The organism is Alphaproteobacteria bacterium, assembly GCA_019635875.1.
In the GTDB taxonomy this organism is placed as follows: Bacteria; Pseudomonadota; Alphaproteobacteria; order Reyranellales; family Reyranellaceae; genus JAFAZJ01.
The window spans coordinates 111366-167314 of sequence record JAHBYP010000002.1 but is presented as its reverse complement, the minus strand read 5'-3'; the positions used below and the strand labels follow the sequence as shown (position 1 = coordinate 167314).

Below are 55949 nucleotides of genomic sequence, written 5' to 3'. Positions count from 1 at the left end.
ATCGCCGATCTCTCGCCGATGCGCGCCAAGGAGAATCTCGCGCGGCTGGGCTGGAAGCCCGACGTCACCGGCGCGATCTCGCTCGCTGAAGCGCGCAAGCATGGCAACACGCATCTCGGCGACGACTGGCGCGCGCTGGTGGCGCATCCCGAAATCGACATCATCGTCGAGGCCACCGGCGATCCGATCGCCGCGGTCGAGCATGCGCTCGAGGCGTTCCGCAACGGCAAGCACGTGGTGATGGTGACGGTGGAGGCCGATGCCTTCTGCGGCCCGCTGCTCGCCAGGCGCGCGGCGGAAGCCGGTGTCGTCTACAGCCTCGCGTACGGCGACCAGCCGGCGCTGATCTGCGAGCTGGTCGACTGGGCGCGCGCCTCGGGTTTCACGGTGACGGCGGCAGGGCGCGGCCACAAATGGCTGCCGCATTACGCGCAGTCGACGCCCGAGACGGTGTGGCAGCACTGGGGGCTGAACGAGGAGCAGGCCAAGCGCGGCGGGTTGAACCCCAAAATGTTCAATTCGTTCCTCGACGGCTCGAAGCCAGCGATCGAAAGCACGGCGGTGTGCAACGCCACCGGTCTGACGCCGGCACCCGATGGCCTCGCCTTCCCGCCCTGCGCGGTCGACGAGCTGCCGACGGTGATGCGGCCACGTTCCGAAGGCGGGTTGCTGAACCACAAAGGCCAAGTCGAGTGCGCCAGCTCGATGCGGCTGGACGGCACGCCGATCGAGTACGAGATCCGCAAGGGCGTGTGGGTCGTGTTCGAAGCCTCGACCGAGTACCAGAAGAACTGCTTCGAGGAGTACATGCTGTGCACCGACCCGAGCGGTCGGCACTCGGTGATGTACAAGCGCTGGCACCTGATCGGCCTCGAGGTCGGCATCTCCGTCGCCTCGGTCGGCCTGCGCCGCGAGCCGACGGGCTGTGCGATCGGCTTTCATGCCGACGTCATTGCCACCGCCAAGCGTGATCTCGCGGCCGGCGAGATGCTCGACGGGGAGGGCGGCTACACCGTCTACGGCAAGCTGTTCCCGGCGCCCAGGTCACTGTCGGTCGGCGCGTTGCCGCTGGGCCTTGCGCATAACGTGAAGCTGCTGCGCCCGATCAAGGCAGGTCAGTCGTTGACCTATGCCGACGTCGCGATCGATGAATCGCTGCTGGCAGTGCGCATTCGCCGCGAGCTGGAGAGCAGCTTCGGGCCGGCGGCGCGCATCGCCGCCCAGTAGGCGGTGGCGCAGCGGAGGCAGCGATGGACGGCTTGATGGCTTCGATGAGCTCGACGCCGGCGCGCGACGGCGAGATTCCGCTGCTCGACCTGGGGCCGTATCTCGCGGGCAAGCCCGGTGCGCTCGACGCGCTGGCCGCCGAGCTGCGCTTCGCGCTGGAGAATGTCGGCTTCTACTTCATCGCCAATCACGGCGTGCCGCAGGCGCAGATCGATGCGGCGTTCTGGGCGGCCAGGGCGTTCCACGCCCAGCCGCTCGAGGACAAGCTGGCGCTGAAGATCGACCAGCACAACGCCGGCTACATGCCGATGCGCGGCAACACGCTGCGCACCTCGACGGTGCAATCCGACACCAAGCCGAACCTGAACGAGGCGTTCTTCGTCAAGCGCGAGCTGTCGGCGGATCATCCCGACGTGCTCGCCAACCGCCGCTTCCGCGGGCTCAACCGCTGGCCGCGCCACGTGCCGGGCTTCCGTGACACGGTGCTGGCCTATTGCCAGCGCCTGGAGCGGCTGGCGGTCGCGTTGACGCCGATCTACGCCCGCGCGCTCGGCCTGCCGGCGGACTTCTTCGCCAGGGCCTTCATCGATCCGCAGTACACGCTGCGCATGACGCACTATCCCAGGCACGACGTTCTGGTGAACGGCGAGTTCGGCCTGGCGCCGCACACCGACACCAGCTTCATGACCCTGCTGCCGCAGAACGACGTGCCGGGCCTGGCGATCAGGACCCAGGACGGCCGCTGGATCGACGCGCCGGCGATCCCCGGCACCTTCATCGTCAATGGCGGGCAGTTCCTGCAGCGCTGGACCAACGATCGATTCCTCGCCACACCGCACTGCGTGATCAACCGCTCCGGCGGCGAGCGCTACGCCCTGCCGTTCTTCGTCGACGCCAACATCGACGTGCCGATCGAGCCGGTGCCGACCTGTGTCTCGGCGGACCGGCCGGCCAAGTACCCCACGACGCTCTATACCGACTACATGATCTGGTATCAGTCCAGGAACTACGACGTGCTGCGGCCGGCTGGCACGGAACCGGCACCCGCCTGATCTTTATCACCACTGAGCGCTTGCACCGCCGACGCGATCCGCTAGGTATGGCGGCGCATCATGAGCGTGGCAGAAGAGTCCCCCTCCGTTTCGCAGCCTCTGGTCACCGGCCAAGGTCCGTTGGCGGCGCTCGAGGCGCGCCTGGCCGCCGGCATCTTCAAGCCGGACCCACGCCAGCGCGAGGCGGCCGATCGGCTGCAGGGACTGTGGGAGCGGCTGAAGGCCATCCAGCCGGAGAAGCCAGGCAGCGGTGGCCTGCTGGCGCGGCTGGGCTTCGCCCGCAAGCCGGCGCCGGTCGCCGGCCCGCCAGGCATCTACATCTGGGGACCTGTCGGCACCGGCAAGTCGATGCTGATGGACCTGTTCTTCAACGAGGCACCGGTCGAGAAGAAGCGCCGCACGCATTTCCACGAGTTCATGCTCGAGGTCCATCGCCGGCTGTTCGAGCGCCGCCAGGCCCTGGCCGCCAAGGGCGCGCCACCCGAGGCCGACGTCATCGTGCCGGTCGCGCGCGAGATCGCCGTCGATGCCCGCCTGCTGTGCTTCGACGAGATGCAGGTCACCAACATCGCCGACGCGATGATCCTGTGGCGCCTGTTCGCGACCCTGTTCGAGGAGGGCGTGACCGTGGTCACCACCTCCAACCGCGTCCCGGACGACCTCTACAAGAACGGCCTGCAGCGCAATCGCTTCCAGCCGTTCATCGATCTTTTGAAGGCCAGGCTGGACATCCACGCGCTCGACACCGGCCGCGACTACCGCATGGCGCGCCTGCGCGAGATGGACAAGTATCTGGTGCCGGCGGGCCCCTGGGCTGACCGCAAGCTCGCGGAGGATTTTGCCGCGCTGACCAACGACGCGCAGGGCGCCAAGCGCGTGCTGCGCACCCAGGGCCGCGACGTGATCGTGCCGCACGCCGCGCCGGGCGTCGCCATGGCGCGCTTCGAGGATTGGTGCGGCAGGCCGATGGGCGCGGCCGACTTTCTCTGCATCGCCGAGCATTTCCACACCGTGCTGCTGCGCGACATTCCCAGGCTCACGGCGAAGAACCGCGACCGCGCCTGGCGCTTCATCACCCTGATCGACGCGCTGTACGAGAAGAAGGTGAAGCTGATCTGCTCGGCCGAGGCGGCGCCGGAGAAGCTCTACACCGAAGGCGACGGCACCTTCGAGTTCGAGCGCACGGTCTCGCGCCTGATGGAGATGCAGTCGCCGGAGTACCTGGCGCTCGACCACATCGCCGAAAGCGACGAGGAGCCGGCCTGACAGTAGCCACCTGACAGTCTCTCCGGAAAGTGATGGGCGGTTCTCCGAGGAGCGAAATACGCTCGCGCCGCGCGTGTTCACCCATCCGGGTGTTCCAGACCAGGAGGCGAACCATGGACGGAGATCGGTTTATCGCGGCGACGGACAGCAACGTCTCGCGGCGCGACTTGTTTGCCACGGCCGGTGGCGCGTTGGGCGTGGGCATCGCGCTGGCGGCGCATCCGGTGCAGGCGCAGACGATGATCGTCACGCCGGCCGACGGGCTGACCGCCGGTGAGGTCAAGGTCAAGACCAAGGACGGCAAGGAGATGCCAGCCTATCGTGCCATGCCGGCGACTGGCCAGGCCTTCGGCACCGTTCTGGTGGTCCAGGAGATCTTCGGCGTGCATGCCTACATCGCCGACACCGTGCGACGCTTCGCCAAGGCGGGCTGGTACGCCATCGCACCGGAGCTCTATTTCCGCCAGGGCGATCCCAAGTCCTACACCGAGATCCCCAAGCTGGTCAGCGAGCTGGTGAGCAAGGTGCCGGATGCGCAGGTCATGGGCGACCTCGATTCCTGCGTCGACTTCGCCAAGGGCGAGGGCAAGGCCGATACGGCTAAGCTCGGCGTCACCGGCTTCTGCTGGGGCGGGCGCATCACCTGGCTCTACGCCGCGCATAATCCCGGCGTGAAGGCCGGCGTGGCGTGGTACGGTCGTGTGCTTGGGCCGACAAACGAGATGAACCCCAAGCATCCGATCGACGTCGCCAAGGACCTCAAAGGCCCGGTGCTTGGCCTGTATGGCGGCGCCGACACCAGCATCCCCAACGACACCGTCGACAAGATGCGAGAGGCGCTGAAGGCGGCCGGCACACCGGCGGCTGCCAAGTCGACGATCCACACCTATCCCGACATGCCGCACGGCTTCCACGCCGACTTCCGCGCGACCTACCGCAAGGAAGCGGCTGAAGACGGCTGGAAGCGCGCGACCGACTGGTTCAAGGCCAACGGCGTCTGATCGCGCGCCGCACGCGGGCAAGATTCGGCGGGGCGGGGGCGTCGAGGAATCGACGCCCCCGTTCGCATGTGCGAGAGTCGTATGAGTCATGCGGGAGTTCGCCGATGCCCGAGCTTCGCAAGATCGCGACCAAGGACGGCCTGACCTTCGATGCCTGGATCGAAGGCCCCCAGTCCGGCGACATCGTCCTGCTGCTGCACGGCTTCCCGCAATCGCGCCACACCTGGCGCGCGCAGGTGCCGGCGCTGGCCGCCGCCGGCTATCGCGCGATCGCACCCGACCAGCGCGGCTATTCGCCCGGCGCGCGGCCCGATCCGGCAGACCTCGCGAACTACAGCTACAGCAACCTGGTCTGGGACGGCCTCAACATCATCGAGGCCTGCGGCGGCGGCACGCGTCGCTTCCATCTCGTCGGCCATGACTGGGGTGGCCAGGTGTCGTGGGGGCTCGCCGCGTGGTTCGGCGCCGAGCGGCTGGCCTCGCTCTCCATCCTGTCGCGCCCGCATCCGACGGCATTCGCGCGCGCCCTGCAGGCACCGGACAACGACCAGAAGCATCGCTCCCGCCATCATCGCGCCTTCCTCAATCCCGACACGACGCGGCTGCTGACCGAGGACGACGCGCGCCGCCTGCGTCGTACCCTCGCCGATGCCGGCGTGCCGGCCGAGGCCGTCGAGCTCTATGTCTCGGTGATAGGCGCGCCGGAGGCGATGGAAGCGGCGCTGGCCTGGTATCGCGCGCAGAAGGATCTGCGCATCGACCTGCAGTCGCCGATCACCGTGCCGACGCTCTACGTCTGGGGCGACGCCGACCATTCCGTCAGCCGCATGGGCGCGGAAGGCACGGCGGCCTGTGTCAGCGGTCCCTATCGCTTCGTGAGCCTGCCCGGCATCGGCCATTTCGCGACCGACCAGGTGCCGGATCGCATCAACGAGCTGCTGCTCGAGCACATCGGAGCCAATCCGGCATGAAGTATCTCCTCTACTTCTTCGTCGCCGGTGCAGTCGCCTCCTGGCTGGTCGCGCTGATCAGCGGCATTCGCATGATGGGCATGCTGAACGGGCGGCTGTCGGCCGGCGCCATGGCGTTTCGCGGCATCGAGTGGTTCAACGCCGCGAACTTCAAGCCCGAGGCGGTGCCGACCCGGCGGATGTTCGTCCGGGCCTTCGCCGCTTTCTTCGTTTGCCTGCTGGCAATCGTGCTTCTGTCAATGCTGATGGCCAATCCGGCGTAGAGTCGGGACGAAGACTGAGTTCACGGTCGACCGGCCTCGTCCCGCGGCGCGCCTTGCCGCTCATGCCGAATCGCGCTATGGCGCCGCGTCATTTTCCCGCGCCGCCCGTCGACGCGCCTTCCCGACACGGAGAGAGATCACCATGGCACGCAAGAAGATCGCGCTCGTCGGCGCGGGGCAGATCGGTGGCACGCTGGCGCTGCTCGCCGGCCAGAAGGAGCTGGGCGACATCGTCCTGCTCGACATCCCCGCCGCCGAGGGCACGGCCAAGGGCAAGGCGCTCGATCTCGTCGAGCTGTCGCCGGTGGCGAAGTTCGACGCCCACTACAGCGGCACCTCGAACTACGCCGACATCAAGGGGGCCGACGTCGTCATCGTCACCGCCGGCGTGCCGCGCAAGCCGGGCATGAGCCGCGATGACCTGATCGGCATCAACGCCAAGGTCATCAACGCCGTCGGCAAGGGCATCAAGGAGAACGCTCCCAACGCCTTCGTCATCGTCATCACCAACCCGCTCGACGCCATGGTCGGCCTGATGCAGGAGGTCACCGGCTTCCCGGCCAACCGCGTCGTCGGCATGGCTGGCGTGCTCGACTCGGCGCGCTTCCGCTGGTTCCTGGCCGAGGAGTTCAAGGTCTCGGTCGAGGATGTCTCGGCCTTCGTGCTGGGCGGCCATGGCGACACCATGGTGCCGCTGACCCGCTACTCGACGGTCGCCGGCATCCCGCTGCCCGACCTGGTGAAGATGGGTTGGGCCACCCAGGACAAGCTGGACAAGATCGTCCAGCGCACCCGCGACGGCGGTGGCGAGATCGTCGCCCTGTTGGGCAACGGCTCGGCGTTCTACGCGCCGGCCGCCTCGGCGATCGCCATGGCCGAGAGCTATCTGAAGGACAAGAAGCGCCTGCTGCCCTGCGCGGCGCTGCTGACCGGCCAGTACGGGGTCAGCGGCCTCTATATCGGCGTCCCCGTCGTGATCGGCGCCGGCGGCATCGAGCGTATCGTCGAGGTGTCGTTCACGGCAGAGGAAAAGGCGATGTTCGACAAGTCGGTCGGCGCCGTGAAAGGCCTGGTCGAGGCCACGAAGAAGATCGTCGCCGCCGGTTGACCGCCGTCCCGCCCAGCCTGCCGGACGCCCTGCCTCGATAGGTGGGGCGTTCGCGTTTCGGGCGCCCCGACCATCGTCGAATTGTCACCAATCGGGCGTTGCGAACGGGACGCAAAGTGTTAGATTGACCGCGCCTGAGGGTCCGTTGCGTTTTAAGACTGACGTCTGCCGGGTGATTTCGATGGCCGCCGGTCTCCCTCCCGCCCGATAGCCGCTCCTGCCGACCGGGGTTCCATGAACATCCATGAATATCAGGCCAAGGCCCTGCTCGCCCGCTTCGGCGTCGCCGTGCCCAAGGGCTTCGTCGCCTACACCAAGGACGAGGCCGTCGACGCCGCGCGCAAGCTGCCGGGGCCGGTCTATGTCGTGAAGTCCCAGATCCACGCCGGCGGCCGCGGCGCCGGCCGCTTCAAGGGCGATCCCAACGGCAAGGGCGGCGTCCGGGTCGTGAAATCGGTCGACGACGTCGGCACCCAGGCCGGCGCCATGCTGGGCCAGATCCTGGTCACCAAGCAGACCGGCGAGGCGGGCAAGGAGGTCAAGCGCGTCTATATCGAGGAAGGCGTCGACATCAAGCGCGAGCTCTACCTGTCGCTGCTGATGGACCGCGCCACCTCGCGGGTGACCATCGTCGCCTCGACCGAGGGCGGCATGGCGATCGAGGAGGTCGCGCACGAGCACCCCGAGAAGATCATCAAGGTCGTGGTCGACCCGGTCGCCGGCTACCAGCAGTACCATGGCCGCCAGGTCGCCTTCGCGCTCGGGCTGGAAGGCAAGCAGGTCGGTGCCGCGGTGAAGTTCCTCGGCAGCCTGTACAAGGCGTTCGGCGCGCTCGACTGCTCGCTGGTCGAGATCAACCCGCTGCTGGTCACCGGCGCGGGCGACGTGCTGGCGCTCGACGCCAAGATGAACCTCGACGACAACGCGCTCTACCGCCACAAGGAGCTCGAGGAGCTGCGCGACGAAAGCGAGGAGGATCCCGCCGAGCTCGAGGCTGGCAGGCACGGGCTGAACTACATCAAGCTCGACGGCGCGATCGGCTGCATGGTCAACGGCGCTGGCCTGGCCATGGCGACGATGGACATCATCAAGCTCTATGGCGGCTCGCCGGCCAACTTCCTCGACGTCGGCGGCGGCGCCACCAAGGAGCGCGTCACCACCGCGTTCAAGATCATCCTCAGCGATCCCAACGTCGAGGGCATCCTGGTCAACATCTTCGGCGGCATCATGCGCTGCGACGTGATCGCCGAAGGCGTCGTCGCGGCGGCGCGCGAGGTCAGCCTGCACGTGCCGCTGGTCGTGCGGCTGGAAGGCACCAATGTCGAGCTCGGCAAGAAGATCATGCGGGATTCGGGCCTGCCGATCGTCTCCGCCGACAACCTTGCCGACGCGGCCGAGAAGGTCGTCAAGGCCGTGAAGGAGGCCAAGTGATGGCCGTTCTCGTCGACAAGAACACCACTGTCATCTGCCAGGGCTTCACCGGCTCGCAGGGCACCTTCCACTCCGAGCAGGCGATCGCCTACGGCACCAGGATGGTCGGCGGCGTGACGCCGGGCAAGGGCGGCAGCAAGCATCTCGACCTGCCGGTGTTCGACACCGTCAAGGACGCGCGCGAGAAGACCGGCTGCACAGCCTCGGTGATCTACGTGCCGCCGGCCTTCGCCGCCGACGCCATCCTCGAGGCGATCGACGCGGAGATCCCGCTGATCGTCACCATCACCGAGGGCATTCCGGTGCTCGACATGGTGACGGTCAAGCGCGCCCTGGCCGGCTCGAAGTCGCGGCTGATCGGGCCGAACTGCCCCGGCGTGATCACGCCGGGCGAGTGCAAGATCGGCATCATGCCGGGCCACATCCACAAGCGCGGCCGGATCGGCATCGTCTCGCGCTCCGGCACGTTGACCTACGAGGCGGTGGCGCAGACCACGGCCGCAGGACTGGGCCAGAGTTCCTGCGTCGGCATCGGCGGCGATCCGGTCAACGGTACCAATTTCGTCGAGTGCCTGGAGATGTTCGTTCGCGATCCCGAGACCGAGGGCATCATCATGATCGGCGAGATCGGCGGCGACGCCGAGGTCAAGGGCGCGGAATTCCTCAAGGCGTCCGGTTCGAACAAGCCTGTGGTCGGCTTCATCGCCGGCCGCACCGCGCCGCCGGGCCGTCGCATGGGTCATGCCGGCGCGGTGATCTCCGGCGGCCAGGACACGGCCGAGTTCAAGGTCGAGGCGCTGCGCGCCGCGGGCGTGCACGTCGTCGATTCGCCGGCCGCCCTGGGCACCGGCATGGTCGAGGCGATGGGCAGGAAACGCTGAAAGCGGGCGGCGACGGCCACCGTCGCCATCTTGTTCGCACTTTCTTCGGGTCGATAGCGGTCGTCAGGGCCTCTTTCTTGCAAGACCCGATTCCAGGAGGCGGCGCCCATCACGCGCCGGCTACGCAATCATGCAGCATGCTGAGCGCAGTTCCTTCCTCTACGGCGCCAACTCGGCGTTCATCGAAGGTCTCTTCGAACGGTTCGCGCGCGATCCGCAGTCGGTCGACGAGAGCTGGCGGACCTTTTTCTCCGAGCTCTCGGCCGAGCAGCGCGAGGTGCTGCGCGAGGTTACCGGCGCCAGCTGGGCGCCCAAGCGCACCCGCGTCGTCGGCGTGGCCGATCCCGACGCGCCGTCGCCGGCGGCCGGGGGCCGCACCGTCAAGGGCGGCAACGGCGCCGCCGCGAGGACCGAGGCGCCGGTGGGTTTCACCGCTGAGCAGCTGCGTGCGGCGGCGCTCGACGCGGTTCGCGCGCGCATCCTGATCCGCTCCTACCGCGTGCGCGGCCATCTGCAGGCCGAGCTCGATCCGCTGGGGCTCGCGCCCCAGCCATACCATCCCGAGCTCGATCCCAAGACGTATGGTTTCGGCGACGCCGACTGGGACCGGCCGATCTTCGTCGACAGCGTGCTGGGCCTCGGCGAGAGCGCGACCCTGCACCAGCTCATGGACGCGCTGCGCCGCACCTATTGCGGCGCCATCGGCGTCGAGTACATGCACATCGGCGATCCCGACGTGAAGGCGTGGATCGAGGCACGCATCGAGAACGACGGCAACCGCACGGATTTCACGCTGATGGGCCGCCGCACCATCCTCGAGCGGGTGGTCGAGGCGGAGAACCTCGAGAAGTATCTGCACGTGAAGTTCGTCGGCACCAAGCGCTTCGGCCTCGATGGCGGCGAATCGCTGATCCCGGCGCTGGAGCAGATCCTCAAGCGCGGCGGCCAGCTCGGCATCAGGGACGTGGTGCTGGGCATGCCGCATCGCGGCCGGCTGAACACGCTCGTGCACGTGCTGCACAAGGGCTACCAGGCGCTGTTCTCGGAGTTCCAGGGCAAGCCCTCGCACCCCGAGGAGATGCGCGGCTCGGGCGACGTGAAGTATCACCTCGGTGCCTCGGCCGACCGCGAGTTCGACGGCAACGTCGTGCATCTGTCCCTGACGGCCAACCCCTCGCATCTCGAAGCCGTCAATCCCGTCGTGCTGGGCAAGGTGCGCGCCAAGCAGGATCAGCGCGGCGATGCCGAGCGCAGCCAGGCGATGGCGATCCTGATGCATGGCGACGCCGCCTTCGCCGGCCAGGGCCTCGTTGCCGAAAGCCTCGATCTCAGCGATCTCGCGGGCTACCGCATCGGCGGCACGATCCACTTCGTGGTCAACAACCAGATCGGCTTCACCACCTCGCCGACCTATTCGCGCTCGGGTCCCTACTGCACCGACGTCGCCAAGATCGTGCAGTGCCCGATCCTGCACGTGAACGGCGACGATCCCGAGGCGGTCGTGCACTGCGCGCGCATCGCCGTGGAGTTCCGCCAGCAGTTCAAGCGCGACATCGTCATCGACATGTGGTGCTACCGCCGGCACGGGCACAACGAAGGCGACGAGCCGATGTTCACCCAGCCGATGATGTACAAGAAGATCGGCAGCCACCCGACGGTGCAGGACGTCTACGCCCGGCGCCTGATCGAGGCCGGCGTGATTGCGCAGGCCGATCTCGACCGCATGGTGGTGGACTACCGCCAGAAGCTCGACGACGCCTTCTCCGCCGCCGCCTCGTTCCGCCCCAACAAGGCCGACTGGCTGGAAGGCAAATGGACCGGCTTCACCACCGCGCCAGGCGAGGAGGACCGCAAGGGCGATACCGCGGTTCCGATCGCCGAGTTGCGCGACATCGGCCTGGCGCTGGCGCGCAAGCCCGAGAACCACGACACCAACCGCAAGATCCTTCGCCAGCTCGAGGAGAAGCGGAAGATGATAGAGGGCGGCGAAGGCCTCGACTGGTCGATGGGCGAGGCGCTGGCCTTCGGCTCGCTGCTGGTCGAGGGCACGCCTGTGCGCCTGTCGGGCCAGGATTCGGGCCGCGGCACCTTCTCGCATCGCCACTCGGTGCTGGTCGACCAGACCAACGACTCCCGCTTCGTGCCGCTCAACGCCATCCGCGAGGGCCAGGCGCGCTACGAGGTCATCGACTCGCCGCTGTCGGAAGCCGGCGTGCTGGGCTTCGAGTACGGCTACTCACTGGCCGAGCCCAACGCCCTGGTGCTGTGGGAGGCGCAGTTCGGCGATTTCGCCAACGGCGCGCAGGTCATCATTGACCAGTTCATCTGTTCGGGCGAGAGCAAGTGGTTCCGCATGTGCGGCCTGGTGATGCTGCTGCCGCACGGCTACGAGGGCCAGGGGCCGGAGCATTCCTCGGCGCGTCTCGAGCGCTACCTGCAGCTCTCGGCCGAGGACAACTGGCAGGTCGTCAACCTCACCACGCCGGCCAACTACTTCCATGCGCTGCGCCGCCAGATGCGCCGGCCGTTCCGCAAGCCGCTCATTGTGATGACACCCAAGTCGCTGCTGCGCCACAAGGAGGCGGTGTCGAGCCTCGCCGACATGGCCGAAGGCACCTCGTTCCGCCGCATCCTCAGCGATCCGGATGCGATCGTCGCTGACGACAAGGTCAGGCGCGTGATCCTGTGCTCTGGCAAGGTGTTCTACGACCTGCTGGCCGAGCGGCGCGCGCGCAAGATCGACGACATCACCATCCTGCGCATCGAGCAGCTCTATCCCTTCCCGCTGCATCGCCTGGCCAGACGGCTGTCGGCATTTCCCAACGCTGACGTCGTGTGGTGCCAGGAAGAGCCGGAGAACGCCGGCGCCTGGCATTTCGTCGACCGGCGCATCGAGAGATCGCTGGCCGAGGCCGGCATCAAGGCGAAGCGTCCGATCTATGTCGGTCGCAAGGAATCGGCATCACCCGCCGTCGGCCTGCTAAAGGCGCATCTCGCGGAGCAGGCCGAACTGGTCGACCGCGCGCTCACCGTCGCCTGAGGACACCATCATGGCTGCTGTCGAGATCAAGGTTCCGACGCTGGGTGAATCGGTCACCGAGGCGACGGTCGCGAAGTGGTTCAAGCGCGAGGGCGACGCCGTCGCCGTCGATGAGGCACTGTGCGAGCTGGAGACCGACAAGGTCACCGTCGAGGTCAACGCCACCGCCGCGGGCGCGATCGGCAGGATCGTCGCCGCCGAGGGCGAGACCGTGCAGGTCGGCGCCGTGCTGTGCGTGATCGAGGCCGGCGCCGCCGCCTCGGCCAAGCCGGCCGCCGCGCCCGCCGCCAGGCCCGCCGCTGCGCCCGCACCTGCGGCACCTGCACCCGCTGCGTCGCCAACGAACCTCGCCGCCTCCGGTCCCGCCGCGCGCAAGCTGGTGGCCGAGAGCGGCATCGATCCGTCGGGCATCGCCGCCACGGGCAAGGACGGCCGCATCACCAAGGCCGACGTGCTGAACGTGCTGGCCGCGCCGCCGGCCACCGCGCCCGCCGCCGCCAAGCCGGCCGTGCCCTCCGGCCCGCGCGCCAATGCCGACCGCGAGGAGCGGGTGCGCATGACGCGCCTGCGCAAGACCATCGCCGCGCGCCTCAAGGACGCGCAGAACACCGCCGCCATGCTCACCACCTTCAACGAGGTGGACATGAGTGGTGTGATGGCGCTGCGCGAGCGCCTGAAGGACGATTTCGAGAAGAAGCACGGCGTCAAGCTGGGCTTCATGTCGTTCTTCGTGAAGGCCTGCATCGCCGGCCTGAAGGAATTGCCGGCGGTCAACGCCGAGATCGACGGCGACGACGTCGTCTACAAGAACTACTATGACATCGGCGTCGCCGTCGGCACGCCCCAGGGCCTCGTCGTGCCCGTCGTGCGCGACGCCGACATGCTGGGCTTCGCCGGCGTCGAGAAGACCATCGGCGATCTCGGCCGCCGCGCGCGCGACGGCAAGCTCGGCATCGCCGACCTGACCGGCGGCACCTTCACCATCTCCAACGGCGGCGTCTACGGCTCGCTGATGTCGACGCCGATCCTCAACCCGCCGCAGTCGGGCATCCTGGGTATGCACAAGATCCAGCAGCGGCCGATGGTCGTCGGCGGCGAGATCAAGGTGCGCCCGATGATGTACCTGGCGCTCAGCTACGACCACCGCATCATCGACGGCCGCGAGGCGGTCACCTTCCTCGTGCGCGTCAAGGAGTGCATCGAGGATCCGGAGCGTTTGCTGCTGGAGGTTTGAACTCAACCGTCATCCCGAGCACAGCGAGGGATCCTTGTATCAGCGCCAAGATCCCTCGCTGTGCTCGGGATGACAGACCGCCCGCCAATCTTGCTGCGTACTTCCCAATCGAAAGCGGATCGTAATCATGGCCGACACCTACGATCTCATCGTCATCGGCGCCGGGCCGGGCGGCTACGTCGCCGCCATCCGCGCGGCGCAGCTCGGCATGAAGGTGGCCTGCGTCGAGAAGCGCAGGACGCTGGGCGGCACCTGCCTCAATGTCGGCTGCATTCCTTCCAAGGCATTGCTGCAATCCTCGCATCTCTACGAGGAGACGGCGCACGACCTGAAGGCGCACGGCATCGTCGTCGGCGAGGTGAAGCTCGACCTCGCCGCCATGCTGAAGCGCAAGGGCGAGGTGGTCGGTGCCACGACCAAGGGCATCGAGTTCCTGTTCAAGAAGAACAAGATCGCGTCGGTGACCGGCACCGGGCGCATCGCGGCCGCCGGCAAGGTCGATTTGGTGGGCGATGACGGCGCGGTGACGGATACGCTGTCGGCGCGCAACATCCTGATCGCCTCGGGCTCCGAGGTGATGCCGCTGCCGGGCGTCGAGATCGACGAGAAGACCATCGTGTCCTCGACCGGCGCACTGGAGATCGAGTCCGTGCCCAAGCGCATGGCGGTGATCGGCGCCGGCATTATCGGGCTCGAGCTCGGCTCGGTCTGGCGCCGGCTGGGCAGCGAGGTCACCGTGATCGAGTTTCTCGACCGCATCGCGCCGGGCATCGACAACGAGGTGGTCAAGCAGTTCGAACGCTCGCTGACGCGCCAGGGGCTGAAGTTCAAGCTCGGCCGCAAGGTCACCGGCGCGACCAGGGGCGCCGCCGGCGTGACGCTCACGCACGAGCCGGCCAAGGGCGGTGCCGCCGAGACGCTCGAGGTCGACGTCGTGCTCGTCTGCATCGGCCGGCGGCCCTATATCGAAGGTCTCGGGCTCGACAGGGCGGGCGTGAAGCTCACCGAGCGCGGCCGCATCGCGGTCGACGCGCACTTCCAGACCAGCGTGCCGGGCATCTACGCCATCGGCGACGTGATCGACGGGCCGATGCTGGCGCACAAGGCGAGCGAGGACGGCGTCGCCTGCGTCGAGACGCTCGCGGGCCAGAAGGGCCACGTGAACTGGGACCTGGTGCCCTCGATCGTCTACACCCAGCCCGAGGTGGCCTGGGTCGGCAAGTCCGAGGAGCAGCTGAAGGCCGCCAACGTCACGTACAAGTCAGGCAAGTATCCGTTCCTCGCCGATCCGCGCAGCCGCGCCAACGGGCGAACCGAGGGCTTCGTGAAGGTGCTGACCGAGGCGAAGACCGACACGGTGCTGGGCGTGCATATCATCGGTGCCGAGGCCGGCACGATGATCGCCGAGGCGGTGCTGGCGATGGAGTATGGCGCCTCGGCCGAGGATATCGGCCGCGTCTGCCACGCCCATCCCACGGTCAACGAGGCGCTCAAGGAGGCCGCGCTCGCGGCCTGGGACAAGCCGATCCATTTGTGAGAGTCTTCGGCCTGCATGCGTGCGGCCTTCCTCTGCCTGATGTTCCTTGTGGCGATCGCCAGTGAGGCCGTCGCCGCGCCCGAGGCCGTGAAGTTCCCCGTCACGGTGCGGCGCGATCAGCTGACGCTCGACGGCAAGCTCTACCGGCCCGCGACCTCGGCACCGCGTCCGGCGGTGATCGTCGTGCATGGCTGCAGCGGCCAGGGCTCGGGCGCGCGCACCTGGGGCACTGTGCTCAGCAAATGGGGCTATGTGGCGCTGGTGATCGACAGCTTCACCGGCCGGGGCGTGAAAGAGGTCTGCACGCGCGCCGGCGGCCGCCGCGTCGATGCGCGCGACCGCGCCTGGGACATCGACGGCGCGGCCTCGTGGCTGAAGACGCAGTCGTACGTGCGGGCTGACCGCATCGGCCTGATGGGCCAGTCGCACGGCGGCGCGGCGACGCTGTTCGCCACCTTGCGCGACCGCGCCGACAAGTCGCCGCCGCCGTCACCTGCCTTCGCCGGCGCCATCGCCTTCTATCCCGATTGCACCCTGCGTGGCCGCACCACGCAGCGATTCGAGGTGCAGCGTCCGCTGCTGATCCTGATCGGCGAGAAGGACGACTGGACGCCGGCCGAGAGGTGCCGCGAGCTGCTGCCACGCCTGTCGGGCACGCCGTTCGAGCTGCACACCTACGCCGATGCGTACCATGCCTACGACAACCCCGGCAGCAAGCTGCGCTATCGCGCCGAGGTCTCCAATCGCAACAAGCCGGGTGGCTGTTGCGGAGCCTGGGTCGGCCACGATGCGCCGGCCTATCGCGATACGCTCGAGCGCGTCGCTTCCTTCTGGCGCCTGCATCTCGGGCCGCCGAACTGATGATGTGGCGCGCGCTCGCCGTCGCGGTGCTGCTGGCCTGGGGCGCGTCGAAGGCCGAGGCGCAGCAGGCCGTGCGCGTGCCGGTCGAGGTCGGCGGCCGCGCGCTGCAGCTCGCCGCCACCCTGTATCGCCCGCGACAGCCCGGCCGGCATCCCGCGGTGGCGCTGTTCCATGGCTGCGGCGGCGTCGGACAGAACGTGCTGCGCATGGCGCAGATCCTGACGGGCAGGGGTTACGTCACGCTCACGGTCGACAGCTTCGGCGCGCGGGCCATCCGCGACGCCTGCACTAGCCGGTGGCCGACGGTCGAGCAGGCGACGGAGCGGGTCGCCGACATCCGCGCCTCGGTGGCGTTCCTGGCGGCGCGCGCCGATGTCGACGCCGCACGCATCGTCGTCATGGGCTATTCGTACGGCGGCGGCGTCGCGCTGCTCTATGCGCTCGACGGAGAACCGGCGGCTCGCGCCGCCGTCGCGGTTTATCCGGATTGCGCCTTACAGGAGCAGCTCGGCGCGACGCTCGCCAGCCGGCGGCCGCTGCTGATGGCCATGGCGGAGCTCGACGACTGGACGCCGGTACGCCAGTGCGAGGCGCTGCTGTCGCGCGTGAAGCGCGGGCGCGATCTGATCGAGACGCGGGTCTATCCCGGTGCGCATCACAGTTTCGATGCTGTCGGCCTGTCGGTGCGCTACCTGGCAACCGCCGGCAATCGCAGCAAGCCGAACAATTGCTGCGGTGCGCACTACGGCTACAACGCGCAGGCCTGGGCGGCATTCCAACGCGACGTCGAGGCCTTCCTGGCGCGAACGCTGCGTTGAGCCTTCACTGTCATCCCTCGTTGCGCTCGGGACGACAGAGGGTCCGTATCAGCTCTTCGCCCTGGGGTGGGCGCGGTCGTAGACCTCGAGCAGGCGTTCGGCGTCGATGTCGGTGTAGCGCTGCGTCGTCGACAGCGAGGCGTGGCCGAGCAGCTCCTGGATGGTGCGCAGATCGCCGCCGGCGCCCAGCAGATGCGTGGCGAAGGAATGGCGCAGGGCGTGCGGCGTGGCGCTCTGCGGCAGGCCGAGCTGGCCGCGCAGGCGGCGCACGGCGCGTTGCACGATGCCGGGATCGAGCGCGCCGCCGCGCACGCCGATGAAGAAGCGGTCGTTGGCCGCCGCCCTGGCGAGGAACGGGCAGGCGGCACGATAGACCGAAAGCTTGGCGACGACCGCCGGCAGCAGGGGGACCAGGCGTTCCTTGTTGCCCTTGCCGCGCACCCACAGCACGTCGGCGCGGCTCTTCAGCAGCTCCTCGACCTGCCGCTTGGTCAGCGACAGCGCCTCGGCGATGCGCAGGCCGGCGCCGTAAAGCAGGGTGAGGATCGCCGCATCGCGGCGCGCCACCCACTCGATGCTGGCGTCGGCCTCCGACTCCGACAGCAGGTCGGCGGCCTCCGCGACGCTGAGCGCCCGCGGCAGCGATTTCGGCAGCTTGGGCGTGCGCACCAGGCCGATGGCCGCGTTGGCGGCGACACCGCGCCGCTCCATGTGACGGAACAGGCCGCGCACCGAGGACAGCGCGCGCGCCGTCGAGGTGCGCGCCAGCCCGTCACGCGCGCGCCGCGCCAGCCAGGCGCGGAAATCGCCGGCACGCAGGCCGGAAAGCGAGCCCACCGTCGGCGGCTCGCCGGTGTGGTGGGCGACGAAGGCGAGAAAATCGGCGATGTCGCGGCGATAGGCGACCAGCGTCTTGTCGGCGGCACGCCGCTCCGAGGCGAGCCACTCGCACCAGCCGGCGATGGCCGCGGCGGTATCGGCGGGCAGCGAGGTTTCGGGTGCCGGTGGAAGAGGCGGTTCGACGCTTTTGGCAGCGCGGCGGGCCAGCGCCGTCACTCCGGCAGATCGAGCCAGGCGCGGATCGTGTTCTCGAGCACGCGCACGAGGAAGAACAGCAGCTCGGTCGACTGGTTGGGACCGAAGGTCTGCGGATCCTTCGAGCCGAAGGCGATCACCCCGTCGGGCGAGCCGCTCGACACCTTCAGGCGGACCAGCACGTCGGAGCGCACATGGCGCGCCACCGACCCGAAGAAGGCTTCCTCGCCCAGGATGTCGGCGCGCAGGCGGCTGTTCATGCCCGGACCCATCGCGGCGTCGATGGCGCCAGGCGCCAGCACGTAGACGCCGCGCACCGGCACGCGGCGCGGGGCCTCCTCGCTGCCTTCGATGGCCAGCGCGATGAAGTCGACATCGAGCAGACCGGGCAGCTCGTGCGTCACGACGTGGATCAGCCGCTCGAAGCTGGTGGCCTGGATCACCGAGAGCACGCCGACATGGATGCGGTTCTGCGTGATCTGGTTGGCGCGGCCGGTGGTGATCAGCTCTTCCTGGCGCGCGCGCAACTTGTCGATGTCGCTGCGCAGGCGCTTGACCATCGCCGCCTGCATGTCGACCACGCCGCTGCCGTTGTGACGCGGCGCGGGCTGCAGGCCCTCGAGCTGCCGGGCGTTCTCGACCAGGAAATCGGGATGCGCGCGCAGATAGGTCAGCACGTCGTCGCGCGTGATCACCCGGGCGTCTCCTGGCGCATCGTCGCTCATGGTCAGCGGATCGCCATCACAGGATCGATTGGCCGGTTTTCTTCCAGTCCGCGAGAAAGGCGTCGAGGCCCTTGTCGGTCAGCGGATGGTTGAACAGCATGCGCAGGATGTTGGGCGGCACGGTCGCGACATGGGCGCCGATCTTGGCGGCCTGCACGACGTGCATGGGATGGCGGATCGAGGCGGCCAGCACCTCGGTCTTGAAGGCCGGGTAGTTGCGATAGATCTGCACGATATCGCCGATCAGGACCATGCCGTCCTCGCCGATGTCGTCGAGCCGGCCGATGAAGGGCGAGATGAACGAGGCGCCGGCCTTGGCGGCGAGGATCGCCTGCGCCGCCGAGAAGCACAGCGTGACGTTGACCATGATGCCTTCGCCGGAGAGCGCCTTGCAGGAGCGCAGCCCGTCCGGCGTCAGCGGCACCTTGATGGTGATGTTGTCGTTGCGGCCGCGACCGATGGCATGAAGCTTGTGCGCCTCCTGCATCATCGTCGCATGGTCGGTGGCGGTGACCTCGGCGCTCACCGGGCCGGTCACGACGTCGGCGATCTCGCGGATCACGTCGAGCATCGGCCGGCCCGACTTGGCGATCAGCGAGGGATTGGTGGTGACGCCGTCAAGCAGGCCGCTGGCCGCCAGCGACTTGATCTCGGCGACATCGGCGGTATCGACGAAGAACTTCATGGTGCGATCGCCAGTCCGGTCGAAGGCGCGAACGGCGGTCTGTGACGACCGCGTCGCGCCGATTACATTGGGGTATGACGTCACGACGACGCGACTTCGTTTCTAACGAAAGCCCCGAGTCCCGGCAAGGCCCGCCGGCCGCCTCGGACAAGGGAGAAGTCGTGTCTGTGCTGTTGCCATTGCCGCTGGGCGAGGCGTACGACTATGCCGTGCCCGAGGGGCTTTTGGCGTCGCCGGGCGATTTCGTGATCGTGCCGCTGGGCAAGCGCGAGACGATCGGCGTCGTCTGGGGGGCGGGCGGCGGCGAGGTCGAGCCCTCCAGGCTGCGCGACATCATCGGCGTGATGCCGGCACCGCCGATGCAGGAGAAGACACGTCGCTTCGTCGAGTGGGTGGCCAGCTACACCGTCTCGCCGCCGGGATCGGTGCTGCGCATGGCGATGAGCGCGCCCTCGGCGCTCGAAGCGCCGCGCACCGAGATTCTCTATCGCCTCGCTGCAGCGCACCAGGAGATCCCGAAGCTGACGCCCGCGCGCCGTCGCGTGCTCGACCTGCTGCGCAATGGGCCAGCCATGGCGCTTGCCGATCTCGCGCGCGAGGCCGGTGTCGGAACATCGGTGATCAAGGGACTTGTCGTCAGTGGCGCGCTCGAGACCGTCGTGCGGCCGCGCATCGGCCAGCGCGCCAGGCCCGACTGGCGCATGACGGGCCCGGCGCTGTCGCTGGCGCAGCGTGCGGCGGCGGACGATCTCGTCGCCAAGGTGCGGTCGCGCAGGTTCAGCGTCACCCTGATCGACGGCGTGCCGGGCGCAGGCAAGACCGAGGTGTACTTCGAGGCGGTGGCGACGGCGCTGGCCGAGGGCCGCCAGGCCCTGGTGATGCTGCCGGAGATCGCGCTCTCGACGCAGTGGCTGGAACGCTTTGCGCGCAGATTCGGCGCGCGGCCGGCGGAATGGCACTCTGACATGACCCCGGCCGAGCGGCGCCAGACCTGGCGCGACATCGCCGAACGCCGTGCCGACGTGGTCGTGGGCGCGCGCTCGGCGCTGTTCCTGCCGTTCGTCGATCTCGGCGTCATCGTGGTCGACGAGGAGCACGATCAGGCCTTCAAGCAGGAAGACGGCGTGATCTACAACGCGCGCGACATGGCCGTGGTGCGCGCGCGGCTGGAGTCCGTGCCGATCGCGCTGGCCTCGGCGACGCCGTCGCTTGAGAGCGTCATCAACGCCCAGGGCGCGCGCTACGACGTGCTGCACCTGCCCGAGCGCCACGGGCCGATGGAGGTGCCGCGCATCGAGATCGTCGACATCCGCCGCACGCCACCGCCGCGCAACCGCTGGCTGGCGCCGCCGGTGGTGCAGGCGGTTCGCGACACGCTGGAGCGCGGCGAGCAGGCGCTGCTGTTCCTCAACAGGCGCGGCTACGCACCGCTGACGCTGTGCCGCAACTGCGGCCATCGCCTGCAATGCCCGCATTGCAGCGCCTGGCTGGTCGAGCATCGTTTCCGCCGCAAGCTGGTGTGCCACCATTGTGGGTATGGCGCGCCGCTGCCGCAGGCATGCCCGGCCTGCGAGGCCGAGGAATCCTTCGTCGCCTGCGGCCCCGGCGTCGAGCGCCTGGCCGAGGAGGTGGTGGCGCTGTTTCCCGAGAAGCGGCTGGAGATCTTCGCCAGCGACACGGTGCCGACCCGGCGCGAGGCGCAGGCACTGGTCGAGCGTATCGCCAACAATGAGGTCGACCTGGTGATCGGCACGCAGATGGCGGCCAAGGGCTACCACTTCCCGCACCTGACCCTGGTCGCGGTGGTCGATGCCGACCTCGGCCTCAACGGCGGCGATCTGCGCGCGGCCGAGCGCACCTTCCAGCTGCTCTACCAGGCAGCCGGCCGCGCCGGCCGCGCCGAGCATCCCGGCCGCGTTCTGCTGCAGACCGCGCAGCCGCACCACCCGGTGATGCAGGCGCTGGCCAGCGGCGATCGGGAGCGGTTCCTGGAGACCGAGGCCAACGAACGCCGGCATGCCGGCTGGCCGCCGTTCGGCCGGCTGGCGGCGCTGATCGTCTCGGGGACCGACGAGCAATCCGTCGATGCCGTCGCCGCGAGGTTGGGCCGGCTGGCGCCATCGGGCGAGGGGGTGCGGGTGCTGGGGCCGGCGCCGGCGCCGCTGTCGCTGCTGCGCGGTCGTTTCCGCCGCCGGCTGCTGCTGAGCGCCGAGCGGTCGGTAAACGTGCAATCGCTGGTCCTGGAGTGGCTCGCCGTGGCCGATATTCCAGGCACCATCCGGGTGCAGGTGGATATCGATCCGTACTCGTTCATGTGAGCGTTTCGCCGCGCCAACGAGTCCCGGCCCGTTTGCTTGCAAGCCCCTATCCCCTGTGCTAGCAACGCCTCGCGTTTTTCCGGGGGTGTCAGTTCTTCGGAAAAACCCTTTTATTTTAAGGGCTCAGGCCCTTTTTCCAGAGGCGTTGGGGACGATATCACCGTGGCGCAGGAAGCTACCGGTCCGGCCAGTCTGGCTGGGCGTTACGCGAGCGCACTGTTCGACCTCGCCGACCAGGCGAAGGCGCTCGATGCCGTCGCCGCCGATCTCACCAGCCTGCGCACCATGATCGGCGAGAGCGCCGATCTGCGCCGCGTGCTGGCGAGCCCCGTCGTGGGCCGCGAGGCGCAGGGCAAGGCGCTGGCCGCGCTGGTCCGGCAGGCCGGCATCGGCGAGCTGGTCACCAAGTTCGTCGGCACCGTGGCGAAGAACGGCCGCGCCCGCGACCTGCCGGGCATGATCTCGGCCTTCCTCGCCGAGCTGGCGCGCCGCAGGGGCGAGACGACCGCCGACGTGGTGTCGGCGACGCCGCTCAGCGATACGCAGCTGAATGCGCTGACCGAGACGCTGCGGCGACTGGTCGGCAACAAGGTTTCCGTTAACGCGCGGGTCGACAGCGATCTCCTCGGGGGACTCGTGGTCAAGGTCGGATCGCGCATGTTCGATTCGTCGATACGCACCAAGCTGCAGCGCCTGCAGCTTGCGATGAAGGGGGTTGCGTGATGGACATCCGGGCCGCCGAGATTTCGGCCATCATCAAGCAGCAGATCGAAGGCTTTGGCGTCGAGGCGGAAGTCGCCGAGGTCGGCCAGGTGCTGTCGGTCGGCGACGGCATCGCGCGCGTGCACGGCCTCGACAACGTCAAGGCCGGCGAGATGGTCGAGTTCCCCGGCGGGGTGAAGGGCATGGCCCTGAACCTCGAGACCGACAACGTCGGCGTCGTGATCTTCGGCGACGACCGCGGCATCCGCGAGGGCGATACCGTCAAGCGCACCGGCGCCATCGTCGACGTGCCGGTGGGCAAGGGCCTGCTGGGCCGTGTCGTGGACGGCCTGGGCAACCCGATCGACGGAAAGGGCCCGATCGCCTCGACCGAGCGCCGCCTGGTCGAGCTCAAGGCGCCGGGCATCATCCCGCGCAAGTCGGTGACCGAGCCGATGCAGACCGGCCTGAAGGCGATCGACGCTCTGGTGCCGATCGGCCGCGGCCAGCGCGAGCTGATCATCGGCGACCGCCAGACCGGCAAGACCGCCGTCGCCGTCGACACCTTCATCAACCAGAAGACCATCAACGCCTCGGGCGACGAGTCGCGCAAGCTGTACTGCGTGTACGTCGCCGTCGGCCAGAAGCGCTCGACCGTGGCGCAGATCGTCAAGACGCTCGAGGACGCCGGCGCGATGGAATACTCCATCGTCGTCGCCGCCACCGCGTCCGACCCGGCGCCGCTGCAGTTCCTCGCGCCCTATACCGGCTGCGCGATGGGCGAGTACTTCCGCGACAACGGCATGCACGCCGTGATCGTCTACGACGATCTCTCCAAGCAGGCCGTCGCCTACCGCCAGATGTCGCTGCTGCTGCGCCGCCCGCCGGGCCGCGAAGCCTATCCCGGCGACGTGTTCTACCTGCACTCCCGGCTGCTCGAGCGCGCCGCGAAGCTCAACGAGAAGAACGGTTCGGGCTCGCTCACCGCGCTGCCGGTCATCGAGACCCAGGCCGGCGACGTGTCGGCCTACATTCCGACCAACGTGATCTCGATCACCGACGGCCAGATCTTCCTCGAGACCGAGCTCTTCTTCCAAGGCATCCGTCCGGCCATCAATGTCGGCCTGTCGGTCAGCCGCGTCGGCTCCGCCGCTCAGATCAAGGCGATGAAGCAGGTCGCCGGCACCATCAAGCTGGAGCTGGCGCAGTACCGCGAGATGGCCGCCTTCGCCCAGTTCGCCTCCGACCTCGACGCCTCGACGCAGCGCCTGCTGGCGCGCGGCCAGCGCCTGACCGAGCTCCTGAAGCAGGGCCAGTTCAGCCCGATGGCGGTCGAAGAGCAGGTGGTGTCGATCTTCGCCGGCACCCGCGGCTTCCTCGACGGCCTGCCGGTGGCGCGCGTCGGCGAGTTCGAGCGCCGCGCGCTCGAGGCGCTGAAGGCGAGCGATGCCACGGTGCTGGAGGCGATCCGCAACGAGAAGCAGATCTCGCCGGCGACCGAGGAGAAGCTGAAGGCCTTCTTCGCCGACTTCGTCAAGAAGTTCGCCTGAGCCCGCATCACAGCTGACGAGCCCAGGCGGACACCTCGATGCCCAGCCTCAAAACCTTCCGGTTGCGGATCCGCAGCGTCCAGTCGACGCAGAAGATCACCAAGGCCATGAAGATGGTCGCCGCCGCCAAGCTGCGCCGCGCGCAGGAAGCGGCGCAGGCCGGCCGGCCCTATGCCCAGGCGATGGACCGCATGCTGGCCTCCCTGGCCTCCGGCATGCTCGGCAAGGCCGGTGCGCCCAGGCTGCTGGCCGGCACCGGCTCGGACAAGGTGCACCTGCTGATCGTCGCCACCGCCGATCGCGGCCTGTGCGGCGGCTTCAACAGCTCGATCGCGCGCGAGGCACGCCGTACCATCCGCGCGCTGCAGGCCGAAGGCAAGACGGTCAAAATCCTGGCGGTGGGCCGCAAGGGCCGCGACCAGCTGCGCCGCGACTACGGCCCGCTGATCGTCGACACCATCTCGGACTTGGGCAAGCCGCGCCTGGGCTTCGCCGATGCGCGCAAGGTCGCCGATCGCGTACTGGCGATGTTCGAGGCCGGCGAGTTCGACGTCGCCACGATCATCTACAACCGCTTCCGCTCGGCGATCAGCCAGATCCTCACCCGCCAGCAGATCATTCCGCCGGCGGTGCCCGAGGCCGAGGCCGGATCGGGCGGCAGTCCCTACGAGTTCGAGCCGGATGAGGAGACCATCCTCACCGAGCTGCTGCCGCGCAACCTCGCCGTGCAGATCTATCGCGCGCTCCTGGAGAACGCCGCCTCCGAGCAGGGCGCGCGCATGACAGCGATGGACAACGCCACGCGAAACGCCGGCGACATGATCAAGCGACTGACGCTGCAGATGAACCGCTCGCGTCAGGCGTCGATCACCAAGGAACTCATCGAGATCATCTCGGGCGCCGAAGCGATCTGAGACGACACGAACCGATCGATACGAGGTAGAGCCATGGCCGCCAACAACATCGGCAAGATCACCCAGGTTACGGGCGCCGTCGTCGACGTGCAGTTCGAGGGTGAGCTGCCGGCCATCATGAACGCGCTGAACGTCGACTCCGACGGCCGCAAGGTCGTGCTCGAGGTCGCGCAGCATCTCGGCGAATCGACCGTGCGCACCATCGCCATGGACACCACCGACGGCTTCGTGCGCGGCCAGAAGGCCACCGATACCGGCGGCCCGATCGCCATGCCGGTCGGCCCGGAGACCCTGGGCCGCATCCTCAACGTCATCGGCGAGCCGGTCGACGAGCGCGGCCCGGTCGGCGCCAAGCAGACCCTGCCGATCCACCGCAACGCGCCGGAGTTCGTCGATCAGTCGACCGAGGCGCAGATCCTCGTCACCGGCATCAAGGTCATCGACCTGCTCGCGCCCTACGCCAAGGGCGGCAAGATCGGCCTGTTCGGCGGCGCCGGCGTCGGCAAGACCGTGACCATCATGGAGCTGATCAACAACGTCGCCAAGGCGCATGGCGGCGTGTCGGTGTTCGCCGGCGTGGGCGAGCGCACCCGCGAGGGCAACGACCTCTATCACGAGATGATCGAGTCGGGCGTCATCAAGCTCAACGACGACGGCACGACCTCGGGCTCGAAGGTGGCGCTGGTCTACGGCCAGATGAACGAGCCGCCGGGCGCGCGTGCCCGCGTCGGCCTGTCGGGCCTCACCGTGGCGGAGTACTTCCGCGACGCCGAGGGCCAGGACGTGCTGTTCTTCGTCGACAACATCTTCCGCTTCACCCAGGCCGGCTCGGAAGTGTCGGCGCTGCTCGGCCGCATCCCATCGGCCGTGGGCTATCAGCCGACGCTCTCGACCGACATGGGCGCGCTGCAGGAGCGCATCACCTCGACCAAGAAGGGCTCGATCACCTCGGTGCAGGCCATCTACGTGCCCGCCGACGACCTGACCGATCCGGCGCCGGCGACCTCGTTCGCCCACCTCGACGCCACCACCGTGCTCAGCCGCTCGATCGCCGAGCAGGCGATCTTCCCGGCCGTCGACCCGCTCGACTCGACCTCGCGCATGCTCGATCCGCGCGTCGTCGGCGAGGAGCACTACAGCGTCGCGCGCGCGGTGCAGCGCGTGCTGCAGCAGTACAAGTCGCTGCAGGACATCATCGCCATTCTCGGCATGGACGAGCTTTCGGAAGAGGACAAGCTGGTCGTGGCGCGCGCGCGCAAGATGCAGCGCTTCCTCAGTCAGCCGTTCCACGTCGCCGAGGTCTTCACCGGCACGCCGGGCGTGTTCGTGAAGCTCGAGGACACCATCAAGGCCTTCAAGGGCATTGTCGCCGGCGACTACGATGATCTGCCGGAGGCGGCGTTCTACATGGTCGGCACCATCGAGGAGGCCGTCGCCAAGGCCAAGAAGATGGCGGCCGAGGCGGCCTGAGCGCAGCGACCGGTCGCGGAGGGCCGTTGAATGGCCAAGGTGGCGTTTTCCCTGGTGATGCCCGAGCGCGAGCTGGCGTCGACCGAAGCCGACATGGTGATCGTGCCTGGCGGCGACGGCGATTTCGGCGTGCTGCCGGGACATATCCCCATGATTTCCACCGTCCGCCCCGGCGTCATCGAGGTGCAGGACGGCGGGAAGATCACCCAGCGCTTCATGGTGGCCGGCGGCTTCGCCGAGGTCACCCGCGAGCGCTGCACGGTGCTGGCCGAGGAGGCCCAGCCCTTCGAGGAGGTCTCCGCCGACCAGCTCGCCAGGCGCCTGCGCGACGCCCAGGAGGCGCTCGCCGAGGCCGCGCCGACCTCCCGTCCGGCGGCCGAGAAGGCCGTTTCCGTGGCGCAGGACCTGCAGCGCGCCTACGCCTACTACGCCGCGCGCTGAACCCTGTTCAGTGCAAATACCCGCACGCCACGGCAGGTTGAAAACCGGCGGTCGGCAATTTTATTTCTGTAGACTTGGCAACCGGCCCGCCCTACCGATAGAGGCGGGGACGGGGATACGTCCAAGGCGTGACCCATGAAGAACTGGACGCTAGACGACATCGCCTGGGACCGGTTCGACTCGAGCAAGGTCGATCCCGAGATCCTGAAGATCGTGAAAGCGGCGGCCATGGTCGAGCGCAACGGCGTCGACTATGGCGTTTATCTGAGCAACGTGTTCGCCGACGATCAGGAATTCAGGGCCCTGGCGCCGGTCTGGGCGCAGGAAGAGGTCGTGCACGGCATGGCGCTGGGCCGCTGGGCGCAGATGGCCGATCCGTCCTTCGACTTCGACGGCGCCTTCAAGACCTTCACCGAGAGCTACAAGCTGCCGCTGGATTCGACCACGTCGGTGCGCGGCACCCGCTCAGGTGAGCTGATGGCGCGTTGCATCGTCGAGACCGGCACCAGCACCTTCTACACGGCGCTGCGCGATCGCATCGAGGAGCCGGTGCTGAAGCAGGTCTGCGCCTTCATCGCCGCCGACGAGCTGCGGCACTACAAGCTCTTCTACACCCACATGCGCCGCTACCTCGAGGTTGAGGGGTTGGGGCGCTTCGGCCGCCTGCGGGTCGGGCTGGGCCGCCTGCGCGAGCTCGAGGACGACGAGCTGGCCTGCGCCTATTTCGCCGCCAACGCCGCGCCCGGCGAGGCGTACGACCGCAAGCGCTTCACCGGCGAGTACATGCGGCGCGCCTATGCGATCTATCGTCCCGGCCATCTCGATCGCGGCGTGGCGATGATCCTGAAGGCCGCCGGCCTGCCGGCCAATGGCCGCCTGCGCGACTGGGTCACGCGGCTGGGCTATCGCGTCCTGCGCAGCCGGGTCGCCAAGTTCGACCGCGCCGCCGCCGCCGTCTGATCTGCATTGTCGTTCCGAGCGCAGTGCGGGACGACGGGTCGTCAATCCAGCAGATCGGCGAACTCGCGCACCACCGCGTCGTAGACATCGCGCTTGAACGGCACGATCAGCAGCGGCAGCTCGGCGGCGCGCGCCCAGCGCCAGGCGCGGAACTCCGGATGCGCGGTGTCGAGCCGGATGTCCGCGTCGACGCCGGTGAAGCGCAGCGCCGCCCATCGCTGTGCCTGGCCGCGATAGCGACCCTTCCACATGGTGCGCGCCAGGTCCGGCGGCAGGTCGTAGGCGAACCAGTCGGCGCTCATGCGCAACAGCTCGGCCTTGCCGGTACCGATCTCTTCCTCGAGCTCGCGCAAGGCCGCCTGCTCCGGCGTCTCGCCACGGTCGATGCCGCCTTGCGGCATCTGCCAGGCGTCCATGCGCGTGTCGAGGCGCTGACCGACGAAGACACGCCGGTCGGGCCCGATCAGCATCATGCCGACATTGGGGCGGTAGCCGGCGGGTGCGCTGGCCGAGCGGAACATGCCGCGGCTCAGCGTGTCGGCGCGGCCGCCGGCGCTAGCGGCGCCCGCGGCAGGCGCTTCTGGCAGCTCTCGGCGCACTCCGTCACGCCGGTGACCGGTGCGAGCAGGATGCCGCGGGTGTGCGCGCCGGCGGCCCAGGCGGCGATGCGGTCGATCGACAGCGGCCGCGCCAAGGACCAGGCCAGGCCGAAACGCACCGTGCGGACGTGCTTCTCGACCTCCTTGAGGCCGGCATCGATATCGCCCGCCGTGATTTCGCGACCATTGGCGTTGAAGCGGTCGACCCAGGCGATCGGGCTGTCGATATCGGTCGAGTAGGGGATTCCCATCTCGCGGCTGATCGCGTGCACCAGCGACTTGCCGTTCCAGCGCTCGAACTCCAGAACCAGCAGGCCTCGGTCGCGAATCTCGGCCAACAGCGGTCGCAGCGTGGCTTCGTCCTCCAGCACTGGGCTGGGCAGCAGCGCCACGCCGACATAGCCCGTCGCCCTGGCCAGCGTAGCGCGCAGGCGAAGGAGGTTCTCTGCCGGCGCCAGCCCCTTCTGCAGCGGCGGCATGCCTCGTTCCTGGACGCCTTGCGGGTTCTGGCTCGGTACCAGCAGCGCCGCCTCCAGGCCGCGTTCACGCGCGCGCTGGATCCAGCGTCCGAGGTTGGGCGTCTCGGGCACGAACACCAGGGTCGTCCCTGGCGGCATCGTCTCGACCGCCTTCTGCGTCAATGGTTCGTTCAGGCCGATGCCGATCACCGCCACGCCCAGGCGCGGGCGCTGGCGATCGAGATGATCGAAGTCGGCGGCATAGGCCAGCCATGGCATGCATCCGCTTCCGGCAATGCGCGGCAAATGCCCGGCCGGGCCGGCCTTGACAAGGTCGGCAGGGTCGGTACCGGGTGGGCACATGCCGATGCGGCGGCTGGGCGCTGGCGGCTTTTCCGGCGGCGGCAGCGGCAGGCCGTTGGCGGCGATCAGGTTGACCGGCGCATCGGCGGCGTCCGCCGCGGCGATGGCCGGCGCCGACGGCGGCGGTGCGGCGGCGTTCGGGAATGCACCCGGCAAGGCTGGTGCTGATGGCACGGCGGCTGCCGGCGGCGTGTCCTGCGGTGCCGGGTCCGGAGCGGGTGGCGGCGGAGCGGCGGCGACCGGTGGCGGCGGAGCGGTGGCCGGTTCGGTCGGTGGCGGCGTGGCCGCGTCCTTCGCGTCCGGCGCCTTCGCCTTGACCGGGGGCAGCTTGACGGTCACCGACGGTGGTGTCGCCGGTGCGGGCGCGGCGGCAGAGGCCGGCGCGTCGGGCGCGGGCGGCTGCGTCACTGCCTGGCCGGCCGTCGTCGGCCGCTCGGGGCGATAGGACGCCAGATGGCCGAGGCTCAAGGCACCGGCGCCCAGAAGCAGGGCGCCGGCGACCGAGTAGGCGACGTAGATACCGGCGCCTCGTGTCTTGCGGGGTACGGGCAACCGGCGGTCGAGGGCGGAGTCCTCGCTCATCGGTCGCCGCTCATCTGTCGCCCCTGGGCCTCACATCACTTGTCGCGGCTGCCGTAGAGTGCGATGCCGCGCACTAGGTCGAGTGCGCGCAGCAACTGGTAGTCCGCCGCCTGCTCCTCCGGCGGCTGACCTGCCGCAGGCTTGGCCGTGTCAGGCTTGCCGGCATCGGGCTTGCTCGCATCGGGCTTGGGCGCCTCGGTCGGCGGCTTGGCCGGCGCCGAGGTGTCGGGCTTGCCGCGTGGATTGTTGATCGATCCGCGCAGGTTCTCCTCGCGCACACCGCCCTGCTGGCGGATGGTCTCGATCTTGGACTGCTCGACCTCGATGTCCGGCTTGATGCCGTCCTTCTGGATCGAGCGGCCCGAGGGCGTGTAGTAGAGCGCGGTGGTCAGGCGGATCGCGCCGCCGCCGGAGACCGGCATGATGGTCTGCACCGAACCCTTGCCGAAGGAGCGTGTGCCCATGATGATCGCGCGCTTGTGGTCCTGCAGCGCGCCGGCGACGATCTCCGAGGCCGATGCCGAGCCGCCATTGATCAGGATCACGACGGGACGGCCTTCGGCAAGGTCGCCGGCCTTGGCCTCCCAGCGCTGAACGTCCTCGGTCTTGCGCGCGCGGGTCGAGACGATCTCGCCGCGCTCGAGGAAGGTGTCGGAGACCGAGATCGACTGGTCGAGAAGACCGCCGGGGTTGTTGCGCATGTCGAGCACCACGCCCTTCCAATTGGTGCCCAGCTCCTTCTTGAAGTTGTTGAGCGCCTCCTGCAGGCCGGCCGTGGTCTGCTCGGTGAACGAGGTGATGCGGATATAGCCGATGTCGCCGCCCTCGACGCGGGCGCGCACCGAGCGCACCTTGATCACGGCGCGCGTCAGCGTGACCTCGAACGGGTCCCTGCCGGCGCGGCGGATGCCCAGCTTGATCGTCGTGTCGACGCGGCCACGCATTTTCTCGACGGCTTCCTGCAGGGTGAGGCCGAGCACCGGCTGTCCGTCGAGCTGCACGATCAGGTCGCCTGGCTGCAGGCCGGCCTTGGCGGCAGGCGTGTCGTCGATCGGCGAGACGACCTTGACGACGCCGTTCTCCATCGTGACCTCGATGCCCAGACCGCCGAACTCGCCGCGCGTCTGGACCTGCATGTCGCGAAACGACTTGGGGTTCATGTAGGAGGAATGCGGATCGAGCGACGACAGCATGCCGTTGATCGCCGCTTCCATCAGGTCTTTCTCGTTGGGTGGCTCGACATAGTCGCTGCGTACCCGCTCGAGCACGTCGCCGAACAGGTTGAGCTGCTGGTAGATCTCGCTGCGGTCGGTCCGCGGCTTGCCCTTGTCGTCGGGCGCCTTGCTTTGGGCGAAGGCGACGGCGGGAAGGGTGAGGAACAGGGCGACCGCCGAGGCGGCCGTCAATCGACGCAGTGTCATGGGACTTGGTCCACCTTTGCCCGATGATCGGGACGTGAAGGTTCTGGGGCGAAAACTACCGCGCGACGGGCATCGGCCTCAAGGCCGGCCAGCTGGCCGCGCGAATTCGTGAGTGGTGGCTCTGGGGTCACGCAACCGCCGCGGTGGGCACCGGCAGCACCGGCGTGCGCGGTGTCGTGCGCAGCAGCGAGGTGCCGGTCATTTCGGCCGGCTGAGGCAGGCCCATCAGGCGCAGCATCGTGGGCGCGACATCGGCCAGCCGTCCGTCGGCCAGCGCGCGCACCTCGGCCGGGCCGTTGTACAGCAGCGCCGGCACGCGGTTCAGCGTGTGCTGGGTGTGCGGTTGGCCGGACTCCGGGTCGAACATCTGCTCGACATTGCCGTGGTCGGCGGTGACGAAGAGGCATCCGCCGACGTGCCTGACCGCCTCCATCAGGCGGCCGAGGCACTTGTCGACTGCTTCGACCGCCTTCACTGCTGCGGCGAAAACTCCACTATGGCCGACCTGGTCGGCATTGGCGTAGTTCACGACGATCAGGTCGAACGCCTTCGCGCTGATCGCCTCGACCAGCCTGTCGGTGACCTCGGGGGCGCTCATCTCCGGCTTCAGATCGTAGGTCGCGACCTTGGGCGAGGGCACCAGGATGCGCTCCTCGCCGTCGAAGACACGCTCCTCGCCGCCATTGAAGAAGAAGGTGACGTGCGCGTACTTCTCGGTCTCGGCGATGCGCAGCTGCCGGCGACCGGCGCGCGACACGGTCTCGCCGAGGCCCATCGCCACCGACACTGAGGGAAACAGCGTGCCGAGGAACGGGTTGAGCGCGCTGGAATACTCGACCAGGCCCAGAGCGGCGGCGAACGACACCAGGCGGCTGCGGTTGAAGCCGTCGAACTGCGGATCGAGCAGCGCCGTCAGCATCTCGCGTGCGCGGTCGGCGCGGAAATTGCCCATCAGCACGCCGTCGCCATCCTTCATGCCGGCATAGTCGCCCACCACCGTGGGCAACACGAACTCATCGGTGAGATCGGCGGCATAGCCTTGTGCCACCGCCTCATCCGGCGTCGCGGCCGTTTCACCCTTGGCGTTGAGCAGCGTCTCGTAGGCCCTGGTGACGCGATCCCAGCGCTTGTCGCGGTCCATCGCGTAGAAGCGGCCGCTGACCGTGCCGATGCGAATCGGCAGACCGGGCTTCAGCGCCGCGACGAAGGCCGCGAGGTACTCGCGCGCGCTCTTGGGCGGCGCATCGCGCCCGTCGAGGAAGGCGTGCACGATGACCGGCACGCCCGCTTCGGCGACGATGTTGGCCAGCGCCGCGATCTGGCCCTGATGGCTGTGCACGCCACCGGGCGACATCAGGCCCATCACGTGGCAGGCGCCCTTGGACTTCTTCAGTTTGTCGACGAAGCCCAGCAGCTCGGGGTTGGCGGCCAGCGAACCATCCTGGATCGCCTGGTCAATGCGCGGCAGATCCTGCATCACCACGCGGCCGCCGCCGAGATTCATGTGGCCGACCTCGGAATTGCCCATCTGGCCGGCGGGCAGGCCGACATAGAGCTCCGATGCGTCGATCAGGCCCTGCGGGCAGGTCGCCACCAGGCGGTCGAAGTTGGGCTTGCGCGCCGCGGCGACCGCATTGTCCGCAGGCTCGGGCCGATGACCCCAGCCGTCGAGGATGCACAGAACGACGGGGCGGGGCGCGGACGCTGACTCGCCGGACATCTACCGACCCTGCGCTGCACCGGCGACGATGGTCGGGCGAGCCCGCGGATCCTCGACCGACTGGAACTTGTTGGGGCAGTTGAGCTCGGTGGGATCGGTGTTCTCGTCCTGGCTCGGCACCTCGATGGCGCAGAACACGAACTCGCCGCGCGGCTCGCCGTCGATGCTGATGTGATAGGTGTAGGTGCCCGGCGGGTCACCCTCGATGATGCACCATGAACGTTGCATGAAGCCCTCGCGCACCATCTCGCGCATGCGCGTGGTGGCCCGCGTCTTCTCGGCGTTGACCTCGGTTTCGGGGCCGGCGATCACGTCCTTGGCGGGCTGCGAGGTCTGCAGCACCTCGACCAGCTGCACGCTGCGATCCGGGCCGCCCAGCCACATGCGCCAGCCGAAGCAGGCCTTGTTGATCAGCAGCGGAATCGCATTGGTCTCGTAATAGCGCGTCGAGCCGTCCTTCTTGGTGATCGACACGAAGGGGATGCTGCGTTGCTTGCCTCGGCTGCGGTCCTGGGCCTGGGCGTCGACGAGCGTCAGGGCCAGAAGCACCGACAGGCCCGCGGTCAATACCGCCCGGACGCTGGCACGGCGAAGGAAGAAGGGCGGTTCACACATGGCTGCGAATGTAAGCGAAGTTTTCCGGCAGAAAAGCGGCAAGACGGGCCAAGGCGCTTCCGTCGCACGGAAAGCTTTTCAGTGCAAACTTAGAAACTGCCGCCAACATGATGAAATCGTTGATCCGACAGCGCCTTCGCAGGATACTGTCGGCAGCTTCCCGGCGGACAAGACCCAATCGGGCGCCCCAAGGCGCCGCCGCCGGCCAATCCCACCCCTCGGGAGCGGCGACATGAGAGTACGCTCGATCTGTATTCTGTCGATCCTTGGCCTGTTCGGGCTGGTCTTGGCGGCCCAGGCATCGCATGCCCAGGGCATGACGCCCGGGCAGGCGGCGCCGCCGCTGCCGAGCCTGGACCTCACCAAGCCCGGCCCGCGACCTTCCGCCGTGACCCAGCAGGCTGCACGGCCGCCCGCCGCCGCGCCTGCGGTGCCGGTCGCGCCCAAGCCGATCACGACCAAGGCGCCGCCGGCCACCGCCAAGGCCGCGCCGGCCAGGACCACGCCCGGCACCGCCGTAAAGAAGACCACCAAGGTCGTGCCCAGGGCGGCAAAGGGCAAGCCGGCGAAAACGAAGCCGACCACCCAGACCGCGGCCCGGGATCGTTAAGGCAGGCTCCGGTCGGTCAAACTCAATTGTCATCCCGAGCGTAACGAGGGATCCAGGGTTCGCCTGGATCCCGCGCTACGCTCGGGAGGACAGGGTGATCCATCTTCGCGGGATCGGCCCTAGGCACCGTCCGCCGCCAGGCTGTTGCGGATGGCGGTCATCTTGCCGCGATGGCCGCTCCAGTGTGCGCCGGCCGACAGTCCGCCATCGACGCCGATCGCCTGCCCGTTGACGAAGCGCGCCTCGTCGCTGGCGAGGAAGACGATGATGTCGGCGATGTCCTCGACGCGCCCGACTCGCGGAATGGGATGCACCGCGGCGAAGGCGGCATCGACCTTCTGCGGTTCGGCCTCGATCGCCTGTGCGCCGATGCCGAGGCCCTCCAGCACCATCGGCGTGATGGTGTAGCCCGGGCACACCGCGTTGGCGCGGACGCCGAACTCGCCCAGCTCCAGCGCCAGGCCCTTGGTGAAATGCACCACCGCGCCCTTCGCTGTCGAATAGTCGTGCGGCGTGGCGCCGGCCACGAGCCCCGCGGCGCTGGCGAGGTTGACGATGCTGCCGCTGCGCCTGGGCTTCATCACCGCCGCTGCGTGCTTGGCACCGTAGACCACCGAGCGCAGCAGCACGTTCATGGCGCGGTCCCACGCCGCCATGTCGAGCTGCTCGATCGGCACCGCGCCCTGGCCGCGGATGCCGGCGTTGCTCAGCAGGATGTCGAGCGGGCCGAAGCGGCGTCCGGCCTCGGCCACGGCAGCGGCGATGTCCTCCTCGCGCGTGACGTCGGCGCGGCGATAGGCGGCGGCGCCACCCAGCGCCCTGGCCACTTCCTCGCCCTTGGCGTCCTGGATGTCGGTGAGCAGCACCCTGGCGCCCTCGGCGACGAAGCGCTCGGCGGTGCGCCGACCGATGCCGCTGGCGGCGCCGGTGATCATCGCGACCTTGCCGGCCAGTCTTCCGCTCATGCGCCGCTCCCGTTGTAACGCCTGACGTAGTCGCGCTTCAGCTCGCCCACGATGTCGGCCACCGTCTCGACCCGGTCGATCGAGCCGATGCCCTGGCCGGCACTGAAGATGCCCTTCCACGGCTTGGGCACGTTGCCCAGCAGGCCACGATAGCGATAGCCGTCTTCGCGCGGCTTGAGCGTCTTGGGGTCGAGGCCCGAAGCGATCAGGCTGGGCTTCAGCCAGCTCGCCGTGGCGCCGGTGAGGGCATTGCTGATGACCAGATCGTCGACGCCGGCCTCGACGATCATGCGCTTGTGCTCGGGCTCGGCCAGGCTCTCGGGCGTGGCGATGAAGCGCGTGCCCATATAGGCCAGATCGGCGCCCAGCACCTCGGCGGCGCGGATGCCCACGGCATCGCCGATCGCGCCGCCCAGCACGATCGCGCCATCCCACCAGCGCCGCACTTCGCGCACGAAGGCGAAGGGCGAGACCGCGCCGGTGTGACCGCCCGAGCCCGAGGCGACCAGCGCCAGCCCGTCGACGCCGCAATCGGCCGCCTTGCGCGCCAGCGCCGGACTGTTGGCGTCGGCGATCACCAGCCCGCCATAGGCGTGCACCGGCTCGACCACGCGCTTGGGACTGCCCAGCGCCGTGATCACGATCGGCACGCGATAGCGCACGATCAGCTCGAGGTCCTCGTCGAAGCGCGGGTTGCTGGTGTGCGTGTTGATGTTGGCTGACCACGGGGCGACGTACGCCGCCGGATCGCTGCGCTGCATCTCCTCGAGCCGCGTGACGATGTCGTCGAGCCAGGCGATCAGCTCGGCAGTCGTGCGCCGATTGAAAAGGGGAAACGAGCCGACGATGCCGGCGCGGCAGGCCGCCACGACGAGATCAGGACCGGAGATCAGGAACATCGGCGCGCAGATCACCGGCAGCGCCAGTTCCTTTTTGAGGTGCTCGACCGTGAGCTTCTCGGCGATCATGGAAACTCCAGCACGGCCTTGCCCACCACCTTGCGATCCAGCAGCAGCTGCATCGCCTCGGCGACGCGCTCCATCGGCAGAAGATGCGAGATGTGCGGGCGCATCACGCCCTGCGCGGCGAGCCTGGGCATCGTGACCTTGTAGTCCTCGGCATAGGCGGCATCGTAGCGCGCTGCCTCGCCCGCGCGCACGCCCAGCACGGTGAGGCACTTGATCAGGATGTGGTTGCTCATCAGCTTCGAAGGCCCGCCCGAGGTGAAGCCGATCACCGCCAGTCGCCCGCCGAACGCCGCGCAGCGCACCGACTTCTCCAGCACGTCGCCGCCCACCGGATCGTAGATGACGTCGGCGCCGCGGCCCCGGGTGATCTCCTTCACCGCGGCGACAAAATCGCTGGTCCTGTAGTTCACGACATGATCGGCGCCGCCATGGTTGCGCACGACCTCGAGCTTCGCATCGTCGCCACCCGTCGCGATTACCTTCGCACCCAGATGCTTGCCAAGTTGCACGGCGGCGAGCCCGACGCCGCCCGTGGCACCATGGACCAGCAGCGTCTCGCCCGCCTTCAGCGCCGCGCGATGCACCACGCCGTGATACGCCGTCTGCGCGCCGACGCGAAAGGCCGCGCCCTCGGCGAACGACCAGCCGTCCGGCACCTTCATCGCAATGCCACTTGCCGGCACCGCAACCTGCTCGGCGAAGGCACCCGGCCGCTTGCCGAAAATCACGCGGTCGCCGACGGACCAGCCCGACACACCATCGCCCAGCGCCAGAATCTCGCCGGCGGCTTCCATGCCGGGCGTGAACGGCAACGCCGGCTTGTGCTGATAGCCGCCAGCGACCATCAGCACGTCGGGAAAGTTCAACGCCGCCGCGCGCACACCAATCAGGACCTCGCCCCTGCCTGATGTCGGGGCCGGCAGGTCGACGATCTTGAGGACGGAGGGATCGCCCAGTTGCTCGCACAAGACCGCGCGCATGCGGAATCCAGGTGGTGATACGCCGCGCGGACGATAGCGGGCAGGCCGCGAGAGCGGAACCGGCCAATTCCGCCGGTCAAACGGGGCGATGCAGGTCAAATCAATGCTGTCATGCCGAGCGCAGCGAGGGATCTTGACGCTGACGAAAGATCCCTCGCTGCGCTCGCGATGACAGAGGGCATGTGTACCCTCCGAGCTCTAATCCAGCTCGAAGTCGTCCTTGTAGTCGATCTTCAGCGCAGGATCCTGCTCCTCCTTCAGGAGGATGCAGTTGCCGACCACCAGCACCTCGATCTCGCTGCCCATGAAGCAGCGGAAGGCGTCCTCAGGCGTGCAGACGATCGGCTCGCCGCGCACGTTGAAGCTGGTGTTGACGATCACCGAGCAGCCGGTCTTGGCGCGGAAGCGCGCGATCAGATCGTGATAGGCCGCGTTGGTCTCGCGATGCACGGTCTGGATGCGCGCGGAGTAGTCGACATGCGTGACGGCCGGGATATCGGAGCGCGGCACGTTGAGCTTGTCGATGCCGAACAGCGCCTGCTCTTCTGATGTCATCTCGCGTCGGCGCTCCGGGCGCACCGGTGCGACCATCAGCATGTAGGGGCTGTCGGCCTCGAACTCGAAGTACCGGCCGACGTCCTCGCGCAGCACCGCCGGGGCGAAGGGCCGGAACGACTCGCGGTACTTCACCTTGAGATTGAGCATCTTCTGCATCGAGGGCGAGCGCGCGTCGCCCAGGATCGAGCGGCCGCCCAGCGCGCGCGGGCCGAACTCCATGCGCCCGCGCATCCAGCCCACAGCCTTCTGGCCGGCCAGCGCCTCGGCCGTGGCTTCGATCAGCGCCTCGTAGCTGAGTTCGTGCACGACGGCGCCGGCCGCCCGCAGGCGCGACGCCGCATCCGCGTCGTAGCTCGGGCCGAGATAGGAGCCGGCCATGCCGTCGAGCGCGCCGTTGAGCCGGCGCGGCTGGCGGTGGAAGCCGTGATAGGCGGCGAAGGCCGCGCCGACCGCGCCGCCGGCGTCGCCCGCCGCCGGCTGCACCCAGACCTGGTCGAAGATGCCCTCGCGATGGATCTTGCCGTTGGCGACGCAGTTCAGCGCCACGCCGCCGGCGAGGCACAGGTTCTTCAGGCCCGTCTCCTTGCGCACCGAGCGCGCCAGCCGCAGCACGATCTCCTCGGTCACCGCCTGTACCGAGGCGGCGAGGTCCATCTCGCGCTGCGTCAGCAGCTTCTCCGGGGTGCGCGCCGGGCCACCGAATAGCGCATCGAACTTCGCGTTCGTCATGCGCAGGCCGGTGCAATAGTCGAAGTACGACTGATCGAGGCGGAAGGTGCCGTCCTCCTTCAGGTCGACCAGGTTGTCGAGGATGGTCTGCAGGAAGCGCGGCTCGCCATAGGGCGCGAGGCCCATCACCTTGTACTCGCCGGAGTTCACCTTGAAGCCGGTGTAGTAGGTGAAGGCCGAGTAGAGCAGGCCGATCGAGTGCGGGAAGTGCAGCTCGCGCAACATCTCCAGATCGTGGCCCTTGCCGTGCGCCAACGACGTCGTCGCCCATTCGCCGACGCCGTCCATGGTCAGCACGGCGGCCTCCTCGAAGGGCGAGGGGAAGAAGGCGGACGCCGCGTGGCTCTGGTGGTGCTCGCCGAACAGCAACTTGTTCTGCCAGTCGAAGTCGGGCGCGTGCTTCTTCAGCTCGTCGCGCAGCAGGGTCTTCTGGAACAGCTTCTCGCGCAGCCACAGCGGGATGGCCATGCTGAAGGAGCGGAATCCCCTGGGGGCGAAGGCGAGATAGGTCTCCAGCAGCCGCTCGAACTTCAGGAACGGCTTGTCGTAGAAGGCGACGTGGTCGATGTCGGCGAGCTTCAGGCCGGCGTGATCCAGGCAATAGGCGACGGCATGCTCGGGAAAGCGTGCGTCGTGCTTCTTGCGCGTGAAGCGCTCCTCCTGGGCCGCCGCCGCCAGGGTGCCGTCGACGACCAGCGCCGCGGCGCTGTCGTGGTAGAAGGCGGAGAGGCCCAGGATGCGCATCGGCTCTCAGAAGATCGTGTAGATGAAGGGCGCGATCGCGCTGCCCTTGGTCAGCACCAGCAGGCCGCCCAGCAGCACCATCATGATCAGGATCGGCAGCAGCCAGAACTTTTTGCGGACCTTCAGGAAGTCCCAGATCTCTTTCAAGAACCACATTTCAGCCAATCCCTTCAGAATTGCTTGCGCATCGTCTCGGGCGGCGGGCCCGGCGGCGTGCGCTCGATCCAGTAGCTCGAGGCGCCGCGGTCGAACTTCAGGCGCAAGAGATCCTTGCCGCGTGCCCGCATGATCAGGCCGATCGGCACCACCGAGAGGAAGAACAGCAGGCCGAGCACGACCGGCGCGACGATCCGGCCCAGCAGGAGGCCGAACTTCATCCAGGCTCGGTTGAGCGGCGCCAGCAGGCCGGCGGCGACGAAGGAGACGATCAGGAACGCCGCCGCGATGCCGGTTGCCCACGGCCACATCCAGCCGTGCCGCCACGCCGAGATGGCGGCGACGATGGCGAAGAAGCCGGTGAACACCAGCCCGAACGAGCGGTTCGAGCTGCCCTGGACCTCTTCCTCGCGCGTCAAATCCTCATGCAAGCCGTGGCGTGCCGCCATCCCGGTTCATCTCCCTCCGCTTGGGCGCTCGGCGCCATGATACATCAGCTCAGCCCGCATATCGCCGGGCGAGCAGCTTGGCCAGGAAGTCGTTGAGCGGCGGGGCCGGATGCCCGTCGCCGGGGATCAGCATCTGCGCCGGCGTCAGCCCGGCCTGCTTCAGCACCTCGGGCACCAGGATCAGCGTCCCGCCGGCCCGTTCGATGGCCGCCGCGACCCGGGGCCGGTACAGGCCACAGGCGTGATCTTCGGTCCAGTACAGAACCACGAGATCGACGCCATAGCGCCGCCCGACCTCCTCACGAATCTGTCGCAGCAGCGCCTCGAACAGGTTGATCTGGTACGGGCTGCGCAGGATCGGCCACAGCAGATTGGCGAGCTCGGACTCGCGCAAGGCGGCGCTGATGTGCAGCGCGCTCCTGCTGCGCCGCCGCTCGGCGTCGCCCTTGTTGCCGGTGTGGCGCGCTCTGCCGTCTTGCTGGACTTCGTATTGCGGCGCGTCGAGCCAGCCCTTCTTGTCGCCCGCGGCGCGCGCCAGGTGATCGTCGATGACCCACAGGAAGGCCGCGCGCACCCTGCCCTTGACCGCGCGGTCGACACGACCGGTCTGCAGCTGCAGCAGCACGTGATGCGGGCCGTAGCCGGGAACCCCCAGATTGGCGACGTGGAAGGCGCCCGCCGTCTCGGTCGCGAAACGTACCGGCAAGGTGTCGGCATCGCCGATGCCCTCGCCGAACATGAAGGAATCGCCCAGGAACAGCACCGTCTCGTCGGCGCCATCGCCGCCCGGCGTAACGCGCAGGCCGCGCGCATCGATGGTGTAGGTCGCCTCGTCGATGACGCGGCCCGCGCGCTCGCGCCAGGTGCGCACAGTCGCGGACGGCCGCGGCGTCCAGCCCAACCCGGAATCGGTGACATAGAGCGAACCGTCGAAGCGCCGCACCGCGGTCTCGGCGGGCGGGGCGGCCGTCAGGCCGAGGACCGCCTCGGCAGCCAGCAGCCCGAGCAACAGGGCACTGGCCACGGTCGCGGCGTTGCGGGCGGATTTGACGGGCGCGAGCACCGCCACCGCCACGCCGGCGGCCGCCGCCAGCGCGACGCCGGCGATCACCGACATCATCAGGCCGATCCCGGCCGCGATGGCGGCGGTCAAGCCGACGAGCAGGATCAGCCAGTGCAGCAGCGAGCGCATCACGGTTCGCCGGCCAGGCCGCCGTTAGGGTGCCATGCGCCGCGCCAGCGCATCGGCGATCGCCTGGTTGAGGCGCTGGTTGGGATGGCCATCCTCGGGGATCAGCGCGGTCTCCAGGGTGAGGCCGGCAGGAGGCATCAGATCGGGAATGAACAGCAACTGAGCGCCGGTCCGCTCGATCATCCAGGAGATGGTCGTCGGATAGAAGCGCGACGGGTCCTTGCTCCAGTAGATCACCGTGAGCTCGACGCCGTAACGCTCGCGCATCAGCTGGCGGATGCGCCCGACAATGGCCTCCGACAGCTTCAGCTGCGGGTAGACGCGCACGATGCGCCTGACATGCGGGGCGATGGTCGAACCTTTCACTGCTTCCGCGACGGCGCGCTCGACCGACCCGCGGCGGTCCCACACCTCGGCAGCGGTGCCGACCAGCCGCAGGCCGTCGGCGGTGCGCTCATACTGCGGCGCGACCCTCCACCACCACTCCTGGGCCTTGTCGCCGGCGGCACGCGGCAGCTGGTCGTCATTGAAATAGAGGACGGCACCGCGCACCTTGCCTCGGCCGGCGATGGCGCGGTCGACCACGCGCTCCTCGATCTGCCGCAGCACCTGGTGCGGTCCGTAGGCCGACACGCCGAGATTGATCACGTGGAAGCGGCGCCCGGAACTGACCGCGAAGAGCTGCGGCACCGTCGCGGTGTCGGGCAGGCCGTCGCCGAACATGAACGAATCGCCCATGAACAGCACTGTCTCGCCGTCTGGATTGCTATCGGGCGTCACGCGCTGGCCGCGCGCATCGATCGTGTACCGGGCGTCGTAGATGGTGTGGTTGCCGCGGGCGCGCACGGCGCGGATCACCGAGGACGGGCGCAGCTTCCAGCCCAGCGCCGGGTCGGGAACGAACAGGGATTCCGGCTCGAAGCGCGGGAGCAGGTTGGCAATCGGCGCAGCCGGTCCCGCATTGCCGTTGGCGGGAGGGTCAGGGGGCCGCTGGCTGTAGGCGACCACCCCTTCACCGATCAGCAGGCAAACGAAGACGGTGATGAATGTGACGGCGGTGTTGCGGACCGCCCGGGTGTTCAGGAAGACGGCCGCGACTACTGCGCCGACGGCAGCGAAGACCGCCGCCCACATCATCGAGCGCAACGCCAGGATACCGATCGCGATACCGGAGACGATCACCGCGGCGAGCAGGAACCAGTGCAGCGCCGCGCGCAACAGGGATTGCATGCCCCGTCACTATCCCGGCGACCGGGACGAGGCAAGCCGCGTAAGGCCGCGCTACCTGCTCTGTTTCTACTCGGCGGCCCGGGACGTGCCCGCCTCGGCCAGGGCATGACCCAGGATCGAGACCAGCATGCGACGCATCACCGACGCCGCGCCACGCGGCTCCAGGCCGTACTGCAGGCGAAGGTTGGCCCAGGTCTCCCAGTCCATCGCCGCGGTCAGCGCGTCGAGGGTCTCCTGGCGGACCGCGGGCGGCAGCCGGTCGAGCTCGGGCCGCAGCACCTGCTCGGAGCGGAAGCGGGCATACATGCGGCCGGCACGGGCGCGCTCGGCCAGCGAGGCGGAGCCCGACTGGTGGATCGCGGCCGAGCGCAACAGCGGCATCAAGGTCTCGCAGATCTCGGCGCGCTGCTCGAGCAGGGCGGCGACGCGATCGTCGAGCGAGGCCGATTCGGGAATCGCCCGGGCCAGCTTCAGGACATCGCGCACGACGCGGTCGGCGACGGCAATGAACAGCGCCTCTGTATCTGCGAAGTGCTGGAAAATCGAGCGAACGGAAACCCCGGCGCGATCGGCGATCACCGCCGTGCGCGGCTGGGCCTCGCCCTCGCGGATCAGGTCGAGGGCGGCGCCTACGATGCGCTCGCGGGTCCTTTCGGACCTGAGCGTACGTCCGTCGACCTTGGCGGCCTGCACCGGCTTGGGATCGGTTACGATGGGCCGATCAAGCCGGATGGTGGGGTCATCGACCATCCAATAATTGCTCATGTTACGCCTTAAATATAAATTTTAACTGCAATATCGGGCCACGTTATCCTTCGCCGCCGAGGCAAAGTGTTAAGTCATCATCAATCCAGCGTTATTTGTTGCTGACCATAGAACAGCAAGGACTAATCGACCCATAGTGGTTGCAGCCTGCTCAGGGGCCATTCCTTGACGTTGGCGCAAGGCGATCCAGCAATCCCAGTCCGCCACTGCCATCAGTTCGATGATTGTTTCGGCCCGCGCCGTGCTCGTCAGTGAAGTGAGTTCAGGATGGAAAATTGTTTCCAGATGATGCCTTAGCAGCGACCGGCGACGTTCGGCCCGCTCGAGCAGGGCAGCGGGCGGCGGGTTGAGCTGGCGGCTGGCGAGGACGGCGGGCATCACCCGCTCGTACACCGCCGCTTGCCGCTGGCTCAGTCGCTGCGCGCGCTCGTGAAGCGGGCCGCTGATGTCGATATCCTGCGGTACCTCGTCCAGATCATCGGCGATCGCGTCGACCACGGCCAGGAACAGCGTCTCGACATCCTGGTAGTGCTGGAATACCGAGCGCACCGAGACGTCAGAGCGCCGTGCGACATCGGCCACCTTGGGCAGGCGGGCCTGCTCCTCGACCAGCGCACGGGCACCAACAATGATCTTGCGACGGGTGCTCTCGGCCCTGAGGTTGCGGCCATCGATTCGCGGCGTGTCGGGCGTCTCGGGGGCGGCGTGAATCGACATGATCAGGAATATCTCCAAAACGGCTGCAAGGCCCGGAATCGCGGGATCCCGGGCTCAACTCTCCAGCGGCTGGCTGCCGTCTGCAGATCGGAAGGACGCGGTGCACCGTCCGTCGTGTCGCTCGCGCCACCTCGCACGCGGCGATACGCTACCCACCATAGCGCGTCTGGACGGCGGGATATCGACGATGCGCGCCATCTAGTCGGGCTTTGTGTTCGGATCAAGTCCTCTGGCCATTAGCATGCGTCACGTCAGTCATTCCTTGTGCGGAGATCAGTGAATGCCGGAAAAGATCGAGGCCGTGTTGTGGGATTTTGGTGGCGTGATTCTGAGCTCGCCATTCGACGCCTTCGCCGCGTACGAGCGCGAAGCCGGCCTTCCCGAAAATTTCATTCGTGGATTGAATGCCCGCAACCCCGACAGCAATGCCTGGGCACGAATGGAAAGAAGTGACATCAGCCGCGAGGAGTTCGTCGTCGCCTTCGAAGCCGAGGCGCAGGCTGCCGGACACCGGATCGATGGCCGACGCGTGCTGGCCTCGATCAGCGGCGAGATCCGCCCGGAGATGGTCGAGGCGCTCAGGCGGGTACGATCGCGTCACCGGGTCGCATGCATCACCAACAACATGAAGGCGGGCGATGGACCGGGCATGGCTGCTTCGGCCGAGCGGGCGCGTCAGGTATCTGAGATCATGGACCTGTTCGAGCATGTCGTGGAGTCGAGCCGGCTCGGCATGCGCAAACCCGACCCGCGCATCTACCGACATGCGTGCGACTTGTTGGGAGTCGAGCCCGAGGCCTGCGTCTATCTCGACGACCTCGGCATCAACCTGAAGCCGGCGCGGGCGATGGGCATGCGCACCATCAAGGTCGGCGATCCCGCACTCGCCATCGCCGAACTCGAAGCGATGGTTGGCTTTACGCTGCGGTGACGACCACCGTAGAGGTGGAAATACCGATTTCGACCAAGCCGTGGGATCATCACCGGAATAGGGGCGCGGCAAGGCAACGAAAGCCGTCCAGCCATGTGAAACCATAGCAAGGGCGCAGCCGCAGGGGCGCAATGCACGAAAGGAAGCGGGTCATGAGCTGGCAGCCGGAGATCGACGAACTGCGCCGCCGCGAGGCGATGGGACGGCGCATGGGCGGGCCCGACAAGATCAAGCGCCAGCACGACGGCGGCAAGCTGACGGTGCGCGAGCGCATCGACCGGCTGCTCGATCCCGGCAGCTTCCACGAGATCGGCGCGCTGGGCGGCAAGGCGCAATACGATGACAACGGCGACCTGCTGGATTTCCAGCCCTCGAACTTCGTCTGCGGCCGCGGCCGCATCGAGGGCCGGCCGGTGGCGGTGGGCGGCGACGACTTCACCGTGCGCGGCGGCGCCGCCGACGCGGCGATCCACGAGAAGCAGGTGATCGCCGAGCGGATGGCTGGCGAGCTCGGCATCCCCATCGTGCGTCTTGTCGACGGCACTGGCGGCGGCGGCTCGGTGAAGTCGTACGAGGATACCGGCCGCACCTACGTGCCGCGCAATCCCGGCTGGGAGGAGGTCTGCGACAACCTCTCGAAGGTGCCCGTGGTCGCGCTCGGCCTTGGTTCGGTCGCGGGCCTTGGCGCTGCGCGTCTGGTCACCAGCCACTACTCGCTGATGGTCAAGGGCATCTCGCAGATGTTCGCCGCCGGCCCGCCGGTCGTGGCGCGGCTGGGCGAGCCGGTGACCAAGGAGGAGCTGGGCGGCACCGACATCCATTGCCGCAACGGTTCGGTCGACGACGAGGTCGAGAGCGAGGAGGAGGCCTTCGCGCGCACCCGCAAGTTCCTGTCCTACCTGCCGTCCTCGATCGACGGCCTCGCCGCGCGCGGGCCGATCACCGACGATCCCAACCGCGCCGATCCGAAGCTGATCGACCTCGTGCCGCGCGACCGGCGCAAGGTCTACCAGATGCGCGCCATCATCCGGTCGTGCGTCGATCAGGACAGCTTCTTCGAGATCGGCAAGCTCTACGGCCGCTCGATGATCACCGGGCTGGCGCGCATCGATGGCTGGCCGGTCGCCGTGCTGGGCGGCGATCCGTATTTCTATGCCGCCGGCTGGACCGCCGATACCGCGCACAAGGTGACGCGCTTCGTCGATCTCGCCGAGACCTTTCACCTGCCCGTGGTGCATTTCGTCGACTGCCCGGGCTTCGTCATCGGCGTCGCCGCCGAGACCGCCGCCACCATCCGCCACGGCGCGCGCGCCATGACGGCGATCTACCAGGCCAAGGGGCCGTGGTGCTCGATCCTGATCCGCAAGGCCTTCGGCGTCGCGGGTGCTGCGCACCAGAACTGGGGCCACTACAATTTCCGCTACGCCTGGCCGTCGGGCGACTGGGGCTCGCTGCCGGTCGAGGGCGGCATCGAGGCCGCCTACCGCGCCGAGCTCGAGGCGGCGCCGGATCGCGCGGCGCACATGGCCGAGATCCTCGCCCGCCTCAATAAGGTGCGCTCGCCCTTCCGCACCGCCGAGGCCTTCGGCGTCGAGGAGATCATCGATCCGCGCGACACGCGCCGCCTGCTGTGCGACTTCGCCAACCTTGCCGCGCCGATGCGCCGGACCGGGCCGCGATCGTTCGGCTACCGACCGTGAGTGAGGGGCCTTCGAGGCGCCGCCCGGTCAAGCCGATCACGGTGAAGCGGCTGGAGAACATCGCGGCCGCCTATGTCGACCGCTACGCCAGCTCCGCCGGCCGGCTGCGCGACGTGCTGCAGCGCCGCGTGCGCAAGGCGCGTCATGCCGAGGCGCCGGTCGTGGACGGCGCCGAGGCGGTGATCGACGGCATCGTCGCGAAATACGTAAGGGCGGGTGTCCTGAACGACCGCCGGTTCGCCGAGCACAAGGCGGACTCGCTCAGCCGCCGCGGCACCTCGCAACGGCGCATCCGCGAGAAGCTGGCGCTGGCGCGCGTCGGGCGTGACGACGTCGATCGCGCGCTGGCGAGCCTGCGCGACGCGACTGACGGTGACGGCGAGTTCGCCGCCGCCGTGGCTCTGGCGCGGCGGCGAAGGCTCGGGCCCTTCGCCGATCCCGCGATCCGGCGCGAGCGGCGCGACAAGCACCTGGCGGCGATGGGCCGCGCCGGCTTCGCCTTGGGGCTTGCGCGCCGCGTCATCGACGCCAAGGATGAGGACGCGCTGCGGGAGTAAAGCGATGTCGATCGTGCGGATGGCTGCAATTGTGATGAGCCTCGCGATCGGGCTGGCGCCCGCTCTCGCGCAGTCGCCGCAGCAGAGCAGCAAGAAGGGCGGCGCGGTCGCCGAGACGGTGCGGCAATGGGGCCTGCTGGGCATCTGGTCGGTCGAATGCGGCCGGCCGCCCGGCGGCAACCACATCCATATCGGCTACGTGGAGTGGATGGGCGGCAAGGTCATGACCGAGCGCGACTACGGCGATCCGCGGCGCAACGACAGCAACGAGATCACCGACGCGACGATCAACCCGGATGGCTCGTTGACCCTGGTGGCCGACTTCCAGTCGCTCGGCGGTCAGATCCGCACCTTCGCCCTGATGCGCGACAGGCCGGACCGGCTGCGTGCGATCTGGAATCGCGGACCGGACGGCGCCTACTCCGTGAAGGACGGTCGCTTCACCGGCAACGGCAACGAGACGCCGTGGCAGTACAAGTGCCGCTGAAAGGGCGCGACATGGCAACGGGCAGGACGGTCGTCATCTGGCACAACCCGCGCTGCACCAAGTCGCGCGAGACGTTGGCGCTGCTGCGCGAGCGGGGCGTCAAGCCGGTGGTGCGCGAGTACCTGAAGGAACCGCCTTCGAAGCAGGAGGTCGAGACCCTGCTCGATCAGCTCGGTGTCGAGCCGCGCACGCTGGTGCGCGACGGCGAGGCGGCGTTCAAGGCGTCGGGCAGAAAGGCCGCGACGCTCACGCGCCAGGACGCGGTCGAGCTGATCGCCCGGCATCCCATCCTGCTGCAGCGGCCGGTGGTCGTGTCCGGCGGCAAGGCGGCGATCGGCCGGCCGCCCGAGGCGGCGTTGTCGATCCTGCCGAAATAGCGAACACCCATGATCGCGCGCCTGCGGCTGTGGTCGGGCATCGTGCTCTTCGCCTATGCCACGGTGCATCTGATCAACCATGCCCTGTTGCTGGCCTCGGTGCAGGCTGCCGATGCGGTGATGGGCGTCTTCGCCCCGATCTGGCAAAGCCCGCCGGGTACCGTGCTGCTCTACGGCGCGTTCGCCGTGCACATCGCGCTTACCCTGTGGGCGCTGTTCCGCCGCCGCTCGCTCAGGCTGACGCGCTGGGAGTGGGCGCAGCTCGTGCTCGGCCTGTCGATCGTGCCGCTGGGCATGACGCATTTCGTCGGCACGCGCGTCGCGCACGAGTTCTACGGCGTCTACACCAACTACCTCTGGGTGCTGCTGCCGATGGTCGATGATCCATGGGCGGCGGCGCGCCAGAGCGGATTGCTGCTGGTGGTGTGGGTGCATGGATGCATCGGCCTGCATTTCTTTTGGCGGCTGCGGCCGTGGTACCTCGCGGCGCTGCCCTGGCTCTACGGCGCGGCCCTGGTGGTGCCGGCACTGTCGCTGGCCGGTGTCGGCGTCGGCGTCGGCAAGCTGATCGAGCTGCGACAGCAGGACAGCGAGCTCTTCCGCGCCGCCGTCCGCACCACGAACCCGCCGACCGACGAGGAGGTCGCGCAGATCTACGGCCTGTCGGACGGGCTGAAACTTGCCGGCGCCGGCCTGCTGCTCGGCGTGCTGGGTGCGCGCCGCGTCAGGAGCTGGGTGGCGCGGCGCGCCGGCGAGGTGCGTCTGACCTATGCCAGCGGCCGCAGCGTCGTGGCGCATCCCGGTCTGTCGGTGCTCGACATCAGCCGGCTCAACAACATCGCGCACGCCTCGGTCTGCGGCGGTCGCGGCCGCTGCTCGACCTGCCGCGTGCGCATCGTCGGGCCCGACGTCGCGAAGCTGCCGCCGCCCGACGCCGCCGAGCAGCGCGTGCTGTCGCGCTTCGGCGCGCCGGCCAACGTGCGCCTGGCCTGCCAGCTCAGGCCGCCGCCGGGCGAATACCGCGTGGCGCCGCTGCTGCCGGCCGGGGCGCAGCCGTCGGACGCCTATTCCGGCACCAAGCTGTCGCTCGGCGGCGAGCGCATGATCGCGGTGATGTTCGTCGACCTGCGCGGCTTCACGGCGTTCTCCGAGAAGCGCCTGCCCTACGACGTGGTGTTCATCCTCAACCGCTATTTTCGCGCCGTCGGCCAGGCGATCGAGGACGCCGGTGGTCGCGTCGACAAGTTCATCGGCGACGGCGTGATGGCGCTGTTCGGCCTCGATGTCGACGGCGCCCAGGCGGCGCGCCAGTCGCTCGACGCGGCACGGCGCATCGGGCTCGCGATCGAGGATTTCAACGAATCGCTTTCCGGCGAGATCGACAAGCCGCTGCGCATCGGCATCGGTATCCACGCCGGACCGGCGATCGTCGGCGATCTCGGCCACGGCCGGGCCACGACGCTGACGGCGATCGGCGATTCGGTGAACACCGCCAGCCGGCTGGAGGCGCAGAGCAAGGAATTCGCCGCCCAGTTGGTGGTCTCGCAGGACCTGCTCGACCTCGCCGGCGTGAGGCTCGATGTCGGCGAGCGTCACGAGGTCGAGGTGCGCGGCCGCGAGGAGCGCCTGCGCGTGCACGTGGTCAAGGAGGCGGCGCTGCTGGCGGAAACCTGACGGCGTCACGAAGTCGTGTGGGCGGCTGTGCCCCGGGGCACAATCGTCGAGAATCGGGGGTACTATTGTGGCCACGCCCAAACACGGAGGGACCATGCATCCGACGTTCCGTTTCGCCTGCGCTGCCGCGATGGCGGCCGCCCTCGCGCTGCCCGCGACATCCGCCGGCGCCGCCGGCGGTTCGAGCGGGGCTCCCAGTGCCGCCAAGCCGGCCAACCCCGACTTCGCCAATGGCAAGGCGGCGATCGACCGCAAGGACTATACCGGCGCCGTTGCCTCGCTGACCCGGGTAACGCAGGCCGAGCCACGCAACGCCAACGCCTGGAACCTGCTCGGCTTCGCGACGCGCAAGTCCGGCAATCCGCGCGGCTCGCTGGCGCACTACCAGAAGGCGCTGGAGATCGACCCCAAGCACCTGGGCGCGCACGAGTACATGGGCGAGGCCTATCTGATGCTCGACGACCTGCCCAACGCCGAGATCCTGCTCAAGCGTCTCGACTCGTTCTGCGTCTTCGGCTGCCAGGAGCACCGCATGCTGAAGAGCGCCATCGACAACTACAAAAGAGGCCGCAAGCCAACCGGCTGACCGCCTACAGTGTCACGCCGCCATCGACGTGGATCGTCTGCCCGGTGATGTAGGATGCGGCGGGCGAGCACAGGAAGGCGATGGCGGCGGCGATGTCGGCGGGCTTGCCGTAGCGGCCGGCCGGGATCATGCGCTCCAACTCGGCGCGCCGGCCCGGTGTCAGCGCCGAATGCGTGCCGGGGTCCTTCTCGACGAATCCCGGCGCCACACAGTTCACCGTCACGCCATAGGGCGCGACCTGCACCGCAAAGGCGCGCGCCATGGCCTCGATGCCGGCCTTGGCCGCGGCCGTGGCGGGAAAGACCGGCAGGCCGCGGCCCATGGCGTGGGCGACGAAGGACGACACGGCCACGACCCGGCCATGCGTCGCCTTCTCCAGCCATGGCCGCGCCGCGCCCAGCAGGTCGAAGAAGGCGTTCTGCATGCTGGCGATCGAGGCATCGTAACCCGGCCGGTCGATCTCGCCGATCGGCCGGCGGTCGGCGAAGCCGGCGTTGCTGACCACCACGTCGAGCCGGCCGAAATGCTTGCCGACGTTGTCGACCAGCTGCACCGCCGCCTCGGGCTGCGCGAGATCGCACTGCACGATCATCGGCACGGCGCCGGCCTGCTCGACCGACTGGGCGATGCGCTGGGCGCCCTCGAGGTTCTTGCGCGCATGGATGGCGATGCCGGCGCCCGGCGCCGCCAGCGCCGCGCAGGTCGCGGCGCCGATGCCCGAGGACGCGCCGGTGACGAGGATGGCGCGGGTGAGCGATGTCATGCTGGGGCTCCGACGATCATGCGCGGTGATAGGGATGGCCGGCGAGGATCTGCTGGGCGCGGTAGATCTGCTCGGCCAGCATGGCGCGCGCCAGCAGGTGCGGCCAGGTCATGGCGCCGAAGGACAGGCTGAGCGCGCAGTCCTTGAGCAGTGATTCCGTGTGGCCATCGGCGCCGCCGATCAGGAAGGCGACATCGGCCACGCCGTCGTCACGCCACCTGCCCAGTCGCGCGGCGAAGCCGGTGCTGTCGAGAGACTTGCCGCGGCGGTCCAGCGCGACCAGCGTCGCGCCCGGCGGGCAGGCGCCGCGCAGCAGCTCACCCTCGCGAATCATCAGCTCAGCAGGTGAAAGTCGGCGGCGCTCCTCGACCTCGCGCAGGCTGAGCGGCCAGGTGATCCGCCGCGCATACTGCTCGTAGAGATCGCGCTCCGGCCCGGCACGCGCGCGGCCCACGGCGGCGACGGTCAGGCGGATCAGGCGGCATCCTCGGCGGGCGCCGCCTTCCTGCGCTTGCGCTTGGGCCTGGCCTCGGTCTCCTCGTCCGGGAAGGACCACATGCGCTCGAGCTGGTAGAGCTCGCGGATCTCCGGGCGGAAGACGTGCACGATCACGTCGCCGGCGTCGACCAGCACCCAGTCGCCGACCGACTTGCCTTCGCTCGAGGCGCGGTGCCCGGCCTCCTTCAGCTTCTCCAGCAGATGGTCGGCCATGGCCGCGACCTGGCGCGTCGAGCGGCCACTGGCGATCACCATCCAGTCGGCCATCGCCGTCTTGCCAGCGATGTTCAGCGCCACGATGTTCTCGGCCTTGTCGTCGTCGAGCGACGCCACGATCAGGTCCCTGAGTGCGGTCGACTGGGCGTTGGCGGTCTTGGGGCGGGTGGGAATGGCGATCTCCAGGTCAGGTCTCGTGGTTGCGTAACGCCGTGGCCGAAAGCGGGTTCAGCCGCGTGTAGAGAAAAGTCCAGGCAGGCGGGGCGCGATCGGCCAGCGAACGTGCCGCACCGGGCCGCAGCCTCGCCCCAGCATATCGGTGCGCCGGCGCACCGGAAAGCGCCGCCGGCGCGAAGCCCGGCCGGTCGATGACCGCGATGGGAACCGCCTCGACCAGGGCGGCCCAGTCCTTCCAGCGTGGCAACTGCTTGAGGTTGTCGGCGCCCATCAGCCAGACGAAGCGCGCGCGCGGATGATGCCGGCGCAGCGCGCGCACCGTATCGATGGTGTATCGTGTGCCCAGCGCGCGCTCGAGGTCGGTGACGCGCAGGCGCCGATGCGCCGCGGCGATCGCACGGGCACGCGCCATGCGCCGGTCCAGGCCCGCCATGTCGGTCGCCGCCTTCAGCGGATTCTGCGGCGAGACCAGCCACCAGACCTCGTCGAGGCCGAGTCGCTTCAGCGCCTCGAGCGAGACGTGCACATGACCCTCGTGCGCCGGATTGAAAGAGCCGCCGAGCAGGCCGATGCGCCGGTCCGTGAGGCGCGGCGTGGAGCGGATCATGCGCTCAGGAAGACGGAGTCGTGTTGCGGCACGCCAGCTCCTCGAGCCTGAACGGCTGACCCTCGGGCAGCTTGATGCCGCAGAAGCGGAACTCGGCGACGAAGACGCCGTCGACATAGATCTCGAAGCGCCACTCGCCCGGCGGGTCCGCATCATTGACGCACCAGGTGTGGCTCAGCTTGCCGCCGACCACCGGCATGCGCCTGATCATCGTCGTGGAGTCGGAATTCGGACCGATCGTGAAATCGCTGCCGGTGAAGCGCGTCGGACCGGGCGCAAACTGCTTCTCGGTCATCTCGACCAGGCGATCGGGCCCGCGCAGCACCACGACCCAGCCGAAGCACGAGCGGATCGGCCACAGCGGCACGACGTTGGTCTCGACCGGTCCGTTGGTGCGGCCCGGGCCGGCGTCGATGCGCACGAAGGGATAGCCGCGCGGCGGCTTGCGGTCGCTGGGCGCGGCCAAGGCGGACAGCGTGGCCATGCACAGCGCCGCGGCGATGGCGGCCCGCAGGAGAGGTCGCATGCCTAGGGCCTGATCGTGCCGGCGCCGCGCACGATGTTCTTGTAGGTGGTCAGCTCGACCAGCCCGACCGGCCCGCGCGCGTGCAGGCGGTCGGTCGAGATGCCGATCTCCGCGCCCAGGCCGAACTCGAAGCCGTCGGCGAACTGCGTCGAGGCGTTGTGCATGACGATGGCGCTGTCGACGTCGGCCAGGAAGCGCTCGGCGGTGGCGGCGTTGTCGGTGACGATCGACTCGGTGTGGCCCGAGCCGTAGGTCGCGATGTGCCGGGCGGCACCCGCGACGCCGTCGACCACCGCGACCGAGATGATCGGCGCGAGGTACTCGGTGCGCCAGTCCTGCTCGCTGGCCTCGCCGACGCGGTCGTCGAGCCGGCGCACCTCGGCGTCGCCGCGCACCTCGCAGCCCAGCTCGATCAGCCGGTCGATCACCGGCCTAGCGTGCGTGCTGAGCGCCGCGCGGTCGATCAGCAGCGTCTCGGCCGCGCCGCAGACGCCGACGCGACGCATCTTGGCGTTGGCCACCACGTCGCGCGCCATGGCGATGTCGGCGTCGCGATCGACATAGACGTGGCACAGCCCGTCGAAATGCTTGAGCACCGGCACGCGGCTTTCGGCCATCACGCGCTCGATCAGCGCCTTTCCGCCGCGCGGCACGATCAGGTTGAGGTGCCCGGTGGCGCGCAGCATCTCGCCCACCGCGGCGCGATCGGTGGTCGGCACCAGCTGCACGCAATCCTCCGGCAACCCGGCCTCGACGAGGCCGCGGCGCAGGCACGCGACGATGGCGCGCGAGGAATGGATGCTCTCCGAGCCGCCGCGCAGGACCACGGCGTTGCCCGATTTCAGGCAGAGCGCGCCGGCATCGGCGGTGACGTTGGGCCGCGATTCATAAATTACCCCGATGCAGCCGATCGGTACGCGCACGCGGGCGATCTTCAGGCCGTTGGGCCGCGACCATTCCTCGATCATCTGGCCGACGGGATCGGGCAGGGCGACGATGTCGTCGAGCCCGTGCGCCATGGCCTCGACGCGCGACGGGCTGAGCTCCAGCCGGTCGAGCAGGGCGGCGCTGAGGCCGCGCCCGCGCGCCGCCGTCATATCGCGGGCATTGGCCTCGAGGATCGCCCCGGCTTCGGCGCGGATCAGCCGCGCCGCCTCGACCAGGGCGGCGTTCTTGGCCGCGCTCGGGGCCACGCGCAGCGACGCCGCCGCGGCGCGGGCGCGCGCGCCCATGTCGGCGATCAGGGCCGCGACATCCGATTCGACTGGCTTGGCCAATGTCTGGGCCTGGGCGTTCATGCCTGATGTCCCTCTGGCGGGTCTTATATTGTGCGCCGACATCAGGGACAAGTTGCCGGTCCGTTCCACAGCGTCCCACGGCCAGAATGCGCCCGCCAGACCGGGAGCCAGCCATGGGCGGATCGTTCTCCTTTCAGCAGGTCGATGTCTTTGCCTCCGCCCCGCTCAAGGGCAATCCGCTGGCCGTCGTGATCGGGGCCGACGGGCTGTCGGACGCGGCGATGGCGGCCTTCGCCAACTGGACCAATCTCAGCGAGACCACGTTCCTGCTCGCGCCGACGCAAGCCGGCGCCGACTACCGCGTGCGCATCTTCACGCCCGAGCGCGAGCTGCCCTTTGCCGGCCATCCCACCCTGGGCAGCTGCCAGGTGTGGCTGAACGCCGGCAATGCCCCCAGGGGCGGCCACGTCGTGCAGGAATGCGCCGCCGGCCTGATCCGCATCAAGCGCGACGGCGAGCGCCTCGCCTTCGCCGCGCCGCCACTGCGCCGCGCAGGCGATGTCGACGAGCCGACGCTCGAGCGCATCGCCAACGGCTTGCGCATCGAGCGCGCGGCGATCAAGGCGTCGCAATGGTGCGACAATGGTCCGGGATGGATCGGCGTGATGCTGCAGAGTCGCGCGGCGGTGCTGGCCTTGCGGCCCGACCATGCGGCGATGGCGGACCTGAAGCCCGGCGTTGTCGGCCCGTGGGATCCCAAGGCGGACGGCAGCGAGGCACAGTTCGAGGTGCGCGCCTTCGTGCCCAGCCGCTCGACCGAGGATTCGGTGACCGGCAGCCTCAACGCCGGCCTCGCGCAATGGATGATCGGCGCCGGCCTTGCCCCGCCTGCCTATGTGGCGAGCCAGGGCACTGCGCTGGGCCGCGCCGGCCGCGTGCATGTCGAGCAGGACGGCGAGGACATCTGGATCGGTGGCCGCACAGTCACCTGCATCGAGGGTCGCGTGACGGTCTGATCACGCCGTCGGCGTGAGCGGCTCGGGCGACGCACCTACCGGCCGGCGCAGGCACGCCACATGGTGGCCTTGCGCCACCTCGATTAGCGGCGGCACCTCGACCTTGCACCTGGGCAGGGCGTAGGGGCAGCGGGTGTGGAAGTGGCAGCCCGGTGGTGGCTTGGCCGGGCTGGGCACGTCGCCCTGCACGATGACGCGCCGCGCCTTCTTCTTCGCCGGATCCGGCACCGGTGCGGCCGAGAGCAGCGCCTCGGTGTAGGGATGCATCGGCATCGAGAACAGCGTGCGCTTGTCGGTCAGCTCGACGATGCGGCCGAGATACATCACGGCGATGCGGTGGCTGATGTGACGCATCACCGCCAGGTCGTGGCTGATGAAGAGATAGGCGAGCTGGTACTCGTCCTGGAGGTCGATCATCAGGTTCAGCACCTGCGCCTGCACTGAGACGTCGAGCGCCGAGACCGGCTCGTCGGCGACGATCACGTCGGGGTTCACCGCCAGCGCCTTGGCGATGCCCAGGCGTTGGCGCTGGCCGCCGGAGAATTCGTGGGTGAAGCGCCCCATCGCGTCGGGCCGCATGCCGACGCGCTGCAGCAGCTGGGCGACCCGCTCATCCTTCTCCTTGCCCGCCGCGATGCCGAAATTCTCCAGCGGCTCGCCGACGATGGTGCCGACCTTCAGGCGCGGGTTCATCGAGGAGTAGGGGTCCTGGAACACTGTCTGGATGCGCCGGCGGTGGTGCCACATGCGGCCCGGCGAGAGATGCGTGACGTCCTCGCCGTCAAGCATGATCTGGCCGGACGTCGGCTCGATCAGCTTCAGCACGGTCTTGCCGACGGTCGACTTGCCGCAGCCGGATTCGCCGACGAGACCCAGCGTTTCGCCGCGGCGGATGGCGAAGCTCACGCCGTCGACCGCCTTCACCGCACCGGTGCGCCGCTGCAGCAGGCCGCTGTGGATGGGGAAGTGCTTGACCAGGTCGCGCACTTCCAGGCTGGGGGCGTCGCTCATGGCAGTTCTCCTTCTCCCCGCGAAGGCGGGGAGAAGGTGCCGAGCGCAGCGAGGCGGATGAGGGGCTTTGCGGCGTCGAAGCGGACGCTGGCGTTGTTGAGACGTCCAGGAAGCCCCTCATCCGCCCTTCGGGCACCTTCTCCCCGCCTTCGCGGGGAGAAGGGAAGAATGTCGTCGTTCATGCCGCCACCGCCTGCACGCGGGCCACTTCCCAGCAGGCTGCGAGGTGGCCCTTGCCGTGGTCCTCCAGCGGCGGCGCCTCGACGCGGCAGCG

56 protein-coding genes (2 of these 56 cut by a window edge) are annotated in these 55949 nt (G+C 68.7%); 30 read left to right on the top strand and 26 right to left on the bottom strand.

The window, feature by feature from the left end; genetic code table 11:
* From KF889_06880 to KF889_06815, 14 genes are all read left to right on the top strand, one after another.
* Positions 1-1227: the 3' portion of a Gfo/Idh/MocA family oxidoreductase gene (locus KF889_06880; protein ID MBX3499153.1), read on the top strand. 135 nt of this gene lie to the left of the window's left edge; 1227 of the gene's 1362 nt are visible here — the last part of the coding sequence; the start codon falls outside the window, past its left edge; its stop codon occupies positions 1225-1227.
* Between the two features lie 23 nt (positions 1228-1250).
* The gene (locus KF889_06875; GenBank protein ID MBX3499152.1) at positions 1251-2279 is read left to right on the top strand and encodes an isopenicillin N synthase family oxygenase; all 1029 of its coding nucleotides are present in this window, start codon (positions 1251-1253) and stop codon (positions 2277-2279) included.
* A gap of 60 nt (positions 2280-2339) precedes the next feature.
* On the top strand, positions 2340-3545 hold the full coding sequence (locus KF889_06870; protein ID MBX3499151.1) for an AFG1 family ATPase: 1206 nt from the start codon (positions 2340-2342) through the stop codon (positions 3543-3545).
* 113 nt (positions 3546-3658) lie between these two features.
* Positions 3659-4546: a dienelactone hydrolase family protein gene (locus tag KF889_06865; GenBank protein MBX3499150.1), complete on the top strand. Its 888-nt coding sequence runs from the start codon at positions 3659-3661 to the stop codon at positions 4544-4546.
* Positions 4547-4650: 104 nt separating this feature from the next.
* Entirely contained in the window at positions 4651-5517 is an 867-nt protein-coding gene (locus KF889_06860; protein ID MBX3499149.1) for an alpha/beta hydrolase, read from the top strand.
* A complete protein-coding gene (locus KF889_06855) occupies positions 5514-5780 on the top strand; it encodes a hypothetical protein (GenBank protein MBX3499148.1) in 267 nt (88 codons plus the stop codon). The genes KF889_06860 and KF889_06855 overlap by 4 nt, the downstream gene beginning before the upstream one ends.
* Positions 5781-5922: 142 nt before the next feature.
* Entirely contained in the window at positions 5923-6888 is a 966-nt protein-coding gene (gene mdh, locus KF889_06850; protein ID MBX3499147.1) for a malate dehydrogenase, read from the top strand.
* A 234-nt stretch (positions 6889-7122) separates the two neighbouring features.
* Entirely contained in the window at positions 7123-8319 is a 1197-nt protein-coding gene (sucC, locus tag KF889_06845; protein MBX3499146.1) for an ADP-forming succinate--CoA ligase subunit beta, read from the top strand.
* Complete coding sequence (gene sucD, locus KF889_06840; GenBank protein ID MBX3499145.1) at positions 8319-9200, top strand: succinate--CoA ligase subunit alpha; 882 nt, start codon at positions 8319-8321, stop codon at positions 9198-9200. The genes sucC and sucD overlap by 1 nt, the downstream gene beginning before the upstream one ends.
* A 130-nt stretch (positions 9201-9330) precedes the next feature.
* Entirely contained in the window at positions 9331-12240 is a 2910-nt protein-coding gene (locus KF889_06835; GenBank protein MBX3499144.1) for a 2-oxoglutarate dehydrogenase E1 component, read from the top strand.
* 10 nt (positions 12241-12250) lie between these two features.
* The gene (odhB, locus tag KF889_06830; GenBank protein MBX3499143.1) at positions 12251-13474 is read left to right on the top strand and encodes a 2-oxoglutarate dehydrogenase complex dihydrolipoyllysine-residue succinyltransferase; all 1224 of its coding nucleotides are present in this window, start codon (positions 12251-12253) and stop codon (positions 13472-13474) included.
* 127 nt (positions 13475-13601) lie between these two features.
* Complete coding sequence (locus KF889_06825; protein MBX3499142.1) at positions 13602-15011, top strand: dihydrolipoyl dehydrogenase; 1410 nt, start codon at positions 13602-13604, stop codon at positions 15009-15011.
* A 15-nt stretch (positions 15012-15026) separates the two neighbouring features.
* Entirely contained in the window at positions 15027-15872 is an 846-nt protein-coding gene (locus KF889_06820; GenBank protein MBX3499141.1) for a dienelactone hydrolase family protein, read from the top strand.
* Complete coding sequence (locus KF889_06815; protein ID MBX3499140.1) at positions 15872-16690, top strand: dienelactone hydrolase family protein; 819 nt, start codon at positions 15872-15874, stop codon at positions 16688-16690. Before KF889_06820 ends, KF889_06815 begins: the two co-directional genes overlap by 1 nt.
* Positions 16691-16738: 48 nt before the next feature.
* On the opposite strand, the gene KF889_06810 is transcribed toward KF889_06815, so the two are convergent.
* From KF889_06810 to fsa, 3 genes are read right to left on the bottom strand one after another with little or no spacing between them, the layout of a single operon-like run.
* Positions 16739-17737: a tyrosine recombinase XerC gene (locus KF889_06810; GenBank protein MBX3499139.1), complete on the bottom strand. Its 999-nt coding sequence runs from the start codon at positions 17735-17737 to the stop codon at positions 16739-16741.
* A 5-nt stretch (positions 17738-17742) separates the two neighbouring features.
* Entirely contained in the window at positions 17743-18450 is a 708-nt protein-coding gene (locus KF889_06805; protein ID MBX3499138.1) for a DUF484 family protein, read from the bottom strand.
* A 16-nt stretch (positions 18451-18466) separates the two neighbouring features.
* Positions 18467-19135: a fructose-6-phosphate aldolase gene (fsa, locus tag KF889_06800; protein MBX3499137.1), complete on the bottom strand. Its 669-nt coding sequence runs from the start codon at positions 19133-19135 to the stop codon at positions 18467-18469.
* Positions 19136-19209: 74 nt separating this feature from the next.
* On the opposite strand from fsa, the gene KF889_06795 reads away from it, so the two are divergent.
* The 7 genes from KF889_06795 (at position 19210) to KF889_06765 (ending at position 27490) form a co-directional block, all read left to right on the top strand.
* Positions 19210-21453 carry a primosomal protein N' gene (locus KF889_06795; GenBank protein ID MBX3499136.1) on the top strand — a complete coding sequence of 748 codons (2244 nt, stop codon included), beginning with the start codon at positions 19210-19212 and terminating at the stop codon, positions 21451-21453.
* A 162-nt stretch (positions 21454-21615) separates the two neighbouring features.
* Positions 21616-22176, top strand: coding sequence for a F0F1 ATP synthase subunit delta (locus KF889_06790; GenBank protein ID MBX3499135.1), 561 nt, complete (start codon positions 21616-21618; stop codon positions 22174-22176).
* Complete coding sequence (atpA, locus tag KF889_06785) at positions 22176-23705, top strand: F0F1 ATP synthase subunit alpha (protein MBX3499134.1); 1530 nt, start codon at positions 22176-22178, stop codon at positions 23703-23705. Before KF889_06790 ends, atpA begins: the two co-directional genes overlap by 1 nt.
* 38 nt (positions 23706-23743) lie before the next feature.
* Positions 23744-24619, top strand: a complete 876-nt coding sequence (locus KF889_06780; GenBank protein MBX3499133.1) for a F0F1 ATP synthase subunit gamma — start codon at positions 23744-23746, stop codon at positions 24617-24619.
* Between the two features lie 33 nt (positions 24620-24652).
* Positions 24653-26089, top strand: a complete 1437-nt coding sequence (gene atpD, locus KF889_06775; GenBank protein ID MBX3499132.1) for a F0F1 ATP synthase subunit beta — start codon at positions 24653-24655, stop codon at positions 26087-26089.
* Positions 26090-26119: 30 nt separating this feature from the next.
* Positions 26120-26530: an ATP synthase F1 subunit epsilon gene (gene atpC, locus KF889_06770; protein ID MBX3499131.1), complete on the top strand. Its 411-nt coding sequence runs from the start codon at positions 26120-26122 to the stop codon at positions 26528-26530.
* Between the two features lie 135 nt (positions 26531-26665).
* Complete coding sequence (locus tag KF889_06765) at positions 26666-27490, top strand: ferritin-like domain-containing protein (GenBank protein ID MBX3499130.1); 825 nt, start codon at positions 26666-26668, stop codon at positions 27488-27490.
* Between the two features lie 41 nt (positions 27491-27531).
* Here the strand turns inward: KF889_06765 and KF889_06760 are convergent, their stop codons facing one another.
* From KF889_06760 to KF889_06740, 5 genes are all read right to left on the bottom strand, one after another.
* A complete protein-coding gene (locus KF889_06760) occupies positions 27532-28011 on the bottom strand; it encodes an RNA pyrophosphohydrolase (protein MBX3499129.1) in 480 nt (159 codons plus the stop codon).
* A gap of 8 nt (positions 28012-28019) precedes the next feature.
* Entirely contained in the window at positions 28020-29492 is a 1473-nt protein-coding gene (locus KF889_06755; protein MBX3499128.1) for a divergent polysaccharide deacetylase family protein, read from the bottom strand.
* A gap of 35 nt (positions 29493-29527) precedes the next feature.
* Complete coding sequence (locus KF889_06750; GenBank protein MBX3499127.1) at positions 29528-30913, bottom strand: S41 family peptidase; 1386 nt, start codon at positions 30911-30913, stop codon at positions 29528-29530.
* Between the two features lie 127 nt (positions 30914-31040).
* Positions 31041-32633, bottom strand: a complete 1593-nt coding sequence (gene gpmI / locus KF889_06745; protein ID MBX3499126.1) for a 2,3-bisphosphoglycerate-independent phosphoglycerate mutase — start codon at positions 32631-32633, stop codon at positions 31041-31043.
* Positions 32634-33182, bottom strand: a complete 549-nt coding sequence (locus KF889_06740) for a hypothetical protein (GenBank protein ID MBX3499125.1) — start codon at positions 33180-33182, stop codon at positions 32634-32636.
* 298 nt (positions 33183-33480) lie between these two features.
* Here KF889_06740 and KF889_06735 point away from each other — a divergent pair, with 298 nt between their 5' ends.
* On the top strand, positions 33481-33858 hold the full coding sequence (locus tag KF889_06735) for a hypothetical protein (protein ID MBX3499124.1): 378 nt from the start codon (positions 33481-33483) through the stop codon (positions 33856-33858).
* Positions 33859-33977: 119 nt separating this feature from the next.
* Here the strand turns inward: KF889_06735 and KF889_06730 are convergent, their stop codons facing one another.
* From KF889_06730 to KF889_06685, 10 genes are all read right to left on the bottom strand, one after another.
* Positions 33978-34823, bottom strand: coding sequence for a glucose 1-dehydrogenase (locus KF889_06730; protein MBX3499123.1), 846 nt, complete (start codon positions 34821-34823; stop codon positions 33978-33980).
* Positions 34820-35791, bottom strand: a complete 972-nt coding sequence (locus tag KF889_06725) for a nitronate monooxygenase (GenBank protein MBX3499122.1) — start codon at positions 35789-35791, stop codon at positions 34820-34822. The genes KF889_06730 and KF889_06725 overlap by 4 nt, the downstream gene beginning before the upstream one ends.
* The gene (locus KF889_06720; GenBank protein ID MBX3499121.1) at positions 35788-36771 is read right to left on the bottom strand and encodes an NADPH:quinone oxidoreductase family protein; all 984 of its coding nucleotides are present in this window, start codon (positions 36769-36771) and stop codon (positions 35788-35790) included. Before KF889_06720 ends, KF889_06725 begins: the two co-directional genes overlap by 4 nt.
* 198 nt (positions 36772-36969) lie before the next feature.
* Positions 36970-38802 carry a carbamoyltransferase gene (locus tag KF889_06715; protein ID MBX3499120.1) on the bottom strand — a complete coding sequence of 611 codons (1833 nt, stop codon included), beginning with the start codon at positions 38800-38802 and terminating at the stop codon, positions 36970-36972.
* Between the two features lie 6 nt (positions 38803-38808).
* Complete coding sequence (locus KF889_06710; protein MBX3499119.1) at positions 38809-38958, bottom strand: hypothetical protein; 150 nt, start codon at positions 38956-38958, stop codon at positions 38809-38811.
* Positions 38959-38972: 14 nt separating this feature from the next.
* Positions 38973-39407 (bottom strand): hypothetical protein, encoded by a 435-nt coding sequence (locus KF889_06705; protein ID MBX3499118.1) that lies wholly within the window; start codon positions 39405-39407, stop codon positions 38973-38975.
* A 49-nt stretch (positions 39408-39456) separates the two neighbouring features.
* Positions 39457-40599, bottom strand: a complete 1143-nt coding sequence (locus KF889_06700; protein ID MBX3499117.1) for a hypothetical protein — start codon at positions 40597-40599, stop codon at positions 39457-39459.
* A gap of 24 nt (positions 40600-40623) precedes the next feature.
* On the bottom strand, positions 40624-41829 hold the full coding sequence (locus KF889_06695) for a hypothetical protein (GenBank protein MBX3499116.1): 1206 nt from the start codon (positions 41827-41829) through the stop codon (positions 40624-40626).
* A 66-nt stretch (positions 41830-41895) separates the two neighbouring features.
* Positions 41896-42594, bottom strand: coding sequence for a TetR/AcrR family transcriptional regulator (locus KF889_06690; protein ID MBX3499115.1), 699 nt, complete (start codon positions 42592-42594; stop codon positions 41896-41898).
* Between the two features lie 69 nt (positions 42595-42663).
* Positions 42664-43311 (bottom strand): TetR/AcrR family transcriptional regulator, encoded by a 648-nt coding sequence (locus KF889_06685; protein ID MBX3499114.1) that lies wholly within the window; start codon positions 43309-43311, stop codon positions 42664-42666.
* A 280-nt stretch (positions 43312-43591) separates the two neighbouring features.
* Between KF889_06685 and KF889_06680 the strand changes: the two genes are divergently transcribed.
* The 7 genes from KF889_06680 to KF889_06650 all read left to right on the top strand — a co-directional run bounded on the left by KF889_06680 (position 43592) and on the right by KF889_06650 (position 49623).
* Positions 43592-44242, top strand: coding sequence for an HAD-IA family hydrolase (locus tag KF889_06680; protein MBX3499113.1), 651 nt, complete (start codon positions 43592-43594; stop codon positions 44240-44242).
* 152 nt (positions 44243-44394) lie between these two features.
* Complete coding sequence (locus KF889_06675) at positions 44395-45942, top strand: methylmalonyl-CoA carboxyltransferase (GenBank protein ID MBX3499112.1); 1548 nt, start codon at positions 44395-44397, stop codon at positions 45940-45942.
* Positions 45939-46499: a RecX family transcriptional regulator gene (locus tag KF889_06670; protein MBX3499111.1), complete on the top strand. Its 561-nt coding sequence runs from the start codon at positions 45939-45941 to the stop codon at positions 46497-46499. The genes KF889_06675 and KF889_06670 overlap by 4 nt, the downstream gene beginning before the upstream one ends.
* Positions 46500-46533: 34 nt before the next feature.
* Positions 46534-46986 (top strand): hypothetical protein, encoded by a 453-nt coding sequence (locus KF889_06665; GenBank protein MBX3499110.1) that lies wholly within the window; start codon positions 46534-46536, stop codon positions 46984-46986.
* An 11-nt stretch (positions 46987-46997) separates the two neighbouring features.
* A complete protein-coding gene (arsC, locus tag KF889_06660) occupies positions 46998-47363 on the top strand; it encodes an arsenate reductase (glutaredoxin) (protein MBX3499109.1) in 366 nt (121 codons plus the stop codon).
* Positions 47364-47372: 9 nt separating this feature from the next.
* Complete coding sequence (locus KF889_06655) at positions 47373-49037, top strand: adenylate/guanylate cyclase domain-containing protein (protein ID MBX3499108.1); 1665 nt, start codon at positions 47373-47375, stop codon at positions 49035-49037.
* A gap of 94 nt (positions 49038-49131) precedes the next feature.
* A complete protein-coding gene (locus KF889_06650; protein MBX3499107.1) occupies positions 49132-49623 on the top strand; it encodes a tetratricopeptide repeat protein in 492 nt (163 codons plus the stop codon).
* Positions 49624-49627: 4 nt separating this feature from the next.
* Here the strand turns inward: KF889_06650 and KF889_06645 are convergent, their stop codons facing one another.
* From KF889_06645 to KF889_06620, 6 genes are read right to left on the bottom strand one after another with little or no spacing between them, the layout of a single operon-like run.
* Complete coding sequence (locus tag KF889_06645; protein MBX3499106.1) at positions 49628-50386, bottom strand: SDR family oxidoreductase; 759 nt, start codon at positions 50384-50386, stop codon at positions 49628-49630.
* A 16-nt stretch (positions 50387-50402) separates the two neighbouring features.
* Positions 50403-50861 (bottom strand): 23S rRNA (pseudouridine(1915)-N(3))-methyltransferase RlmH, encoded by a 459-nt coding sequence (gene rlmH, locus KF889_06640; protein ID MBX3499105.1) that lies wholly within the window; start codon positions 50859-50861, stop codon positions 50403-50405.
* Complete coding sequence (gene rsfS / locus KF889_06635) at positions 50861-51274, bottom strand: ribosome silencing factor (GenBank protein MBX3499104.1); 414 nt, start codon at positions 51272-51274, stop codon at positions 50861-50863. The genes rlmH and rsfS overlap by 1 nt, the downstream gene beginning before the upstream one ends.
* A gap of 13 nt (positions 51275-51287) precedes the next feature.
* A complete protein-coding gene (locus KF889_06630) occupies positions 51288-51884 on the bottom strand; it encodes a nicotinate-nucleotide adenylyltransferase (protein ID MBX3499103.1) in 597 nt (198 codons plus the stop codon).
* A 4-nt stretch (positions 51885-51888) separates the two neighbouring features.
* Positions 51889-52410 (bottom strand): hypothetical protein, encoded by a 522-nt coding sequence (locus tag KF889_06625; protein ID MBX3499102.1) that lies wholly within the window; start codon positions 52408-52410, stop codon positions 51889-51891.
* 2 nt (positions 52411-52412) lie between these two features.
* Entirely contained in the window at positions 52413-53708 is a 1296-nt protein-coding gene (locus KF889_06620; GenBank protein MBX3499101.1) for a glutamate-5-semialdehyde dehydrogenase, read from the bottom strand.
* Between the two features lie 113 nt (positions 53709-53821).
* On the opposite strand from KF889_06620, the gene KF889_06615 reads away from it, so the two are divergent.
* A complete protein-coding gene (locus KF889_06615) occupies positions 53822-54664 on the top strand; it encodes a PhzF family phenazine biosynthesis protein (protein ID MBX3499100.1) in 843 nt (280 codons plus the stop codon).
* Here the strand turns inward: KF889_06615 and KF889_06610 are convergent, their stop codons facing one another.
* Together KF889_06610 and KF889_06605 are read right to left on the bottom strand one after the other, a co-directional pair.
* Positions 54665-55675 (bottom strand): dipeptide ABC transporter ATP-binding protein, encoded by a 1011-nt coding sequence (locus KF889_06610; GenBank protein ID MBX3499099.1) that lies wholly within the window; start codon positions 55673-55675, stop codon positions 54665-54667.
* A gap of 178 nt (positions 55676-55853) precedes the next feature.
* Positions 55854-55949: the 3' portion of an ABC transporter ATP-binding protein gene (locus KF889_06605; GenBank protein MBX3499098.1), read on the bottom strand. The gene runs 906 nt beyond the window's last position; the window shows 96 of its 1002 coding nt (coding positions 907-1002); its start codon lies off the right edge, out of view; it ends in the stop codon at positions 55854-55856.

What these genes read in the sequence shown, in the direction of transcription:
- KF889_06875 (MBX3499152.1), top strand. Translation starts at nt 1,251, where the DNA reads ATGGACGGCTTGATGGCTTCGATGAGCTCGACGCCGGCGCGCGACGGC.
- KF889_06870 (MBX3499151.1), top strand. Translation starts at nt 2,340, where the DNA reads ATGAGCGTGGCAGAAGAGTCCCCCTCCGTTTCGCAGCCTCTGGTCACC.
- KF889_06865 (MBX3499150.1), top strand. Translation starts at nt 3,659, where the DNA reads ATGGACGGAGATCGGTTTATCGCGGCGACGGACAGCAACGTCTCGCGG.
- KF889_06860 (MBX3499149.1), top strand. Translation starts at nt 4,651, where the DNA reads ATGCCCGAGCTTCGCAAGATCGCGACCAAGGACGGCCTGACCTTCGAT.
- KF889_06855 (MBX3499148.1), top strand. Translation starts at nt 5,514, where the DNA reads ATGAAGTATCTCCTCTACTTCTTCGTCGCCGGTGCAGTCGCCTCCTGG.
- mdh (MBX3499147.1), top strand. Translation starts at nt 5,923, where the DNA reads ATGGCACGCAAGAAGATCGCGCTCGTCGGCGCGGGGCAGATCGGTGGC.
- sucC (MBX3499146.1), top strand. Translation starts at nt 7,123, where the DNA reads ATGAACATCCATGAATATCAGGCCAAGGCCCTGCTCGCCCGCTTCGGC.
- sucD (MBX3499145.1), top strand. Translation starts at nt 8,319, where the DNA reads ATGGCCGTTCTCGTCGACAAGAACACCACTGTCATCTGCCAGGGCTTC.
- KF889_06835 (MBX3499144.1), top strand. Translation starts at nt 9,331, where the DNA reads ATGCAGCATGCTGAGCGCAGTTCCTTCCTCTACGGCGCCAACTCGGCG.
- odhB (MBX3499143.1), top strand. Translation starts at nt 12,251, where the DNA reads ATGGCTGCTGTCGAGATCAAGGTTCCGACGCTGGGTGAATCGGTCACC.
- KF889_06825 (MBX3499142.1), top strand. Translation starts at nt 13,602, where the DNA reads ATGGCCGACACCTACGATCTCATCGTCATCGGCGCCGGGCCGGGCGGC.
- KF889_06820 (MBX3499141.1), top strand. Translation starts at nt 15,027, where the DNA reads ATGCGTGCGGCCTTCCTCTGCCTGATGTTCCTTGTGGCGATCGCCAGT.
- KF889_06815 (MBX3499140.1), top strand. Translation starts at nt 15,872, where the DNA reads ATGATGTGGCGCGCGCTCGCCGTCGCGGTGCTGCTGGCCTGGGGCGCG.
- KF889_06805 (MBX3499138.1), bottom strand. Translation starts at nt 18,450, where the DNA reads ATGAGCGACGATGCGCCAGGAGACGCCCGGGTGATCACGCGCGACGAC.
- fsa (MBX3499137.1), bottom strand. Translation starts at nt 19,135, where the DNA reads ATGAAGTTCTTCGTCGATACCGCCGATGTCGCCGAGATCAAGTCGCTG.
- KF889_06795 (MBX3499136.1), top strand. Translation starts at nt 19,210, where the DNA reads ATGACGTCACGACGACGCGACTTCGTTTCTAACGAAAGCCCCGAGTCC.
- atpA (MBX3499134.1), top strand. Translation starts at nt 22,176, where the DNA reads ATGGACATCCGGGCCGCCGAGATTTCGGCCATCATCAAGCAGCAGATC.
- KF889_06780 (MBX3499133.1), top strand. Translation starts at nt 23,744, where the DNA reads ATGCCCAGCCTCAAAACCTTCCGGTTGCGGATCCGCAGCGTCCAGTCG.
- atpD (MBX3499132.1), top strand. Translation starts at nt 24,653, where the DNA reads ATGGCCGCCAACAACATCGGCAAGATCACCCAGGTTACGGGCGCCGTC.
- atpC (MBX3499131.1), top strand. Translation starts at nt 26,120, where the DNA reads ATGGCCAAGGTGGCGTTTTCCCTGGTGATGCCCGAGCGCGAGCTGGCG.
- KF889_06765 (MBX3499130.1), top strand. Translation starts at nt 26,666, where the DNA reads ATGAAGAACTGGACGCTAGACGACATCGCCTGGGACCGGTTCGACTCG.
- KF889_06760 (MBX3499129.1), bottom strand. Translation starts at nt 28,011, where the DNA reads ATGTTCCGCTCGGCCAGCGCACCCGCCGGCTACCGCCCCAATGTCGGC.
- KF889_06755 (MBX3499128.1), bottom strand. Translation starts at nt 29,492, where the DNA reads ATGAGCGAGGACTCCGCCCTCGACCGCCGGTTGCCCGTACCCCGCAAG.
- KF889_06750 (MBX3499127.1), bottom strand. Translation starts at nt 30,913, where the DNA reads ATGACACTGCGTCGATTGACGGCCGCCTCGGCGGTCGCCCTGTTCCTC.
- gpmI (MBX3499126.1), bottom strand. Translation starts at nt 32,633, where the DNA reads ATGTCCGGCGAGTCAGCGTCCGCGCCCCGCCCCGTCGTTCTGTGCATC.
- KF889_06735 (MBX3499124.1), top strand. Translation starts at nt 33,481, where the DNA reads ATGAGAGTACGCTCGATCTGTATTCTGTCGATCCTTGGCCTGTTCGGG.
- KF889_06730 (MBX3499123.1), bottom strand. Translation starts at nt 34,823, where the DNA reads ATGAGCGGAAGACTGGCCGGCAAGGTCGCGATGATCACCGGCGCCGCC.
- KF889_06725 (MBX3499122.1), bottom strand. Translation starts at nt 35,791, where the DNA reads ATGATCGCCGAGAAGCTCACGGTCGAGCACCTCAAAAAGGAACTGGCG.
- KF889_06720 (MBX3499121.1), bottom strand. Translation starts at nt 36,771, where the DNA reads ATGCGCGCGGTCTTGTGCGAGCAACTGGGCGATCCCTCCGTCCTCAAG.
- KF889_06715 (MBX3499120.1), bottom strand. Translation starts at nt 38,802, where the DNA reads ATGCGCATCCTGGGCCTCTCCGCCTTCTACCACGACAGCGCCGCGGCG.
- KF889_06710 (MBX3499119.1), bottom strand. Translation starts at nt 38,958, where the DNA reads ATGTGGTTCTTGAAAGAGATCTGGGACTTCCTGAAGGTCCGCAAAAAG.
- KF889_06705 (MBX3499118.1), bottom strand. Translation starts at nt 39,407, where the DNA reads ATGGCGGCACGCCACGGCTTGCATGAGGATTTGACGCGCGAGGAAGAG.
- KF889_06700 (MBX3499117.1), bottom strand. Translation starts at nt 40,599, where the DNA reads ATGCGCTCGCTGCTGCACTGGCTGATCCTGCTCGTCGGCTTGACCGCC.
- KF889_06695 (MBX3499116.1), bottom strand. Translation starts at nt 41,829, where the DNA reads ATGCAATCCCTGTTGCGCGCGGCGCTGCACTGGTTCCTGCTCGCCGCG.
- KF889_06690 (MBX3499115.1), bottom strand. Translation starts at nt 42,594, where the DNA reads ATGAGCAATTATTGGATGGTCGATGACCCCACCATCCGGCTTGATCGG.
- KF889_06685 (MBX3499114.1), bottom strand. Translation starts at nt 43,311, where the DNA reads ATGTCGATTCACGCCGCCCCCGAGACGCCCGACACGCCGCGAATCGAT.
- KF889_06680 (MBX3499113.1), top strand. Translation starts at nt 43,592, where the DNA reads ATGCCGGAAAAGATCGAGGCCGTGTTGTGGGATTTTGGTGGCGTGATT.
- KF889_06675 (MBX3499112.1), top strand. Translation starts at nt 44,395, where the DNA reads ATGAGCTGGCAGCCGGAGATCGACGAACTGCGCCGCCGCGAGGCGATG.
- KF889_06665 (MBX3499110.1), top strand. Translation starts at nt 46,534, where the DNA reads ATGAGCCTCGCGATCGGGCTGGCGCCCGCTCTCGCGCAGTCGCCGCAG.
- arsC (MBX3499109.1), top strand. Translation starts at nt 46,998, where the DNA reads ATGGCAACGGGCAGGACGGTCGTCATCTGGCACAACCCGCGCTGCACC.
- KF889_06655 (MBX3499108.1), top strand. Translation starts at nt 47,373, where the DNA reads ATGATCGCGCGCCTGCGGCTGTGGTCGGGCATCGTGCTCTTCGCCTAT.
- KF889_06650 (MBX3499107.1), top strand. Translation starts at nt 49,132, where the DNA reads ATGCATCCGACGTTCCGTTTCGCCTGCGCTGCCGCGATGGCGGCCGCC.
- KF889_06645 (MBX3499106.1), bottom strand. Translation starts at nt 50,386, where the DNA reads ATGACATCGCTCACCCGCGCCATCCTCGTCACCGGCGCGTCCTCGGGC.
- KF889_06630 (MBX3499103.1), bottom strand. Translation starts at nt 51,884, where the DNA reads ATGATCCGCTCCACGCCGCGCCTCACGGACCGGCGCATCGGCCTGCTC.
- KF889_06625 (MBX3499102.1), bottom strand. Translation starts at nt 52,410, where the DNA reads ATGCGACCTCTCCTGCGGGCCGCCATCGCCGCGGCGCTGTGCATGGCC.
- KF889_06620 (MBX3499101.1), bottom strand. Translation starts at nt 53,708, where the DNA reads ATGAACGCCCAGGCCCAGACATTGGCCAAGCCAGTCGAATCGGATGTC.
- KF889_06615 (MBX3499100.1), top strand. Translation starts at nt 53,822, where the DNA reads ATGGGCGGATCGTTCTCCTTTCAGCAGGTCGATGTCTTTGCCTCCGCC.
- KF889_06610 (MBX3499099.1), bottom strand. Translation starts at nt 55,675, where the DNA reads ATGAGCGACGCCCCCAGCCTGGAAGTGCGCGACCTGGTCAAGCACTTC.